This is a genomic window from Streptomyces yaizuensis, from assembly GCF_034961445.1.
In the GTDB taxonomy this organism is placed as follows: domain Bacteria; phylum Actinomycetota; class Actinomycetes; order Streptomycetales; family Streptomycetaceae; genus Streptomyces; species Streptomyces yaizuensis.
The window spans coordinates 979,639-1,037,309 of the sequence record NZ_BSBI01000001.1 but is presented as its reverse complement, the minus strand read 5'-3'; the positions used below and the strand labels follow the sequence as shown (position 1 = coordinate 1,037,309).

40 protein-coding genes (2 of these 40 only partly in view) are annotated in these 57,671 nt (G+C 74.9%); 24 read left to right on the top strand and 16 right to left on the bottom strand.

Annotation, left to right across the window (positions count from 1 at the left end; translation table 11 throughout):
* The 17 genes from SYYSPA8_RS03835 to SYYSPA8_RS03755 all read left to right on the top strand — a co-directional run.
* On the top strand, positions 1-268 hold the 3' end of the coding sequence (locus SYYSPA8_RS03835; protein WP_323445459.1) for a phage tail sheath subtilisin-like domain-containing protein. 1,226 nt of this gene lie to the left of the window's left edge; the window shows 268 of its 1,494 coding nt (coding positions 1,227-1,494); the start codon falls outside the window, past its left edge; it ends in the stop codon at positions 266-268.
* Entirely contained in the window at positions 265-783 is a 519-nt protein-coding gene (locus tag SYYSPA8_RS03830; RefSeq protein ID WP_323445458.1) for a phage tail protein, read from the top strand. The genes SYYSPA8_RS03835 and SYYSPA8_RS03830 overlap by 4 nt, the downstream gene beginning before the upstream one ends.
* Positions 780-974 carry a putative phage tail protein gene (locus SYYSPA8_RS03825; RefSeq protein ID WP_323445457.1) on the top strand — a complete coding sequence of 65 codons (195 nt, stop codon included), beginning with the start codon at positions 780-782 and terminating at the stop codon, positions 972-974. The genes SYYSPA8_RS03830 and SYYSPA8_RS03825 overlap by 4 nt, the downstream gene beginning before the upstream one ends.
* Positions 971-1,642 carry a CIS tube protein gene (locus SYYSPA8_RS03820; protein ID WP_323445456.1) on the top strand — a complete coding sequence of 224 codons (672 nt, stop codon included), beginning with the start codon at positions 971-973 and terminating at the stop codon, positions 1,640-1,642. Before SYYSPA8_RS03825 ends, SYYSPA8_RS03820 begins: the two co-directional genes overlap by 4 nt.
* 10 nt (positions 1,643-1,652) lie before the next feature.
* Positions 1,653-2,834, top strand: a complete 1,182-nt coding sequence (locus SYYSPA8_RS03815; protein ID WP_323445455.1) for a phage late control D family protein — start codon at positions 1,653-1,655, stop codon at positions 2,832-2,834.
* Positions 2,831-3,532 carry a phage baseplate assembly protein V gene (locus SYYSPA8_RS03810; RefSeq protein ID WP_323445454.1) on the top strand — a complete coding sequence of 234 codons (702 nt, stop codon included), beginning with the start codon at positions 2,831-2,833 and terminating at the stop codon, positions 3,530-3,532. Before SYYSPA8_RS03815 ends, SYYSPA8_RS03810 begins: the two co-directional genes overlap by 4 nt.
* Complete coding sequence (locus SYYSPA8_RS03805) at positions 3,529-3,933, top strand: GPW/gp25 family protein (RefSeq protein ID WP_323445453.1); 405 nt, start codon at positions 3,529-3,531, stop codon at positions 3,931-3,933. The genes SYYSPA8_RS03810 and SYYSPA8_RS03805 overlap by 4 nt, the downstream gene beginning before the upstream one ends.
* Complete coding sequence (locus tag SYYSPA8_RS03800) at positions 3,930-5,873, top strand: putative baseplate assembly protein (protein ID WP_323445452.1); 1,944 nt, start codon at positions 3,930-3,932, stop codon at positions 5,871-5,873. Before SYYSPA8_RS03805 ends, SYYSPA8_RS03800 begins: the two co-directional genes overlap by 4 nt.
* Positions 5,870-7,921: a putative baseplate assembly protein gene (locus SYYSPA8_RS03795; RefSeq protein ID WP_323445451.1), complete on the top strand. Its 2,052-nt coding sequence runs from the start codon at positions 5,870-5,872 to the stop codon at positions 7,919-7,921. The genes SYYSPA8_RS03800 and SYYSPA8_RS03795 overlap by 4 nt, the downstream gene beginning before the upstream one ends.
* The gene (locus SYYSPA8_RS03790; protein WP_323445450.1) at positions 7,918-9,897 is read left to right on the top strand and encodes a phage tail protein; all 1,980 of its coding nucleotides are present in this window, start codon (positions 7,918-7,920) and stop codon (positions 9,895-9,897) included. The genes SYYSPA8_RS03795 and SYYSPA8_RS03790 overlap by 4 nt, the downstream gene beginning before the upstream one ends.
* A 12-nt stretch (positions 9,898-9,909) precedes the next feature.
* Positions 9,910-11,286 (top strand): hypothetical protein, encoded by a 1,377-nt coding sequence (locus tag SYYSPA8_RS03785; RefSeq protein ID WP_323445449.1) that lies wholly within the window; start codon positions 9,910-9,912, stop codon positions 11,284-11,286.
* 2 nt (positions 11,287-11,288) lie between these two features.
* Positions 11,289-13,472: a hypothetical protein gene (locus SYYSPA8_RS03780; protein WP_323445448.1), complete on the top strand. Its 2,184-nt coding sequence runs from the start codon at positions 11,289-11,291 to the stop codon at positions 13,470-13,472.
* Complete coding sequence (locus tag SYYSPA8_RS03775; RefSeq protein ID WP_323445447.1) at positions 13,469-14,614, top strand: hypothetical protein; 1,146 nt, start codon at positions 13,469-13,471, stop codon at positions 14,612-14,614. The genes SYYSPA8_RS03780 and SYYSPA8_RS03775 overlap by 4 nt, the downstream gene beginning before the upstream one ends.
* A complete protein-coding gene (locus SYYSPA8_RS03770) occupies positions 14,611-15,150 on the top strand; it encodes a hypothetical protein (RefSeq protein ID WP_323445446.1) in 540 nt (179 codons plus the stop codon). Before SYYSPA8_RS03775 ends, SYYSPA8_RS03770 begins: the two co-directional genes overlap by 4 nt.
* Entirely contained in the window at positions 15,147-17,117 is a 1,971-nt protein-coding gene (locus SYYSPA8_RS03765; RefSeq protein ID WP_323445445.1) for a hypothetical protein, read from the top strand. The genes SYYSPA8_RS03770 and SYYSPA8_RS03765 overlap by 4 nt, the downstream gene beginning before the upstream one ends.
* A 5-nt stretch (positions 17,118-17,122) precedes the next feature.
* Positions 17,123-19,246: an ATP-binding protein gene (locus SYYSPA8_RS03760; RefSeq protein ID WP_323445444.1), complete on the top strand. Its 2,124-nt coding sequence runs from the start codon at positions 17,123-17,125 to the stop codon at positions 19,244-19,246.
* A gap of 117 nt (positions 19,247-19,363) precedes the next feature.
* Positions 19,364-19,624, top strand: a complete 261-nt coding sequence (locus SYYSPA8_RS03755) for a DUF6225 family protein (RefSeq protein WP_323445443.1) — start codon at positions 19,364-19,366, stop codon at positions 19,622-19,624.
* A 90-nt stretch (positions 19,625-19,714) separates the two neighbouring features.
* On the opposite strand, the gene SYYSPA8_RS03750 is transcribed toward SYYSPA8_RS03755, so the two are convergent.
* Together SYYSPA8_RS03750 and SYYSPA8_RS03745 are read right to left on the bottom strand one after the other, a co-directional pair.
* Complete coding sequence (locus tag SYYSPA8_RS03750; protein WP_323445442.1) at positions 19,715-19,903, bottom strand: DUF397 domain-containing protein; 189 nt, start codon at positions 19,901-19,903, stop codon at positions 19,715-19,717.
* Positions 19,904-20,041: 138 nt separating this feature from the next.
* A complete protein-coding gene (locus SYYSPA8_RS03745) occupies positions 20,042-21,244 on the bottom strand; it encodes a cytochrome P450 (protein WP_323445441.1) in 1,203 nt (400 codons plus the stop codon).
* 145 nt (positions 21,245-21,389) lie between these two features.
* On the opposite strand from SYYSPA8_RS03745, the gene SYYSPA8_RS03740 reads away from it, so the two are divergent.
* Positions 21,390-23,297, top strand: coding sequence for an ABC transporter ATP-binding protein (locus tag SYYSPA8_RS03740; protein ID WP_323445440.1), 1,908 nt, complete (start codon positions 21,390-21,392; stop codon positions 23,295-23,297).
* Between the two features lie 162 nt (positions 23,298-23,459).
* Here the strand turns inward: SYYSPA8_RS03740 and SYYSPA8_RS03735 are convergent, their stop codons facing one another.
* The 3 genes from SYYSPA8_RS03735 to SYYSPA8_RS03725 form a co-directional block, all read right to left on the bottom strand.
* A complete protein-coding gene (locus SYYSPA8_RS03735; RefSeq protein WP_323445439.1) occupies positions 23,460-24,524 on the bottom strand; it encodes a hypothetical protein in 1,065 nt (354 codons plus the stop codon).
* Between the two features lie 160 nt (positions 24,525-24,684).
* Positions 24,685-26,742, bottom strand: coding sequence for a terpene synthase family protein (locus SYYSPA8_RS03730; protein WP_323445438.1), 2,058 nt, complete (start codon positions 26,740-26,742; stop codon positions 24,685-24,687).
* Positions 26,739-27,845, bottom strand: coding sequence for a polyprenyl synthetase family protein (locus SYYSPA8_RS03725; RefSeq protein ID WP_323445437.1), 1,107 nt, complete (start codon positions 27,843-27,845; stop codon positions 26,739-26,741). Before SYYSPA8_RS03725 ends, SYYSPA8_RS03730 begins: the two co-directional genes overlap by 4 nt.
* 534 nt (positions 27,846-28,379) lie before the next feature.
* Between SYYSPA8_RS03725 and SYYSPA8_RS03720 the strand changes: the two genes are divergently transcribed.
* Positions 28,380-29,171: an SAM-dependent methyltransferase gene (locus SYYSPA8_RS03720; protein ID WP_323445436.1), complete on the top strand. Its 792-nt coding sequence runs from the start codon at positions 28,380-28,382 to the stop codon at positions 29,169-29,171.
* Positions 29,172-29,214: 43 nt separating this feature from the next.
* Here SYYSPA8_RS03720 and SYYSPA8_RS03715 read toward each other — a convergent pair whose 3' ends face one another.
* Together SYYSPA8_RS03715 and SYYSPA8_RS03710 are read right to left on the bottom strand one after the other, a co-directional pair.
* On the bottom strand, positions 29,215-29,679 hold the full coding sequence (locus SYYSPA8_RS03715; protein WP_323445435.1) for a hypothetical protein: 465 nt from the start codon (positions 29,677-29,679) through the stop codon (positions 29,215-29,217).
* A gap of 199 nt (positions 29,680-29,878) precedes the next feature.
* Positions 29,879-32,359, bottom strand: a complete 2,481-nt coding sequence (locus SYYSPA8_RS03710; protein ID WP_323445434.1) for a hypothetical protein — start codon at positions 32,357-32,359, stop codon at positions 29,879-29,881.
* A gap of 269 nt (positions 32,360-32,628) precedes the next feature.
* On the opposite strand from SYYSPA8_RS03710, the gene SYYSPA8_RS03705 reads away from it, so the two are divergent.
* Positions 32,629-32,811, top strand: a complete 183-nt coding sequence (locus SYYSPA8_RS03705) for a hypothetical protein (protein WP_323445530.1) — start codon at positions 32,629-32,631, stop codon at positions 32,809-32,811.
* 63 nt (positions 32,812-32,874) lie between these two features.
* Here the strand turns inward: SYYSPA8_RS03705 and SYYSPA8_RS03700 are convergent, their stop codons facing one another.
* Positions 32,875-33,345, bottom strand: a complete 471-nt coding sequence (locus SYYSPA8_RS03700) for a hypothetical protein (protein WP_323445433.1) — start codon at positions 33,343-33,345, stop codon at positions 32,875-32,877.
* A gap of 178 nt (positions 33,346-33,523) precedes the next feature.
* A complete protein-coding gene (locus SYYSPA8_RS03695) occupies positions 33,524-34,561 on the bottom strand; it encodes a chymotrypsin family serine protease (protein WP_323445432.1) in 1,038 nt (345 codons plus the stop codon).
* 465 nt (positions 34,562-35,026) lie between these two features.
* Between SYYSPA8_RS03695 and SYYSPA8_RS03690 the strand changes: the two genes are divergently transcribed.
* Complete coding sequence (locus tag SYYSPA8_RS03690) at positions 35,027-36,208, top strand: DUF418 domain-containing protein (RefSeq protein ID WP_323445431.1); 1,182 nt, start codon at positions 35,027-35,029, stop codon at positions 36,206-36,208.
* A 33-nt stretch (positions 36,209-36,241) separates the two neighbouring features.
* Here SYYSPA8_RS03690 and SYYSPA8_RS03685 read toward each other — a convergent pair whose 3' ends face one another.
* Together SYYSPA8_RS03685 and SYYSPA8_RS03680 are read right to left on the bottom strand one after the other, a co-directional pair.
* Complete coding sequence (locus SYYSPA8_RS03685) at positions 36,242-39,214, bottom strand: NACHT domain-containing protein (RefSeq protein ID WP_407705890.1); 2,973 nt, start codon at positions 39,212-39,214, stop codon at positions 36,242-36,244.
* Positions 39,215-39,389: 175 nt separating this feature from the next.
* Positions 39,390-39,962: a DoxX family protein gene (locus SYYSPA8_RS03680; protein ID WP_323445430.1), complete on the bottom strand. Its 573-nt coding sequence runs from the start codon at positions 39,960-39,962 to the stop codon at positions 39,390-39,392.
* A gap of 1,043 nt (positions 39,963-41,005) precedes the next feature.
* Between SYYSPA8_RS03680 and SYYSPA8_RS03675 the strand changes: the two genes are divergently transcribed.
* Positions 41,006-41,875 carry an SGNH/GDSL hydrolase family protein gene (locus SYYSPA8_RS03675; RefSeq protein ID WP_323445429.1) on the top strand — a complete coding sequence of 290 codons (870 nt, stop codon included), beginning with the start codon at positions 41,006-41,008 and terminating at the stop codon, positions 41,873-41,875.
* Positions 41,876-41,985: 110 nt separating this feature from the next.
* On the opposite strand, the gene SYYSPA8_RS03670 is transcribed toward SYYSPA8_RS03675, so the two are convergent.
* Complete coding sequence (locus SYYSPA8_RS03670) at positions 41,986-44,277, bottom strand: excinuclease ABC subunit UvrA (RefSeq protein ID WP_323445428.1); 2,292 nt, start codon at positions 44,275-44,277, stop codon at positions 41,986-41,988.
* 366 nt (positions 44,278-44,643) lie between these two features.
* On the opposite strand from SYYSPA8_RS03670, the gene SYYSPA8_RS03665 reads away from it, so the two are divergent.
* Complete coding sequence (locus SYYSPA8_RS03665) at positions 44,644-46,998, top strand: chitinase C-terminal domain-containing protein (RefSeq protein WP_323445427.1); 2,355 nt, start codon at positions 44,644-44,646, stop codon at positions 46,996-46,998.
* A gap of 403 nt (positions 46,999-47,401) precedes the next feature.
* The gene (locus tag SYYSPA8_RS03660; protein ID WP_323445426.1) at positions 47,402-48,466 is read left to right on the top strand and encodes an alpha/beta hydrolase family protein; all 1,065 of its coding nucleotides are present in this window, start codon (positions 47,402-47,404) and stop codon (positions 48,464-48,466) included.
* A gap of 213 nt (positions 48,467-48,679) precedes the next feature.
* On the opposite strand, the gene SYYSPA8_RS03655 is transcribed toward SYYSPA8_RS03660, so the two are convergent.
* The 4 genes from SYYSPA8_RS03655 to SYYSPA8_RS03640 all read right to left on the bottom strand — a co-directional run.
* Complete coding sequence (locus SYYSPA8_RS03655) at positions 48,680-51,157, bottom strand: penicillin acylase family protein (protein WP_323445425.1); 2,478 nt, start codon at positions 51,155-51,157, stop codon at positions 48,680-48,682.
* 399 nt (positions 51,158-51,556) lie between these two features.
* Positions 51,557-52,507 (bottom strand): GNAT family N-acetyltransferase, encoded by a 951-nt coding sequence (locus tag SYYSPA8_RS03650; protein WP_323445424.1) that lies wholly within the window; start codon positions 52,505-52,507, stop codon positions 51,557-51,559.
* A 143-nt stretch (positions 52,508-52,650) separates the two neighbouring features.
* Positions 52,651-55,998: a S8 family serine peptidase gene (locus tag SYYSPA8_RS03645; protein WP_323445423.1), complete on the bottom strand. Its 3,348-nt coding sequence runs from the start codon at positions 55,996-55,998 to the stop codon at positions 52,651-52,653.
* Positions 55,999-56,992: 994 nt separating this feature from the next.
* A protein-coding gene (locus tag SYYSPA8_RS03640) for an alpha/beta hydrolase (protein WP_323445422.1) crosses the window boundary here: on the bottom strand, positions 56,993-57,671 show its 3' portion. 458 nt of this gene lie beyond the right edge of the window; 679 of the gene's 1,137 nt are visible here — the last part of the coding sequence; its start codon lies beyond the right edge, outside the window — the gene reads right to left on this strand; its stop codon occupies positions 56,993-56,995.

Sequence of the window (57,671 nt, the reverse complement as noted above, 5' to 3'; positions counted from 1 at the left end):
GTTCGACGTCAACTCGCCCGAGCTGCGGCTGACGCTGGTGCGGGCGCTGACGTCCGTACTGCTCGCGGCGTTCCGTGCCGGGGCGCTCGCCGGGGCCCGGCCGGAGCAGGCGTTCCGGGTGGTGTGCGACGAGGGCAACAACCCGCCGGGGCAGGACCCGGCGACGACGGTGTGCGAGGTGGAGGTCGCTCCCGCCGTTCCGATGGAGTTCATCCGGCTGCGTCTGGTGCTCGGCGCGGACCGGGGTCTGGAGGTGATCGAGGCATGACGTCGGACCCGCTGACCAAGTTCCGTTTCCTGGTGACGCTGGACCCCGGTGACGCCTATCTGCCGGCGGCGCAGGCGCTGTTGCTGCCGCTGGTGGCGTCCGGGGCGTTCCAGGAGGTCACCGGGTTGGGTGCGCAGCTGGAGGTGACGAGTTACGCGGAGGGCGGCCGCAACGACTCGGTGCACCAGCTGCCGCTGCGGCACACCTGGAGCCGGATCGTCCTCAAGCGCGGGGTGGTCCGCGACCCGGGGTTGTGGGCCTGGTACCAGGCCGGTCTCTCGGACGCGCTGGGGGCCCGCCGCGACGGGGCGGTGATCGTGCTGGGCCCGGACGGGGTGCCCGCGGCGGCGTGGGCGTTCCACGGCGGGCTCGCCGCCAAGTGGTCGGGGCCCGATCTGCACGCCGAACAGAACGCGGTCGCCGTCGAGAGTCTGGAGATCGCGCACGAGGGGCTGACCAAGGTGCTCCAGGACACGGTGGCGGCCACGATCTCACAGCTGAGCCGAGGGAGGTGACCGGGGTGCCGAAGGTGACCATTCACCATCTGGAGGTCCGGTTCCAGGTCGAGGGCGACGACGGCGCGGTGTTCACGCGCCTGTTCAACCAGCACATCCAGGCGTGGTCGCGGCTGTACGAGGACGCCTGCGCCCGGTCCCGGCAGACCCGGGCCGAGCGCCGCTTCGGGGACGGGGAGGACCGGTCGTGAGCGTGACGCCCGTGTCGTTCACCCGTCAGCGGGCCGCGCAGGCCCGGCTGGAGATCGTCCGGCCGGTGATCGCGGACGAGCGGCGGCGGCGGATCCCGCTGCGGTTCAACCCGACGGACTACAAGCTGAGCAAGAGCAACACGTTCGCGGAGATCACGATCCCGGGTCTGGAGACGCCGCCGCTCCAGTTCGTGCGCGGCGGTACGGAGACCCTGACCGTGCAGGCGCTGGTGGACACCTCGGACACGCTGGAGAACGTCCGCAGTACGTATGTGGACGCCCTGCGGGGGCTGTTGCGGCCCGACGCGCGGGAGCACGCGCCGCCGGTGGTGCGGTTCGTGTGGGACCAGGCGGTGTTCACGGGTGTGGTGGAGAAGATGGACGTCCACTACCAGATGTTCCGCCCGGACGGGGTGCCGTTGCGGGCGGCGCTCGATCTGACGCTGAAGGAGTACCGGCCGGCGGCGGTGCAGGTGGCGCAGACCCCGCGGTCGTCGCCGACGGTGGACAAGAGTTACGTGGTGCGCCGGGGCGACACCCTCAGCAGCATCTCGGCCGCGGTGTACCGGCGGCCGGACGCCTGGCGGGAGCTGGCGCGGGCCAACGGCATCAGCGATCCGCGCGAGCTGCGGCCGGGGCGGGTCCTGACCGTGCCCCGGCTGCCGTGAGGGGCCGGTGATGGCCTCCCCCACGCCGCAGGTGGCGTCGCCGGACCGGTACGCGCCCGAGTTCGAGGTCCGGATCGAGGGCCTGGAGCTGGACCCGACCACGAAGAACGACGTCATCGACATCAAGGTGAACCGGGACATCGAGGAGATGTCGGGGTTCGATCTGACGCTGAACAACTGGGACGACCGGGAGCTGCGTTTCAAGCACAGCGACTCGCGGGAGTTCCGCCTCGGCGGGCGGGTGTCGGTGCGGCTGGGGTACGCGGACCGGCTGCTGACCGTCGCCACCGGGACCATCAGCACCCTCAGCCCGAAGTTCAGCGACGGGGCGTCGCCGACGGTCGCGGTCAGCGGGGTGGACGGGCTGCTGCGGCTGAAGGACCGCAAGCCCGCCGAGAACGAGCCCAAGATCTACCGTGATCTGCCGGACTGGCGGATCGCGGAGCAGATCGCCCGGCGCAACCAGCTGCGGGTGGAGGTGACCCGGGAGGGGCCGACGCACGAGAGGGTGGTGCAGAAGAACCAGGACGACGCGACGTTCCTCATGGAACGCGCCAAGCGGCTGGATTTCGACTGCTACATCCTGCCGGACCCGGCGTCCGGGGAGGACACCCTCTACTTCATCAGGCCCACGGACGGGCGGGACGGGCGGCCGATCCGGCTGTACCGGTTGGCATACGCCCCGGGGCTGACCACGGGGCCGGCCGCGCAGCCGCCGGGGCTGATCCCCAACCTGCTGGACTTCACCCCGACGCTGACGGTGTCCCAGCAGGTCAGCAAGGTCACGGTGCGCGGCTGGGACCCCCGTACCAAGGCGCCGATCGCCTTCACCGCGACCGCCGAGAACCTGCCGGCGGGGCAGAACGCCGCCGATGGGCAGAGCGGGCCGCAGATGGCCGCGAGCACGCTGGGGAACCGGCAGGACGTGGTGGTCGACGCGCCGGTCTCCAGCGACCAGGAGGCCCGGGAGCTGGCGATCAGCCTGCTGCGGGAGCGGGCGTACGAGTTCATCACGGGGACCGGCCGGGTGGCGGGGCTGCCGGAGCTGCGGCCGGGCGACAACCTGGAGATTTTCGGCCTCGGCCGGCGGTTCTCCGGCACGTACTTCGTCAAACGGGTCGAGCACACCCTCAACACCAGTGGCTTCTTCACCACGTTCACCGGCCGGCGGATCCATCAGGGGGACCAGTGACGAGCAGGACCACGCCGCGCGCCCGCAGCGCCGACAAGCGGTACTACGGGGTCGTCGAGGCGCTCGTCGTGGAGAACGACGGCGACGACGAGGCCCGGGTGAAGCTGACCTTCCCCTGGTTCGACGGCAGCACGGTCACCGACTGGTGCCGGGTGGCGCAGCCGTACGCGGGCGGCGGGTACGGCACCGTGTTCGTGCCCGAGAAGGGCGACGAGGTGCTGGTCGCCTTCGTCCACGGGGACATGCGCTACCCGATCGTGGTGGGCGGGCTCTACAACGGCCGGGACAAGCCGCCCACGGCCCGGGCCGGGGGCCGCGACGAGAAGACGATCCGGACCCGGCACGGCCACGAGGTGGTCCTCGACGACACCCCGTCGAAGGCGGCCGTGCGGATCACCTCGGCCGCCGGGCACGTCGTCGAACTCGACGACGAGGGCAAGGCGATCAGCATCACGGCCGCCGCCGGCGGCAGCGTGACCGTCACCGCGCAGGGCGACATCACCCTCACGGCGCCCCGGGTGAGTGTCGACTCCCCCTCCATCGACCTCGGCGGCGGTGCGACCGAGCCGCTGGTCCTCGGCAACGCGCTGCTCACCGCGTTCAACACGCACACCCATCCGTCCGCCGCCGGGCCGACCGGGCCGCCGGTCGTGCCGCTCACCCCCGCCGTCCTGGCGCGGAAGGCGAGGACCGCATGAGCGAGGACTTCCTCGGCGCCGGGTGGCGCTTTCCGATCCTGCCCGATACGGCCGGGCGGCTCGGCTACGCCGTCGGCGAGGAGAGCATCGAGCACTGTCTGCGGGCGCTGCTGCTGACCGGGGTGGGCGAGCGGGTGATGCGGCCCGATCTCGGCACCCGGGCGCAGGAGTCGGTGTTCGCGCCGGGCAGTGTGCAGAGCCTGCGCGACCTGGAGGGTTCGATCGCGGACGCGGTCCGCGACCACGAGCCGCGGGTGGAGCTGGAGTCGGTGCGCGCGGAGGCCGACGCCGACGACCCGGCACGGGTGACCGTGGCGGTGGAGTACCGGATCCGGCGCAGCAACACCAAGGCCAATCTGGTCTTCCCGTACTACGCCGGCCTGCTGGGGGGCGCGTCATGACCCTGCCGCCGCCGAAGCTGGACGATCTGACCTGGGCCGACATGATGGCGGCGGTGCGCCGCCGGATCCCGGCCGAGTCGGACGGCCGCTGGACGCTGCACGCGCCCGTCGACCCCGGCATCACGCTCCTGGAGCTGTTCGCCTATCTGCTGGAGCAGCGGCTGTACTGGCTGGACCAGGTGCCCGACGCGCTGGTGGTGGCGATCCTGCGGCTGCTGGGCGTCGATCCGCCGCGCCCCGCCCGCCCGGCGGCGACGGTGCTGCGGCTGGCGGCCCGGTGGCCGGACACCGAGACACCCGTGGTGCCCGCCGGGACGGCGCTGTCGCGGGATCCCCTGGGGCGGACCACGTTCACCCTCGACGACGGGGTGAGTGTCCTTCCGCTGGAGGCGGGCGGGGAGGTCACCGTGGTCACCGACCGCGACCGGAGCGCCGACCTGCGGTCCGGGCGGGCCGTGCCGCTGCTGGCCGCCGACGGCGCCCCGGCGACGGCCCGGTTCACGCTGCCGCTGGCCGGGGAACTGCCCGCGCCGGGGCCGCTGTCGCTGCTGGTGGAGGTCGCCGCGCCGGCCGCGTGCCCGGCCGCCTGGCTGCCCGGCGCGGTCGTCGGCGTGCCCCCGCCGGCGGAGCTGACCTGGTCCTGGTTCCGGCCCGGGACGGACCGTGCGGGGCCCTTCACCCGGGTCGAGGACGGTACGGCGGGGCTGCGCCGCTCCGGTGTGGTGCGGCTTCATCCGCCGGCCGGCTGGACCACGGCGGACCGGGGGCTGCTCCTCGCGACCGGCGCGGCGACCTTTGCCGCGCCGCCGCGGCTGCTGCGGCTCGCGGTCAACGTGTCCGCGGCGCGCCACCGCGAGGAACGGACCGTCACCGGTGAGGAGCTGGCGGGACAGCTGCGCGGCTGGCTGCGGCTGCCGGGGCAGCGGCTGGAGCTGCCGGGCGCGGCGGGCCGGCTGCTCTCGGCGGAACTGGAGCTTTCGGGCGAGCGGTGGCGGCCGGTGCCGGACTTCACCTTCGGCGCCCCCGGCGAACGGATCTTCACCCTGGACCGGACGGCCGGGGCGCTGGTCTTCGGCGACGGGCTCACCGGGCACATCCCGGGCCCCGAGGGCACGGTCCGGGTCCGCTACACCGTCGGCGGCGGCCGGGACGGCAACGGCGGGCTGACGGAGAACTGGCTGCCCGCCGAGGACGCGCTCACCCGGTACGGGGCGGTGACCGGGACCAATCTGGTCCAGGCCCAGGGCGGCACGGACCCGGAGACGGTGGCGGCGGCGCGGGCCCGCGCCGCCGGGGTCCTCGGCGAGGTGACGCGCGCGGTGACCGCCGACGACTACGTCACCCTCGCCCGGACCACACCCGGTGTCGCCGTCGCGCGGGCGCACGCCTCGGTCGGGGAGCACCCGGGCTTCCCCTGTTCCCCGGTGCCGGGCGCGGTGACGGTGCGGATCGTGCCCCTCGTGCCCCGCGACGACGCCCCGGACACGGTGGCGGAGCCCCGGCCCGACCCGGGGGCGCTGCGCGCGGTCGCCGAGCGGCTGGCCGCGGCCCGGCTGCTCACGTCGGAGGTCTTCGTCCGCCCGCCCGACTACCGGGCGGTGGCGCTGCGGGTCGACCTCACGGACGTGCCCGCCGACCGCGCCCGGGTGGCCTCGGTCGCGGCGGCGGCGCTGCGCCGCTTCCTCGATCCGCTCACCGGCGGCGACACGGGCGACGGCTGGCCGTTCGGGCAGCCGCTGCGGCCCTCGTCGCTGCTGCGGGCCGCGCAGCGCGCGCTCGGGGACCTCGCCGAGGTCGCGGGGGTCCGAATCGGTCTCGACGGGGCCGTGCCCGGCGAGGACTGCCGGGACGTACGCATCGGTGCGGCCGAGCTGCCGGCGCTGCGGTCGGTCCGCATCCGCGCGGTGGCCGCCCCGGGCGGCGGGGAGGGGCTGGAATGAGCGACGGCGTGTGGTGGGAGCGCGGGGCGCGGGACGAGGGCCGGATGGTCCCGGGCCCGGGGCCGGGCGGGGTCCGGCCGGAGCTGGTGGACGCGAGCCGGGAGGCGGTGCGCGCGGCCGTGCGCGGCCGGATCGCCGGCTACACCCCCGACTGGACCGACCCCGACCGGCAGGACGCGGGGGTGGCCCTGGTGCGGCTCTTCGGCACCCAGGCCGAGCCGGTGCTCGCCCGGGTGAACCGGCTCCCGGAGAAGATCCTCGCGGAGCATCTGGCGACGGCGGGGGTGCGGCGGCGGCCCGCCGGACCCGCCGCGGCGCTGCTGGAGTTCACCGTGAACCCGCCGGACGGCGCCTCCGTGCTGGTGCCCGCCGGGTTCCAGGCCGCCGCGCCGGGCCCGGACGGGCAGGTGGTGTACGAGACGGACCAGGATCTGTACGCGACCGCGGCGACGGTCGCCGCGCTGGTGGTGCAGCAGGCGGGGACGCTGGAGCCGCTGCCGCTGGGTCCGGCGGGTCCCGGCCGGCCGTTCGCGCCGTTCGGCCGGGATCCCGGGCCCGGTGACGGTCTGTGGATCGCGCTGGCCGGGGCCGCCGCGCCGTATCCGCGGCTGTCGCTGGGACTGGTGGTGGTGGCCGTGCCGCCGGCGCCGTCGGCCGCGCGCTCCGGCGGCCCGGCCGCCCCGGCGGCGGCGGGGCCGCTGCTGCGCTGGGACGTGCTGGACGGCACCCGGTTCGTCCCCGCCGACGTGGTGCGGGACGGCACGGACGGGCTGCGGACCGACGGCACGGTGGAGCTGCGGGTGCCGCGCTCGTGGGCGCCGGGCGGGCCGCCGGGGCTGCGCCAGGGGCCGCCGCTGCGCTGGCTGCGGCTGCGGGTCGCGCACGGCTCGTTCACCGGTTCGTCGCCGGTGCTGTCGGGGCTGCGGCTGAACACGGTCGGTGCCACCGCCGCCCGGACCGTCCGGGACGAGCCCCTCCAGCCGGTGCGGGACACCTCGGGCGCGGACCGCCGGGTGATGACGCTGAGCCAGGTCCCGATCCTCGCCGGTTCGGTGGTGATCGAGGTCGACGACGACACCGGCGGGGACGTGTTCGGCACGTCCGCCGGGCCGGCGTCCCGGTGGCGGGAGGTGGAGAGCCTGGCCGCCTGCGGCGCGGACGACCGGGTGTTCACGGTGGACCACGCCACGGGCGAGGTCGCCTTCGGGGACGGGGTGCACGGCGCGGCGGTGCCGCAGGGGTTCCGCAATGTCCGCGCGGTGCGCTACCGGGTGGGCGGGGGCAGCGCCGGGGCGGTGGCGGCGGGCGCCGTCAACGCGGTGGTGACGGCGCTGCCGTTCGTCATCGGGGTCACCAATCCGTTCCCGGCCTCCGGGGGCACGGACGCGGAGCCGGACGCGGCGGCGATCCGCCGGGGCGTGGGCGAGCTGCGGGCCCGGGGGCGGGCCGTGGCCCCCGCCGACTACGGTCTGCTGGCCACGCGGACGCCCGGTGCGGCGGTGGCCCGCGCCCGGGGGGTGCCGGGGCTGCACCCCGGTTTCCCGGGGGTGCGGATCCCGGGCGTGGTGGGGGTGCTGGTGGTCCCGGAGCCCGCGCCGGACGCGGACCCGGCGGCGGGTCCCGGGGTGCCGACCGCCGCCGCCCTGCGGGCGGTGGCCGACTTCCTGACCCGGACCGCCGCGCCCGCCGGGGTGACGGTGGTCGCCGCGCCGGCCGCGTACCGGCGGGTCGCGGTGGAGGCGTGGGTGACGCTCGATCCGGACCTGGACCGCTCGGGGGTGCTGGCGCGGGCCGGCGACATGGTGACGACCCATCTGGACCCGCTGCGCGGTGGCGACGACGGCGCGGGCTGGCCGTTCGGCGGCGCGCTGCGGCACACGCCGCTGGTGCGGCGGCTGCTGGAGGTCGAGGGGGTCCTCGCCGTCTCCCGGCTCTCCTTCACGGTCGACGGTGTCCGCCTGGCGGCCTGCGCCGACCATCCGATCGGGCCGGACCGCCTGGTGTGGCCCGAGCGCCCGCTGCTGATCCCGGTGGGTGATCCGGCATGACCTGTACTCCCGGACCCGCCACGTTCCGGCTGCTCGACGCGTACATCGGATGGGACCCCGACACCGACGGCGGTGAACCCGCGACGCACGGCATCGTCGGCCTCGACGACCCCGACGGGATCCGGCTCGCCCACCGGGGTGCGCCGGAGGGGCCCGGCCGGGACGCGTTGCTGCCGTGGTTCCCCGACCGGCGGCTGGCTCCCGGGTGCCGGCCGGGTCTGTGGTATCTGCTGGTGCCGGGGCGGCGGCCGCGGCTGCTGCGGCGGGACGTGTGCGCGGGCGGGTGGCCGCCCGTGTGGTCGCCCGCGTGCGGGCCGCCGCCGCTGGAGGGGCCGGTGTCCGTCGCCGCGCGCGGCAACCGTGTCGCCGTGGTCGAGCCCGGCCGGGTACGGGTGTGGGACCGGGAGGGCGAACGGCTCGTCACCGTCGTCACGGTCCGGGGCGCGCGGTGGGCGGCGCCCGCGCCCGGCGGTGAGGTGCTGGTGGCCCGCCGGGGCACCACGGATCTGCGGCGCTACGGTCCGGACGGCCGGCTGCGGGCGGTGGTGCGCACCGGGGCGGCCGGCGCGGTGGCGGGGCTGCGGTCCGGGCCCGGCGGCAGCGTCTGGGTGCTCACCGACGACCACGGCCGGCTGCGGATCCACCGGGGCGGCCGGGGCGGCCCCTTCCGCCAGGTCACCGTGGCCGAACTGGCCGCCGGTCTGCCGCCGGGCACCCTGGTCGCGGCCGGCGCGGACGGCTTCTGTCTGCGGGAGCCCGGTCCCGAGGCCCCGGTCACGTCCTGCTGGACCTGGGACGGCGAGCCCCGGGACACCCCGCCGCCGGTGCCGGCCCCGTACGAGACGTCCGGGGTGCTGCTGACCCGGCTCATCGACAGCGGGATCGCGCGCTGTCGCTGGCACCGGATCCGGCTCGACGCCGATGTGCCGCGGGGCACCGCCGTCACCGCCGAGATCGTGGTGTCGGAGGACGGCCGGTACGAGGACGCCGACTGGCAGCGGACGGCCCCGGGGACCGCCGACTTCCTGGCCGACCAGCCGCCGGGCCGTTTCCTGCGGCTGCGGCTGCGGCTGACGGGCGACGACTCGGCGACGCCGGTGGTCCGCCGGGTCCGGCTGGACTTCCCCCGGGTGACCAGTGCGGACCTGCTGCCGCCCGCGTTCCGGGAGGACCCGGCGGCGGACGACTTCACCGAGCGGTTCCTGTCGCTGTTCGACGCGACGCTGGCGCAGCTGGACCGGACCATCGAGCGGGTGCCCGCGCTGCTGGACCCGGACGGGGTCCCGGACCGGGCGCTGCCGTGGCTGGCGGGGCTGCTGGGGCTCGCGTACGAGTCCGGCTGGGACGTGCCGACGCGGCGGGCCCTGCTGGCGGCGGCGCCCCGGCTGTACCGGTACCGGGGCACCCCCTGGGCGCTGCGGGAGGCGGTGCGCATCGTGTTCGGGGTGGCACCGGTCATCGACGAGGCGGCGGCGGACCGGCGCTGGGCGCGGGTCCGGGCCGCCGGGGCGGGTCCCGAGCCGCCGGAGCGGCGCGGCGAGGGGCTGGGCACGGTACGGCTGTTCGGCCGGTCGGCCGGCCGGTTCCGGGTGGGCGGTTCGGCCCTGGGGGCGGCGCCGCTGCGGGCGTTCGGCGACCCGGACGCGGACGCGGTGGCCGCGCACGCGTACCGGTTCCGGCTGCTGCTGCCCGCCGGGGCCGCGGACGAAGGGGCGCTGGCCCGGCTGGTGCGCCGCCAGGCCCCGGCGCACACCGTCGGTTCGGTGCGTACCGGGGGCTCGGGGTTCGTGGTCGGCTCGCGCTCCACGGTCGGGGTGGACACCGCGTTCGTCCCGCTGCCGCCGCCGGTGCTGGGCGGCGCGCGGCCGCTGCGGCTCAACCGGGACGCGGTCCTGCGGCCGGGGCCACGAGGGGCGCGGCGCGGTGTCGGAGTGGGTGTCGTGGCCGCCGTCGGTGTGCACACACGGATGTCTTGAGAGGACGGGGCGATGACCGGGAACGAGAGCGGATCGGCGGCGGGGTTCGAGGCCCCGCCGCTGCGCAGACTGCGGTACTTCCACGGACAGTTGCTGGGGGCCAGGGACTTCCAGCGGGAGCAGGACTATCTCCGCGAGAAGCTGAAGCTGCGGCTGCGGTGTCTGCTGGGCTACGGCGTGGTGTGCGGGCTGTTCGTGGAGCCGGTGCGGCCGCAGGGCGGCGACTGCGACCCCGGTGCGCAGGAGCCCGGGCCGCCGCAGAGCGCGATGGCCGACGGTGCGGATGTGTCCGAGGACGCGGCCGCGGAGACGGGGCGGGAGGGCCCGGAGCGCACCCGCCGGGCCCGGGTGCGGATCACGCCCGGTCTCGCGGTGGACTGCGACGGCAACGAGGTGGTGGTCCGGGGCGGCTGCGTGGTCGACCTGTGGAAGGCGCTGCCGCCGGAGGAACGGGACACGGACACCGTCTGGATCGGGATCGAGTACGCCGAACGGCCCGTGGAGCCCACCCGCGCCGTCTACAACGACAGTTGCGCGGAGTCCCCGGACTGCGAGTTCGGGTGGACGGAGGAGTGCTACGCGATCCGGGTGACCGGCTGCGAGCCGCCCCGGGACGAGCGGTGCGAGAGCTGCTGTGCGCGCTGCCGGCACCGGGTGCTGTGGCTGGCCCGGATCGACCACGTGGACTGGTACGCGCCGGTGCGCCGGGACCGGATCCGGATGGACGTGCGGCGGGCGTTCGGCCGCCGGGTGCCCACCGTGATCACCGGGGTGAACTGGATCCACGGCCATACGTACACGATCGACGAGGCCAAGGCGCTGCTGGGCACGCAGGACGAGAACGGCGGCCTGGTGGTGCGGTTCTCGGACGGGGTGCGGGTCGACGGCCTGCGGCGCGGGGTGGTGGACATCCAGGTGATCGAGGGCGGGGCCGGCCGCAACGCCTCCACCTGGTACATGGGGGGCGAGTTCGCCGAGCCGTGCGGGGCCGGCGGCGGGGACGACCCGGGCGACTCCGGGGACGGCGGCGGGCGCGGGGGCGGCGGCGGTGAGTTCACGGACTCGTTCCGCTACCGGCAGACGACCCGGGAGTCGCTCCAGGACGGCGACCGGGTCCTCGTCACCGTACGCACCGCCTTCCTGCTCGACCGCTGCTGCCACCCCGTCGACGGCACCCATGTCGGCGGGAAGGTGCCACTGATCGACGACGACGGCGGCGGCACGGACACAGGCGGTACGGGCCATACGGACGATACGGGTGGTACGGGCGACACGGGCGCCGCGCGCGGCGGATGCCGGGTGCCGCCGTCCGGTGTCGGTCCCTGGACCTCGGGCTCCGGCGCGGGCGGGGACACGTTCGAGAGCTGGTTCTTCGTGAGGGAGCGCTGATCATGGGAACAGGATGCGGCTGCGGCTGCGACGGCGGCACCGGGACGGGACCGTCCGTCTTCGTCCGGCCCCGCTTCTTCGCCGGTCAGCTGCTGACCGAGGACGACCTGGGGCTGCTGGTCGACTATCTGACGGCGAAGAACCGGCTGTACCACCGGTCGCTGCACGGGCCGGGGGTGATCCGGGGGCTCGACGTCTCCTGCGACCCGTGCGGCGGCGGCACCGTGGTGGTGACGCCGGGGCACGCGCTGGACTGCGCCGGCCAGGACATCGTCGTCGCCTGCGCCGAACGGGTCGACGTGCGGGCCCTGGTGCGGGAGCGGCGGATCGCGGCGCTGGGGGTGGACTGCGGCGACCCCTGCGAGGAGGAGGGCGCCCGCCGCTACGGCCTGTACGTGCGGTACGAGGAGCAGCCGGTGGAGCCGGTGGCCCCGTACGCGACGGAGGAACCGTGCCCCTCCCCCGGGTGCGTGCCGTCCCGGATCCGGGAGGGGTATCGCTTCGTCGTCGGCTGCGACGCGGCCGACGACCACCGGCACAATCCGGGGACGCGGCTGCTGGAGATCCTCGGCGACCGGGCCCGGGCCGACGGGGCGCGGGATCAGGACCGCAGGCTGGTGCGCTACCTGGACGCCCTGTTCGCCGCCGTGCTCGCGCCGGGAAGACCCTTCCGGTTCGACGGCGCGGACGCCCAGCGCCACCGGGACGCGCTGGCGTGGCTGCGGGAGCGGACGACGGGCGGCACGCCGCCGCCGGACCTGGCCCGGGAGCTGACGGAACGGGTCCGCGCGCTGGCGGCGTCGGTGGCCCGGTTCGACACGTACGACCGCGTCGGGCAGGAGCAGCTCGTGCGCGACCATCCGGACCTCGGCTCCGTCGGGGAGGCCCGCTCGGTGCTGGCGGCGGTGTGCGACCGGCTCACCGGGACCGCGACGGACGCCGTGTGGCCGAATCCGCTGCGCCGGTCCCTCGCGCGGGCCGTCGTCACGGAGAGCCGGGCCCGGCTGGTGTCGGGGCAGGGCGAGCGGACCGCGCCGCTGGAGGTGCGGATGCTGGCGCAGGGCACGCCGCTGGACCACGCCCTGCGGGTGGAGTTCCGGGGAGACCTCACGCTGATCCGGGAGTGGCTGCTGGGGCGGCTGGAGCGGACGGCGCGGGTCACCGACTGCGCGCTGCGGCCGGATGTGCTGGCCGTCGAGGTGCCTCTGCCGCTGCCGCCGCCCCCGGCGGGCAGTACCGAGCCGGCGACCCTCACGGAGCTGCGGCTGCTCGCGGAGGCGGCGGCCGGGTTGACGGGGGCGGTGCGCCGGTTCGTCACCGGTGCGGCCTGTGCGACGCTGAGCCCGCCGTGCGACGACTGCTCGGACACGGATGTGCTGCTGGCCGATGTCCGGCTGGACGGCTGCGACGTGGTGGAGATCTGTGCCGCCGGGCGGGAGCAGGTGCTGCCGGGTGGTGCGGCGTACGGGGAGTGGCTGTCGAAGCTGCCCCGGCTGCGGGAGCTGGCCGGGCGGCTGTGCTGTGTGCCGGCGGGGCCGTACAGGCCGCCGGAGATCCCCTCGCAGGAGCCGGTGCCCCGGCCGTACGCGGAGGGGCTGCTCGCCCCGTGGCCGCGGACCGGGGAGCTGGAGGAGATGCTGGCGCTGCTGTTGACGCCGGGCCCCGGGGAGACGCCGCCGAAGGCGCTGCGGGGGCAGTTCGGGGCGCCGCCGGGCGAGGCGGTGTCCGAGCTGGACGCGCTCGGGGCGCGGGTGGGCGAGCTGACCGGTGCCCTGGGGCTGGTGCGGGACGAACTGGGCGAGGCGCGGCGGCGGCTGGGCGAGGCCCGGGAGGAGTTGGACCGGGTGCGCGAGGATCTGCCGCAGCGGCTCGGCTCGCGGCTGGAGGCGCTGGAGAAGGCGCCGAAGGGGCAGGGTCCCGCGGGGACGCCCGCGCAGCGGACGCGCACGCCCCGCGCGGCCGAGCAGGCCGCGGCGAGGACGACGGCCGCGAAGAAGACGACCGCGAAGAAGGCGGTGACCAAGAAGACTGTGGCGAAAAAGGCGGTGGCGAAAAAGGCGGCGTCCCGGCAGCCGGCGGCTCCGCGGAGCGCGACCGGGCAGGCCGGGGGGACCACCCGGGCCGCCCGCACCGGCCAGGGCGCCCAGGGCTCCCCGGCCGCTCCCGAGCAGGGTGAAACGCCGTGACGGGGCCGCTGCGACCGGCGTTCCACGAGGGGCAGATCCTGGCCGCCGCGGATCTGTCGGCGACGGTGGAGCACGCGCGCGGGGCGGCCGCCCGGCACGCCCGGCATCTGCACGACTGGGGCATCGCCGAGGGTCTGGAGCTGGTGACCCGGCCGCGCACCGACCCGCTGACCAACGACCGCTATGTCGAGGTGGGTGTGGCGGCGGGGATCGCCGTGGACGGCACCGGCCGCGAGGTGGTCGTCGGGGAGCCGGTGGTGCTGCGGGAGAGCGATTTCGAGGAGGTCAACGGGGCGGACCGGCCGACGGACGAGCCGTATCCGGTGTTCCTGACGGCCGCCGACCGGGAGCCGCCGGGGGATCCCCGGCCCGATGTCTGCGGGGTCACGGCCGGGCGGACCCGGGTGGAGGAGTCGTACCAGATCCTCTTCGGGCGGCTCGGTGACGAGCGGCTGGTGGCGGAGCAGCAGCCACCGGCGGTCGGCGCGGCCCCGGAGGCGCCGCCGGCCCGCTGGCTGGTGCTGCTCGGCTACGTCCGCTGGACCCGGGGGCACTTCACCGGGGTCGAGACGAAGGCGCGCGGGGTGGCGCCGCGCGGCGCCGGGGTGCGCGCGGACACCGTGGCGGCCCGTTCGGGTTCGCTGGCGCTGCGGACGGGCCGGGAGCCCCAGGAGGGCAAGCCGGTGCTGGTGCTGTCCGGGGAGGACCCGCCGAGCCTGGTGTTCGGGCTGTACGGGGGCGGGGGCGCCGTCGCCCCGCTGATGACGGTCGCGGCGAACGGGAATCTGTCGATCGAGGGCAGTTTCAGCGGCCGGATGTCGGTGGGCAGCACCCTGGTCGCGTCGGGGGCGGCGACGGACGGGATGCTGCTGCCGCTGCCGTCGGGGGTCACCCCCGAGCAGGTCGCGGACGGCCGGGTGGTGGTGCATGTGCGGCTGACGCCCCGGGTGCCGGCGCTGTCGTCGGACCGCGTGCTGTTCTCCCCGGTGGAGGCGGCGGTGGACACCGACCGCAGGGTGCGCTGCCGGATCCGGCTGTACGACCCCGGAGTGGTCCCGGCCGTGGTGACCGAGCGGCCGGGGGCCGTGGACTTCCTCGTTCTGGCGACGGTCGCCGCGACTCCCGGAGGTGACGGAGCATGAGCCTGTCCCCCACGACCCTGTCGGCCGTGTACTGGGAGGAGACCGGTCATGTGGTGGGCGCGCTGTCCCTGACCGGGACGGCCGCGGTGACGGATGTGGCCGCGCTGGTGGGCCGGGCGCTGCCGCTGCGGGCCGGCGTGGCCGGGGGCCGGCCGCTGACGCTGACGCTGCCGGCCGCCCGGCTCGCCGCGGTGGCGGCGGACGACGAACCGGGCGTGCTCGGCGATCCGCTGGCCTTCGGTGTGGAGACGGCGGACGGGCGGCCCCGGCCGACGCTGGTGCGGCTGACGCCCTCGGGCCGGGAGGCCGTGCTGACCCGGACCGGTCTGACGGTGGAGCTGCCCCAGCCCGCCGCAGGGGCCACCGCCGTGGCGGCCCTGGTCTGCGACGACCAGGAGACGTTCGCGGTCCGGGGGGTGATCGGGGCCGGGCAGACACGGGCGACGCTCGCCCTGGCGGTGCCGGCGGGCACCTACGGGGTGCTGGTGCTGGCCGCCGGCTGGGCGGGCCGGCTCCAGCGGTCGGAGGTGGCGTGAGCCCGCCCGGCACGGCCGCGGACGGCGCGGTGATCAGCGTGGGTCGGTGCGTGGTGACGGTGGTGCGGTGCGGCGGCTGGAGCTGGGGGCCCGCCCCCCGGGGGCTGGTGGACCGGGTCGTCGAGGCCCTGCCGGAACTCCTCGCGGAGCGCTTCGCGGCGGAACTGGCCGGTGACGGGCCGGATGTGGAGATCACCGAGCCGGTGACGGTGACGGTGCGGGCCGCCGGGGGCGGCACTGTCCCCGGGGCGCCGGCGGCCTTCGACGCGGACTTCGGGTCGCTGCCTTTGGCTCCGGTGCCGGCCGTCGTCCCGGACGACCCGGAGGTGTGGTCCGCCGGGTCGCCGTCCACGGCGGTGCCGTGGTCGCCCCCGGGGCCCGCCGCGCTCTTCGCGGAACTCGCCGAACGGGACGAGCTGGACGCGCTGCCGGCGCTGCTGCCCCGGGACTCGGTCCGGGTGTGGCTGGGCGCGCTGCTGGCGCCGGGCGGCGACGGCGACGCGGCCGGCCGGCTCCTCGCCGAGCTGGCCCGGCGGTCCGGCACCGGCGGGGCGGCGGCGGGCGGCGGAGTGGTGCCGTCCGGTGGGGCGGGTGACGAGGACGGACCGGTGGCGCGGTGCGTACGGGCGCTGACCCGACAAGGCAGCGGCGATGTCGACGGCGTGGCGGCCGCGCTGGCCGCCGTGGTCGCGGCGGACGGTCCGCAAGCGGCCGCCCGGCTCCTCGGACGGGCCGCCGCGCGGTTCGCCGACGGGCCGCTCGTGCGGCTGTGTTCCGCGCTGACGGCCGCCGTCGGCGGTCAGGACGTGCTGCGGCTGGCCGACGCCCTGCCCGGCTCCCCCGGCGAGCAGGGCGCCCCCGCCGGCCCGCGGCCCGGCGATGCGGCGGCGGACTCCCGTACCACCGGGGATGCCGCTCCCCCGCCGACAAAGGCACAGGTGCCGGACGCTCCCCGGGTCTCCCGTACGGCGGGCGAGGTACGGGTGTGGTCGGCGCTGCCGTTCCTGCTCGCCGGGCCGCTGGCGCGGATCGGCTATCTGGACGCGATCGGCCCGACGCTGGCCGCCGCCGAAGCGGCCGACGAGGCGCCCCTGTTCGCGGCGGCGCTGGCGTACAAGGTGCTGGGGAGGACCGCGCGCGGCTGGCGGCGCGAGGAGCGTGACCGGACCGCAGCCGCCGCCTTCGCGGGGCTGGGCGGTCCGCCGTCGGACGAGTCGCTGACGGGGTTCGCCCGCCGGGCGGGCCCGGCGCTGCCGGCGCTGGACGCGGTGCTGGCCCTCGCGGTCTGCCGGGGGCACGACCGGGCCGAGCCGCTGCTGCTGACCGCCGTCGGCGGCGGGCTGCTGCTGGTCGACGCCCAGGGCCTGTTCCCCATCGCCTGGACGCGGGGGGCCGCCGGGCTGCTGCCGCACTGGCGGGCCTGCGGAACGCCGCCGGTGCTGGTCTGCGGTGGTGCGCCGGCCACCGGGGAGCTGGGCGTCCTCGTCGCGGCGGGGGTGCCGTTGCTGACCGCGGTGCCGCCGCTGCGCGGTGAGCCGCTGCTGCGGGTGGGGTGGCGGACCCCGCTGTGGGCGTCCCCCGGCGCCCCGCCGGACCCCCGGCTCGCGCGGGCGCTGCCCGGTCACGGGGACCGGCTGGCGGAGCTGGTCGGCGAGGTGGCCGAGGGGCGCAGGGCGGTGCCGCTCGACCCCTGCGGGCGGCTGGAGCGGGCCGTGACACTGGCGGCGCTGCTCGGCCTCGGCACGATCGCGTGGACGCTGTGGCGGGAGAGGGAGGTCCCGGACCCGGTGTCGGCGCTGCGCCGGTTCGCCGATCTGGACGCGGCGGTGCGGTTCGGCCCCGACACCGTGCGGGTGCGGATCCCGCTGGGCGCGCGCCATACGGATCTGCTGCGGCACGGGCTGCTGGCGGACGTCCGCGACGTGGTGTGGCTGGGCGGCAGGACCCTGACCTTCGGCGGAGGGTGAGTGCGATGAACGACCGGGCGGTGGAGCATCTGCGGATCCGGCTGACCGTGCTGCACGAGGCGCTGCGGGAGGCGGTGGAGCGGCGTGCGGCGCTGTCGGCGCGGCTGGCCCGGCCGGATCTGGTGCCGTACTGCGTGACGGACGACCAGGTCGATGTGCTGCTGGAGGAGGTGGAGGCCGCCGCCGGGGCGCTTGAGGGGCCCGTGGGCCCGCCGCCCGGCCCGTGCGCGGACGAGCGGGAGCTGCAGCGGCTCGCGGCCGCCGAGGGGGTGGCCCTGCCGCTGGACGCGCTGGCCGCCCGGTACGGTCTGGGCCGCGCGGAGCAGGATGTCCTGCTGCTTGCGGCCGCTCCCGAACTCGACCAGGGATACGAGCGGATCTACGCCTATGTCGTGGACAGTCTCGGCCGGCGGCTGCCCTGTGTGGAGCTGCTGTGCACGGTCGGCGCGGGAAGCCCCGGGGAGCGGCTGGCGCGGCGCCGGGCGCTGCTGCCGCAGGCGCCGCTGCGGCGGTACGGTCTGCTGCGCGAGCAGGGCCGGGCGCCGGTGGAGCTGGCGCAGGAACTCGTCTGCGGGCCGGGGGTGTTCGCGTTCCTGCTGGGCTGGGGCGGGGACGTGGGGCTGCTCGGCCACGATCCGGGCGAGGTGGCGGCGGCCGGGTCCGGCGCGGTGCCCGCGTACCCGTCGTCCGCCGGGCTGAGGCGGCTGGGCCGGGCGCTGGGCGAGGGCCGGATCGACCTGGCCGGGGTGTGGGGGTGCCCGCCGGGCGGTGGGCCGGACGCGGTGCAGGCGGTGGCCCACGCGGCGGGGCGGCCGGTGCGGCGGCTCACCGCCGACCCGGACGGCGATGTGCGGACGGCGGCGGCGCTCGGTGCGCTGCTGTGGATCCCCACCGACGGGCTGCGGGACGGGCCGGGCGGGGACGCGGGGTCGTCGGGTGCCGCCGGCGCGGTGGCCGACGTGGTGGCCGCCGTGCTGCTGCGGTCCCGGACCCCGGTGTGCCTGACCGGCCCGGGGCCCTGGCGGCCCGCCGGGCTGCTGGCGGCGCGGGCGTACGCGGAGGTGACCCTGGAGCCGCCGGACCTGCGGGACCGGCGGGCGATGTGGTCGGCGGCGCTGCCGGGGCTGGACGGGCCGCTGCTGGAGGATCTGGCGGTCCGTTACCGGATGAGCGGCGGGGAGCTGCGGGCGGTGGCGTCGGTCGCGAACGCGGGGGCGCGGCTCGCGGGCAACGGGCGGCCGGAGCCGGTGGCGGGGCATGTCGCTCCGGCGGTGGCGACGGTGACGCGGGGCCGGGGCGGGAGCGCCGTCCAGGCGATCACGCCCCGGCGCACCCTGGACGACCTGGTGCTGCCCGAGGCCCAGTCGCGGCAGATCCGGGAGATCGCCTCGGCCTTCCGGGCGTGGCCCCGGGTCGCCGAGAGCTGGGGTTTCGCCCGGCACTCGGCGCACGGTGGGGTGAAGGCCCTGTTCACCGGGGAGCCGGGGACGGGCAAGACGCTCTCCGCGGAGATCGTGACGGGGCTGCTCGGGCTGGAGTTGCTGAGGGTGGATCTGGCGCGGATGGTCTCCAAGTGGGTGGGCGAGACCGAGAAGAACATGGAGGCCGCGTTCCGGCAGGCGGAGGAGAGCCACGCGGTGCTGCTGTTCGACGAGGCGGACGCGGTCTTCGGCAAGCGGGGGGAGGTGCGGCAGGGCACGGACCGGTACGCCAATCTGGAGGTCGGCTATCTGCTCCAGCGGCTGGAGGCCAGCGACGGTCTGGTGATCCTCACCAGCAATCTGAAGGAGAACATCGACCCGGCCTTCACCCGGCGGTTCCACTTCGTGGTGCACTTCCCCCGGCCGGCGGGCCCGGAGCGGCGGCGGCTGTGGCGGCTGGCGTTCCCGCACGAGGCCCCGCTCGCCCCCGATGTGGATCTGGACGCCCTGGCGCGGTTGGACATGACGGGGGCGGGTATCGGGGCGGCCGCCCGGACGGCCGCGCTGGGGGCGGCCGACAGCGGCTCGGCGGCGATCGGGATGCGGCACGTGGTGCGCGGGGTGGCGCGTCAGTTCCAGCGGGAGGCGCGGCTGCTGCGGCCGTCGGAGCTGGCGCAGTACGCGGATCTGCTGGGCGAGGGCGGCTGATCCGGCGGGGCGGCTGACCGGGCCGGCGGCCGGGAGTGATCCACCCGGGGGACGACGCGACCCCCCGGTGCGGCGCGGTGACCGGGCGGGCGGGGCGGGCCCGAGTAGCCTCGGCTCATGGCTGAAACTATTGACCACGCCCCACAGGTGTGGACCGCGGGGCAGCTCCGGCACGCGCTCACCGGGCTGCCCGACGACACCCCGCTCCATGTCGCGGTCGCGGACGGCCCCGGCGACTTCGCCGGGTACAGCGAGTACGCGCTGGTGAGCCTCGACGAGGTGGAGAAGGACGCTCCCGCCGGCGAACATCCGACCCTCGTCGAGTACACCCTCTTCGCGGACTACAAGGCCGGTCTGTACGATCCCGACCCGGTCTGAGGTCCGCGCCGCCGTCCCTGTCCCGCCCGCCTGTCGGCTGCCCGCCGGAAGTCTCCCGGCGGGCGGTCGCATGTCGCGGACGGTCGGGGCTCAGCCGCCGTCGCGGGCGAGGGCGTCGCGGAACGCCGCCCAGGCACCGGGCCCCAGGCGCACCGTGGCGGCGGGGGCCTTGGAGTCCCGTACGCCCACGGATCCGTCGGGGAACGGGGCGACCTCGACGCACTGGACGAGGGAACGGGAACTCTTCCGCCAGACGGGGTACGGGGCGGGTGTGTTCATGCTGCCTCCTTCATCGGGTCCTGCATCAGGTGCTGCGCCTGGTACGTCATCGGTCCTGCGCCGGGTGCTTCAGGGGGCTCTGTGCCCGGTCCTGCGCCGGTCCTCGTCGGTTGTACGGGGATGCTGCCGGCGTGCGGTTCAGGCCAGGGCGACCGGAAGGCGTACCGGTCCCCGGGTCAGCGCACCGGTCTTCCACTCCACCGCCCCGGGGTCGACGGCGAGCACGGCCCCCGGGTGACGGCGCACCAGCTCGGCCACGGTGATCCGCATCTCGGCGCGGGCGAGCTGTGCCCCGACGCAGAAGTGCGCGCCCGCGCCGAAGGAGAGATGGCGGGAGGCGTCGGCGCGGGCGAGGTCCAGCGTGCCGGGATCGTCCGCGAACGCCTCCGGGTCGTGGTTGGCGACATGCGGGAGCGCCACCACGCCGTCACCGGCCCGGACCGGGCGGCCGCCGAGTTCGATGTCCTCGGTGGCCACCCGTACCAGGGTCCCGGTGGGCATCAGCAGCGCATGGCGCAGCAGTTCCTCCACGGCGTTGCCGACCAGCTCCGGTTCCCGGCACAGGCGTGCGTAGTGCTCGCGCTCGGCGAGCAGGGCGAACAGCGAGTGGCCGAGCTGTTCGACCGTGGTCTCGTAGCCCGCTCCGAGCAGCAGCACCAGATTGTTGACCAGCTGTTCCTGGTCCACCGCGCCCGTCTCGTCCGCGAGCAGGGTCAGCTCGCTGGTGAGGTCGTCGCCGGGGCTGCGTCGCTTCTCGCCGACCAGCCGGTCGATGTACGCGCGTAACGCGCCGAACGCCGCCTCGACCCCGTCGGGGCTCCCGGCGGTCGCCAGCAGCCCGGTCCAGGCGCTGAAGCGTCCGGCGTCGGCGCGGGGCACTCCCAGGAGCCGGCAGATCACCCGGATCGGCAGCGGTTCGGTGAGCCCCGCGACCAGGTCCGCCGGCTGCGGCCCCGCGGCCAGGCCGTCGAGGAGTTCGACCACCAGCTCCGTGATCCACGGGGTCATGGTGTCCACCATCCGCGGGCTGAACGCCCGGGTGATCAGGCGCCGGATCCGGCTGTGCTCCGGCCCCTCCATGCTGCTGATCATGGAGGGCAGGGCCATGCCCTCGCCGAGGACCGGGGCGCCCGGCAGCATCGCGGCGCCACGGCTGAAGACGGGCGTGGTCAGCACCTGCCGGGTGGCGCTGTGGCTGAGCGCCACCCAGACGGGGGTGCCATCGGCCAGCCGGGCGCGGACCACGGGAGCGGTCTCCCGCAGCCGTTCGCCCTCCCGGTCACGCGGTCTGTCGGCCGGGCCCGTGAAGGGGAACAGCGGCAGTTCCTGGGAGTGCGTCACATCCAGCTCCTCGCGGGGATCGGGGGACGGCGGTCGCCGTACTGTCCCGCCGGGGCGGGGGCTTGGCAAGGAGGGCGCCCCGCGACACGACCGACCGGGGAGGCGGCTTGACCTGAAGTCCGCTTGAGTTTCTACGGTCTTCCTCATGAGCATGGAGACCACAGCCTGGATACAGCTTCATTCCGTCATCCGCGCACAGGAGAACCAACGGGCCCTCACCCGTGCGACGGTTCGCCGTGTCGCGTCGTTCGCCCGGCCGCATCGCCGGCTCATTGTCTGGTTCGTCCTGCTCAGCATGGTGACGGCGGTGCTGGCGGTGGCCACTCCGGTGCTCGCGGGCCGGGTCGTGGACACGATCGTGTCAGGGGGCGAGGCGGGGGCCGTGGTCCGGCTCGCGCTGCTGATCGCCGCGATCGCGGTGGCGGAGGCCGGTCTGGGGCTGCTGGAGCGCCGGCTGTCCGCGCTGCTGGGGGAGAATCTGATCCTGGATCTGCGCCGGGCCGTCTTCGACCATGTGCAGCGGATGCCGGTCGCCTTCTTCACCCGGACCCGGACCGGGGCGCTGGTCAGCCGGCTCAACAACGATGTGATCGGGGCGCAGCGGGCGTTCAGCACCACGCTGTCGTCGATGGTGCGCGATGTGGTGACCCTGGTACTGACGCTGGCGGTGATGCTCACCCTCTCCTGGCAGATCACGCTGCTGGCGCTGGTGCTGCTGCCGGTGTTCGTGGTGCCGGCGCGGCGGATGGGCAAGCGGATGGCGCAGCTCCAGCGGGAGGCCGCGACACTGGACGCGGCGATGGGCACCCGGATGACGGAGCGGTTCTCCGCGCCGGGCGCCACGCTGGTGAAGCTGTTCGGCCGGCCGGACGAGGAGTCGGCGGAGTTCGCCGCGCGGGCCGCCCGGGTCCGGGACATCGGTGTCCGTACGGCGACGTTGCAGACGGTGTTCATGACGTCGCTCACCCTGGTCTCCGCGCTGGCGCTGGCCCTGGTCTACGGGCTGGGCGGGCACCACGCCCTGCGGGGCACTCTGGAGCCGGGCGCGGTGGTCGCGCTGGCCCTGCTGCTGACCCGGCTGTACGCGCCGCTGACCTCGCTCGCGGGGGCCCGGCTCGATGTGATGAGCGCGCTGGTGAGTTTCGACCGGGTCTTCGAGGTGCTGGATCTGGAGCCGCTGGTGACGGAGAAGCCCGGTGCCCGGGCGGTGCCGGACGGACCGGTGGCGGTGGAGTTCGACGAGGTCAGCTTCGGCTACCCGGCCGCCGACCGGGTCTCCCTGGCGTCCTTGGAGGAGGTGGCCGTGCTCGACACCCGGGGCGGGGAGCAGGTGCTGCACGGGGTGTCCTTCCGGGCGGAGCCGGGGCAGACGGTCGCCCTCGTCGGTTCGTCCGGCGCGGGCAAGTCGACCATCGCCTCGCTGCTGCCCCGGCTGTACGACGCGGACGGCGGCGCGGTGCGGATCGGCGGGGTCGACGTACGGGACCTGTCGGCCGCCTCGCTGCGCCGGACGCTGGGGATGGTGACCCAGGACGGGCATCTGTTCCATGAGTCGGTACGGGAGAATCTGCTGCTCGCCCGCCCGGAGGCGACGGAGGAGGAGCTGTGGGACGCGCTGCGCCGGGCCCGGCTGGAGACGCTGGTGCGGTCCCTGCCGGACGGGCTCGACACGGTCGTCGGGGAGCGGGGGTACCGGCTGTCCGGCGGTGAGCGGCAGCGGATGACGATCGCCCGGCTGCTGCTGGCCCGGCAGCGGGTGGTGATCCTGGACGAGGCGACCGCGCATCTGGACAACACCTCGGAGGCGGCGGTGCAGGCGGCGCTCGCGGAGGCGCTGGCGGGGCGGACGGCGGTGGTGATCGCCCACCGGCTGTCGACGGTGCGCGCGGCCGATCTGATCCTGGTGGTGGAGCGGGGCCGGGTGGTGGAGCGCGGGACGCACGAGGGACTGCTCGCGGCGGACGGGCGGTACGCGGAGCTGTACCGGACCCAGTTCGCGGACCCGCGGGGCGATACCGGGACGGAGGCGGACCGGCGTTCCGTACAGGTCTGACGCGCGGGCCGGACCGGGGCACGGGGTCCGGGGGTCCGCAGGCGGGCAGCATGCCGCCGGCCCGGCCACGCGGTGTCGCGTGGCCGGGCCGGCGGCGGTGCTGGTGCGATGGCGGTGCGGCGACCGGCCGGCCTCACTCGGAGGGGCCGCCCGCCGGCGGTGTCAGGCCGCGGCGTCGGCGGAGAGACCCGACATCGCCTCGTCCGTGGCCAGCTCCTCGGCGGTGAACCCGCCCTCGTCGAGGCCGGAGGCGCCCATACCGGAGAACATGCCCTCGAAGACCTCGTCCATGGAGAGCGCGGTGGCGTCCGCCGGGGCCGTGATCTTCTCGGCCTTGTCCACCTTCAGGGAGACGCCGAACTTCTTGACGCCGGGCTTGTCGATCACCGTGGCGAGGTCGAAGGAGACCTCCTTCAGCGACCCGTCCTTCAGATGGAAGTCAGCGGCCAGCTTCTTGTTGGGGATCTTGTTCAGTTCCTTGGCCGTGGGCATCTCGGAGGCCCACTTCAGCTCCTTGGCCAGCGGCTGGAAGCCCTTGAAGAACTCGCTCAGCAGGGTGCGGGCGGAGGCCGACGCGGTGACGCGCTCCCCGCCGTCCTTGCCGTCGGCGGTCTTGAACTCGACCTCACGGGTGATGATGTCCCGGACGATCTTGGAGTACTTCTTCTGGGTCGCCGCGTCCAGGGTGGGGGCCGGGGCGGGCTTCTCGCCCGGCAGCGCGCCCATCTCGTTGCGGAAGTCCTTCAGCTCCTGCGCGGGGATCTTCACCCACGCGCCCTCCAGCGCCTTCTTGAAGGCGCCGGCGCTCTTGGGCAGGTCCTCGGGCGCGGGCAGCGGGGAGCCCGAGAGCTGCGCGAACGCCTCCACATCGGCGCGGAGGTAGGTGGTGTCGTCGATCATCCGGTACTCGAACAGCTCGCCGCCCGGGCCGGTGAACTTCATGGACATGCTGGTGAAGTCCTTCTCACCGGAGTCCTTCAGCGGCTTGCCGGACTCCATGGAGAGGGAGATCCGCCCCTTGCTGAACAGCTCGGCGATCTCCTTCGGCATCTCCTCGCCCGGCTTGGCATCGGCGTCCATCGCCTTGAGGGTGGCGGCGTCGGTGTCCAGCCCGAGTTCGAGCGAGAGGGAGCGTTCCTCGCCCAGCTTGTCGAAAGCACGGTCGATCTTCTGGCCCGCCGAAAGGTTCTCCACCGTGCCACAGGCGGCGGATGCCGTCACGACCATGGTGACGACGGCGGTTGCGGTCAGGGTCTTGCGTATGGCGGAAATGACGGTCTCCTCATGAACACGATCACGACTGTGATCACTGGGTAGACCGTCGTGACCGGTAGATGGTTGCACGCTCCCGGAAGATTTTTTCCGCCGGTTCCCGGCCGCCCCCTCCTCAGCGGGGCAGCGCGGCGCCCCGGGGCACCTCCCGGACGAAGCCCCCGGGCCGGTAGCGGCGGCCCCCCGTCCAGCGGTAGAAGCGGTCGAGACCGGTGATCATCCAGGTCGCCCGCTCGACCCAGGGCACCGCGTCCGCGAGCCGCGGGTCGAGGTCGGTCAGATGCCGCAGCAGTCCGTCCAGCTCGGTGACGTACCGGTCGTGCAGGGCGACGACCTCGGTCAGGGCCTCGGGCAGGGAGCAGCCCTGCTCGCGCCGGAGCAGGAGCACCGCGTTGAAGATCTCGGAGGTATGGCTGTCCAGCTCCTTGTCCAGGGAGTGGACGTCGTTCTGGAGGGTGGCGATCCGGCAGGTCAGGGCACGGGCCCGGCGGACGGCGGGGTGGCGCAGAAGGTCGTCCGGCAGGGGCCTGCCGAGGGAGGCGTCGATCAGGTCCTGGTAGGGGTACATCCCGATGGAGTGCTCCCGGATCAGCTCCAGACAGGCCAGGGAGGGCGGAGCGGATCGCTCCCCGTGCCGGAAGGGTGCCTCCGCGAGGACGCCGTGGGTCGCGTAGTCGTGGAAGGACGAGGCCCAGCGCTCCGCCCAGGGGGCCGGGAGCACCTCCCGCAGCTCCCGGTGGGCGAGGGCGAGCAGCCGCAGGTGCGCGGGGTCGGCAGCGGTGGGGCGCGCGCCTGTCATGATCTCCGCGGCCCGGTCGCGTGCGGAGCGGAGGACGGGGACGGGGACGCTCTCGTGCTGGTCGTCCCAGACCGTCAGCCAGATCATGAAGCGGGCGAGGGGGCGGAGCACGGCCCGGTCGGTGACGTCCGGGAACAGCGACGCCGTGGCGCGGGTGAGGCCCTGGCGCCGGTAGCGTGCCAGGTCGGCCGGGGGCAGGTCCGCGTAGTGGTCGGCGTACCAGGACTGTTCCTCCGCGGCGAGGACGGGGTCGCGCTCCAGGGCGCCGGCGCGTTCGGGCCAGGGGTAGCGCAGCCCGGTGGGGAGTGCGGGCGTGGCCTTGGCGGGACGGCCGGTGGGCGCGGGTTCCGCGACGGTGGTCCGGTCGGGCCACAGGACGATCTCCCCGGCGCCGATGGGGCGGCCGATGTGGTCCCCGGTGCCGTGGTAGCGGGGTGCGAAGCGGGACTGGGCGAGGTTGCCGGAGATCACGTGCTCCAGTGCCGCGAGGTAGCGGCGGACCGGTCGGCTCGCGCCCGGCGGGGAGGCGAGGACGGCGTCGAGGGCGGCGGCGACATCGCGTTCCGCGGTGGCGAGGAGGCCGGCGACCCGGTCGACGGCCCCCTGGAGGCAGGCGCCCTCCTCGATGAGGACGCAGATGGCGTTGACGTGGTCATCCGCGAAGTGCTCGGCGCGGAAGGAGAAGAGGTCGTTGGCGTAGAGCAGGTGCTCGCCGCAGCTGCGGTGCAGGGGGCGGAGGGCGGCCAGTTCCCCGTCGGCGAGGTCGACGCCCGCCGCGTACTCGGTGAGGACGTAGTACACCCCGGCGGCCAGTGTCCGGCCGATCCGCATCTCGACGTAGGTGGCGAAGTCCAGGGTGGTGCCGGTGGCGCGGGAGGCGGTCTCGGTGAAGCAGCCCCGGGCGAAGTCCTGGACGGCGGCCACCAGCCGGTCGCGCTGGCGTACGGGCATCCGGGGCCGCATGTCGGCCCAGATGCCGGCGAGGGCGCGGCCGTGGTCGGTGGTGGGTGTGCCGTCGCGGATGACGGTCAGGCTGTCGGCGAACACGGCGCGCGCCCGGCGTCCGCCGTCGGGGCCGTGGTCGAGCAGCAGATCGTCGAGGGCGAAGAGGTACGAGGTGAGCCGGGCCAGGTCGTGGAAGCGGCCGTCGTCGGTGGTGGGGAAGACCACCGAGGTCCACAGGACGCTGCGGTGGGCGAGGAAGCGGTCGCGCTCCCGTTCGTCGGCGAAGGGGTGGTGGGCGAGGAACCAGGCGTCGTGGCGGGCCTCCAGCTCCGCCGTACGGGGGTGGGCGGCGTGCGTGAGCAGTGCGGGCAGTTCGGGGAGCACGCACCGGGCGCCGGGGCCGAAGTGCGCGAGGGCGCGGGTCGTCATGCGGACCTCTCGGTGAGGGCGTCGGCCAGGTCCCGCAGGGCGGCGGTGGCGGCGGGCGGGAAGGGGGCGTCGTCCAGGGCGCGCAGGGCGCGGGCCCGGCGGGTGCGGATCATGTGCTCGACCCCGGCGCGGGCGCCGCCCTCGGTGAGCAGGGCGCGGATCCGGTCGGCGCCGCTCTCGTCCAGGGCGGGGTCGCCGACGAGGCGGCGCAGTTCGGCGCGGTCGGCGGGGCGGGCGGAGCGCAGGGCGAGGGCGAGCAGGACGGTGTGCTTGCCCTCGCGGAGGTCGTCGAGCCGGGACTTGCCGGTGGATCCGGGGTCGCCGAAGACGCCGAGGAGGTCGTCGCGGAGCTGGAACGCCTCGCCCAGGGGGAGGGCGAAGGCGGTGCAGGCGTCGAGGACGGGCGCGGAGGCCCCGGCGAGGACGGCGCCGGCGTGCAGGGGGCGCTGGCAGGTGTAGGTGGCGGTCTTGTACCGGACGATCCGCAGCGGGGTCTCGATGTCGTCCGTCGGGTCGCCGGTGGCGAGGAGGTCGAGGTACTGCCCGTACATGACCTCGGTGCGCATGGCGTCGACGACGGGGAGCAGGGCCGTGAGCACCGGCGCGGGCAGGCCGGTGGTGTGCAGGAGTTCGGCGGACCAGACGAAGGCGAGGTCGCCGACGAGGACGGCGGCGCCGGCGCCCAGCCGCTCGGCGGCCGCGGGGTCGCGGTCCCCCCGGTGGTGGTCGGCGAGGGCGCGGTGGACGGTGGGGCGGCCGCGGCGGGTGTCGCTGCCGTCCATGAGGTCGTCGTGGACGAGGGCGAAGGCGTGGAACAGTTCCAGCGCCGCCGCGACCCGGACGACGGCGGTCGTGTCGCCGGTGCCGCCGCCGGCGTACCAGCCGCAGCAGCAGAACAGGGGGCGGAGTCTCTTGCCGCCGCCGAGGACGAACGCGCGCAGGGTGCCGATGGCCTCGGGGGGCATGTGGGCGTCGGCGGCGGCCCGGGCCTTGTCGGCCAGGAAGTCGTCGAGGACCCGGTCGACGGCCTGCCGCAGACCCGTCAGATCCGGTTCCGGGCCGTCGGGACGTGTCAGGGGTACGGAGTCGGCCATCGATGTCATCTCACTCCTCGGGGGCGGGTGAGTGGGGCGGACGGGCCCGGGGCACGTCCGGTGGCCCACCGGTGCGGACGGTGGCGGGGGGTCGTGCCGTGCGGAGCCGGGCCGGGGCCGGGCTCCCGGGGTGCAGTGAGGGCCGGGCCGCCGGCGGGGTACGGCGGCACCGGGTGGGGCGGGTGGAGCCCGTGCTCCGCGCCGTCGTCGCAGGCGTGTCACAGGTGCCCATCCCAGGAGGGTCGTCTCGTCCCCGGAACACCGGCGGTAACCGGGGGCTCGCGCATCGCACGGGAAACTACAAGCAGTCACAGGGAAGCAGAAGTCACCCTTCGGCCCGATGCTTGTCATGAACAAGCCTTTCATGGGCGGCTTTCCGCGCGGGTGGTCCCCGCCGCGCCGCGCGGTCCGGAACGGGATGCGGACCACCCCGCCCGTGCGGCGGCCGAGTTGTGAGGGGGGTGCCGTCGGCCCACCGGGAACGCAGGGTGAAAATGGGCGTGCCCCTGACGAACCACAGGGGGCCGACGCGAGGAGAACGTGATGAACGCAGGGCAGGAACCCGCTATCCAGATCGACACCAGCACCCCGCACTCGGCACGGGTGTGGAACTACTGGCTGGGCGGCAAGGACAACTACCCCGTGGACCGCGAGCTGGGCGCGCAACTGGCGGAGACCTACCCCCAGATCATCGACATCGCCCGTGCCTCCCGGCGGTTCCAGGCGCGGGCCGTGCGGTATCTGGCGCAGGAGCGGGGCATACGCCAGTTCCTCGACCTCGGCACCGGGCTGCCGACCGCGAACTCCACCCACGAGGTCGCGCAGGACACCGCCCCGGACGCGCGGATCGTGTACGTCGACAACGACCCGATCGTCCTGGCCCACGCCCGCGCGCTGATGGTCAGCCGGCCCGAGGGCGCGACCAACTATGTGCACGCGGACCTCACGAACGCGCCGACCGTGCTGAAGGAGGCCGCCGGGACCCTCGACCTGTCCCGGCCCGTCGCCCTGATGCTGCTCTCCACCCTCGGCCATGTCGTGGACGACGCCGCGGCCGCCGACCTGCTCCGCTCCTACCTCGACGCCTTCCCCGCGGGCAGCGCCCTGATCCTGTGCGACACGATCGAGACCCCGGAGAGCCGTGCCGCGTCGGACGACTACGCGGAGGGCGGCGCCCTGCCCTACGTCTCCCGGCCCGCCGCGACCGTGCGCTCGTTCTCCGAGGGCCTGGAGCTGATCGAGCCGGGCTTCGGCTCGATCAGCCTGTGGCGGCCCGAGGGGCCGGCCGGCGGCGAGCCGGTCGACCAGTGGGGCTTCGTCGGCGTCAAGCCGTAACCGCCGCGCGGGCGGTGGCCGGGCCGGCCACCGCCCCGGGGGCTCAGATACCGGCGGACGCCATCTCGATGATGGAGCGGTAGTAGGCCGCGGTGGAGACGACGCACGCCCGGTAGGTGCGGTTGTCCTTGACCACCAGGAAGTAGTCCTTGAGGTTCTTCCAGTACTTCACCAGATAGCTCAGCCCTGGCATCCACGGCGCCGGCCGCGGCACCAGGGCGAACGCCTCGGAACACGTCAGGATGCGCTCGGTCGCCTCCGAGAGGACGCCCGCGACCTCGGCGTTCATGTTCCACCCCGCGGCCAGCTGCGGGGTCCATATCGCCCCGGCTATCTCGCGCAGCTGCTCCTGCTCCTCGGGGGTCGGGTCGGCCTGGAGCGGAGCGACGGCGGCGGCCGCGCCACGGGGCTCCGCGGCCTGGGCCGTGCTCACGGTGCCGACCGTGAGCATCGCGCCGGCGGCGACGAGCGCGACCGACGAGACGAGTCTCCTGCTGCGAGTGGTCATGGCTGGCTTCCCGTCCCTGTGCCCCGCCGGGCGGGCGGGGGTGACGGTACGACGGTGACGCGGTACGCGAGCTGCGGCGTACGGTGCGCGAGTTGACGCTGACATGACGTAACGGGTCCGTCAACGGTGCCTCGCTCCGCCGTGTGGATCCGCTGAGCGCCACCGGTGCCCGCGCCGCGGGCGTGCGGCGCCCCGGTGGTCAGCGTCGGCGCGCGTACTCGTCCTCCCGTTCGGCGAGCCGCCGGGCCAGGGCGTCGTGGCGCACGCGGTAGCCGGGCCCCGTCTGACGCAGGATCTCGCGCCGGTGCAGCGCGTCGAGGAAGGCTCCCAGACGCCAGGGCAGCCGCCCGCGCAGCGCGAGCCAGGCATGGGCGACGGCGGTCGGCAGGCCCGCCGTGTAGCAGGCGCCCAGGATCAGTCCGACGCAGAGCCCGAAGAGCGTGCCGTGGTGCACGCGGAGTTCCACCGGCCCCTCGCCGCCCCTGCGGGCCAGTTCGACCCCGTACCCCAGGTCCAGCACGGCCATGACGGCGGTGCAGAGCAGTGTCACGCCGAGGACGCAGCCGAGGAGGACCAGCCGGTCGTTGCGCAGCGAGCCCCGGGCATATCCGGCGCGGCCGAGGGGCTTCTCCTGGCGGTACCAGAACAGCAGCCCGGCGACGACCCCGACGGGAACGCCGAGGACCAGGCCGAAGCCCCAGAGCAGGGCGGTGCCGTACTGCGGCGAGAACTGGAGCACCAGGGTGGCGCCCGCCGCCGCCCCGATGCCGAAGGAGGGCAGGACTCCGCGCGCCAGGGCCCCGGGCAGCGCGGCGGCCTTCGGGCGCTGGGCGAAGTTGACCCGGGTCGGCCCGGAGAGGCCGGGGAAGGGCGCCGCCAGCACCCGGCAGGCGAGGGTGGCCAGGCCGACACCGGTGAGCAGGGAGAGGAAGACGTTGATCCCGCTGCCGCCCTCCGGCAGCTCCGCGCCGAGCAGCAGCGGCAGTTGGACCAGGGCCGCGGTGGCAGCGCACAGCAGCACGGCGGTGGCGGCGGCCTCGCCCCGGCCGCCGGCCAGCCGGCGGCGGCAGCGGAACACCAGCAGGAAGGCGGTGCCGAGCTGGAGCCCGTCCAGGGCGCCGGCGGGGCCGTAGCGCGCCATCCCGATGCCCGCGACGGCCGCCGCGGCCAGGGCGCCGGCGATCCACTCGGCCCGGCGGCACACACCGGTGTGCCGCAGCACGCAGAGGGTGACGGCGGTGGTGCAGCCGATGGCGAGCCCCCGGGTGAAGCCGACCGGCATCACCAGTGCCACGGCGTAGGTGAGGACGAGCAGCACGGCGCAGAACGCCACCAGGACGCCCCGGTGGACCAGTTCGGGCAGCCGCCACCAGGCGACCTCCCCCGGGGAGACCTCCTGCCGGGCGGTCCGCGTGACCAGCCAGGCGGTGTGGAAGGGGGCGGCCCGGCCGCCCGGCAGCGGCCCGGAGCGCGCGGCGGCGCCGCCGGGGAGGTGGCGGGGGTCGAAGGCGGCGTCGAGGAACCCGTCCATCAGGGCCACCCGCGCGGCGGCGGGGTCGGCGTCGGCTGCGGCCATCAGCGCGGCCGGGGTCCCGGGCAGCCCGGGGCGGATCCGCCGGGGCGCCCGGGTGCCGTACAGCCGCCGTGCGAGGTCGAGATGGAGCGGGGCGGCGAACACCTCCCCGATCCCGCCGGGGTCGGCGCTCTCCAGCCGCTCGATCACGGGCCGCCAGTCCGCCGCGGGCCCCGGGCGCACGAGGCCGACCGGGTCGGCGGGCGGCGGGGCTGCGGTCAGCTGGCGCAGATAGCGGGCCGCCCGCCCGGGAGCGCAGGGCCGCAGCTCGTACACCGGGCAGTCGGCGGGCGCGGCCTCCCCCACCGCCGCCAGGAACTCCGGGCGGGCCAGCACCAGCAGGGGATGGCCGGCGGAGACCTCGTCCAGCCGCCGCCACGCCTCCTCCCACTGGGGCTCGGGCAGTTCGTCGAGGCCGTCGAGGACGATCCAGACATCGGGGTGCTCGGCGAGCAGCGCGGGGAAGGCGGCGCCGGCTTCGGCGGCGACGGGCCGCAGGCTGGGGAAGAGCCGCAGGGTCTGCTCGGCCACCCAGGCGGCGAATCCGTCCGCCGGGTTCCACGCGGCCGCCGGCAACAGGACGGGGAAGGTGCGGTCGTGTTCGCTCCGCAGCGCGCCGAGGGTCAGCAGCAGGGCGAGCGTGGACTTGCCCGAGCCGGGGCCGCCGACGACGGCCGCGCGCAGCCGCCGGGGCGCTCCCCTGGCCTCGCCGTAGTAGAAGTCGCTCAGGGCCCCGGCGCTCAGCCCGGCGGGCGGGAGGGGGTCGTGGGCCGGTCCGCGGCGCAGCGGGTCGACCTGGGCGCGGCCGCTGGTGAGCCGGAGCCCCAGCAGCGTCGCGGAGTCCAGGCGGCGGAGTTTGGCCTCCTCGCCCCAGACGAGTGCGGCGGTGTCGGTGCGCTCGGCGGCCAGGGCGGCGCCCAGGGCCTGTCGCAGCCGGCCCGCCCGGTCCTCCTCCGGGGCGGGCGGGCGGCGCCCCAGGGGTAATAAGCCGGGCACCGCCAGGAAGGCGAGCAGGACCCCGCAGACCGTCAGTCCGGCCTCCCAGCCCGCGAACAGGGCGACCGGTACGGCTCCCGCCGACGGCAGCAGGGTCGCGAGCAGGAGCACGCGTCCCCCACTACCGCCGGAAAATATACGCCCAGCCATGACTTTCCCCGATCTCTCCCGAGAAGTACAGGATGGTGAGGAAAGCGCTGTCCGCACAAGGACAGGGGCGGGAGGGTTTCCGGAGGCTGCGATTCAGCGATCGGGGGGCGGGCGCGCGGGGTTCGCGCTCGTCCGTATGGCGGACCGGTTGCGGCGGGCGGTGTCCACGACCGTAGACTCGGCAGCCGTCTCCGGCCGTCGGGGACGCGTCACAGCAGGGAGAGGATGGGTTGGCCGTGCAGGAAGCGCCGATCTACGACCGGCTCATCGCGGAACTCGGCGATGTCCCCACGGAGGTCCGCCAGGAGGCGGAGCGCACGCTGCGCGACCTCGACCGGGTGATCCGTCCGGGAGGGCCGCAGGCGCCCGTGGTCCGCCCCTACGCGGCGGGGTCGCTGCCGCCGGGGCGCTGACAGCCCCGCCCGCCGCCCACCCGTACGCCCCTGCCCGCCGGCACCGCGCCCGCTGACGGCGGCTCAGCGGTAGGCGCCCCGGCAGGCGCTGGTGACGGCGGGAGCCGCGATACCGGCGGAGGCGTCGCAGAGGAAGCGCATGTCGTAGGTCGTGGACGGGGACGTCGTCGGCTCGGGCCGGGGCTGCGGCCGCGGCCTGGGCGCCTCCGGTGTCACACGGGCCGGCAGATCGTCGGCGATGTGGGGGACGTCCACCGTGGGCCGCCCGGGTTCACGCGGGGGCGGCTGGTGGTGGACCGTCCCGGCGGCGGCCGCGGTGCGGTCGGGTGCGACGCCGGGGTCGGTGGTACGGGGCGGTGCCGGCGCCGGGGTGGTACGTCCGGGTGGCTCCATCGGAAGGTCGGACCCGTGGCCGACGGGTACGGGGCGCGGAGCCCTGGGGCCCGCCCCGGGCGGCGGGGACACCGACACACAGCCGGTCAGGCCGACGGCGGCGGTGGCGAGCAGGGCGAGGAGAGTGTTCCGCTGGCGCATTCGACCACCGTGCCCCGCCCGGGCGGCGGGCCCCCGCCGCACACACCGAGGGTCACCGGCACGAGTGAAAACGACGATTGGCTACGTTCAGTTCGTGTGACAGCGCCGGACGGGCCGGCTCCCCCGGGGAACCGGCCCGCCGGTGCGGGGCTGCCGCCCGGGGGCGGCCGGTGCGGGGTCAGCCGGTGACGATGTTCACCCCGAGGGTGGAGGAGACCACCGTCCACGGCTGGACGTATCCGTTGCCGCCGCCGCCCGCGATGACGTGGCCGCGGACCCAGGCGCCGGAGCTGTTCTTGGCGTAGAAGGTGCCGCCGGAGTCACCGCCCTGGGAGATGGTGCCGCCGTTGTAGACGATGACGGGGGACTTGCAGCCGGTCTGGGTGCAGACCTGGCCGTCGATGGAGGTGGCCGTGTGGCCGCAGTTCTCACCGGTGGTCCGGCCGCTGTGGCAGTAGTCGTCGTAGCCGACGACCGCGCCGCCCGCCGAGACGATCGGGATGCTGGTGTTGCTGGTGACGCCGCCGGTGAAGACGCGGGGCGCGTAGGACTGGCCGCCGATCAGCTCCATGTCCACGGGCTCGTTGGTGACGGTGGGGAGCCGCCGGTTGGAGACGGTGCCGTAGGCGTTGGCGCCGGACTCGGTGGTGACCGCGGCGCCGTTGGCGTAGCAGTGGCCGGCGGTGACCATGAACCGGGTGCCGGCGGAGTTGGTCACGGCGTAGCCGGAGGAACAGAGGGAGTTGCCCGAGCGCAGTCCGCCGCCGCCGTAGAACGGCGGCGAGTCGTCGCGGCGGTCGAAGGTGTCGACGGGGGCGGAGCGGCGCAGTTCGATCGCGTCGGCGGCCGCGTTCTCGGCGGCGGACGCGCCGGAGAGGTCGGTCAGCTCGGCGACGAGGGCGTCGGGCGCGTCGGTCTGGAGGACCAGCTTCCCGGTGGTGCCGTCGACATAGCTGGCGAAGCCGTAGTCGGTGCCGTGGCCCTCGACGTACGCGGCGATCCTGGACTGGATCGTCTCCAGGGCGCCCGGGGCGCCGGGCGCGGCGAGGGTCTGGGGGGCGGTCCCGTCGGGGGCCGGGCCGGCGTTTCTCGGGGCGCTCACCCCGGCCTCGCGGTCCTTTTCCCCGCCGGGCCCCTGGGCCTGGGCGGATCCGAGCGTGGTGAGGGTGAGGGCCACGGCCGCCAGGGCGACCAGCGCAGTTCTTGCCTTGAACATGACATTCCTTCCGAGGGCGGCCCGGTCGGGGACCGGGCCGACGACTGACGTTCCGACAGCGGACACCTCCGCACCGGGGTGCTCACTCACCGGACGGAAGGGACGTTCACCGGCATTCTCGACACCCCCGAGGACGGCGCGGAAGGGCGTGGACGCCACCGGGGAGCGGCATCGGTGGCACTGCGGGAGCGCCCGGCCGGGCCGCGAGCCGGGGCCGTACTCCTGTCCGCCCTCCCGGGGAGGAACAGAGGGCCCACAGGGGAACGGATGTCCGGTGACCGCCCGCCCGGGGCAGGTGGCGCGCACCGGCCGGGACGCAGGTGGCGCACGCGATGCACGTCGTGCACGTGATGCGGAAGGCGCAGATGGCACGGGTCGCGCGGGGCACCGATACATCTTTCGGTGTAGCGCGCTTTCGCCCCTGGTCATGAGGGAACGGGCGCGGCCCGCGCCGACCATGGAGGTGTGACGCGTACTCTCCCTTCCCCGACTCCGCCGACGGCCGAGCACCCCGCCTCCGCCCGGCTGCCGCTGCTCGACGTGCTACGCGGCGCGGCGATCCTCGGCACCCTGATGACCAACGTCTGGATCTTCACCGCGCCGGGTGCGGAATGGGGCGTCCTGGTCGGCGCCGCCGCCGGGCCCTCCTTCGACTCCGTCCCGGACGCGGTCGCCGGCGTGCTGCGGCTGCTCGCGAACGGCAAGTTCCTGGCCCTGCTGACGGTCCTGTTCGGCGTGGGCCTCGCCATCCAGTACGCCTCCGCCGCCCGGCGCGGCGAGCCCTGGCCGGGCCGCTACCGGTGGCGGGCGCTGTTCCTGTTCGCCGAGGGAACGGTGCACTTCGTCCTCGTCTTCGCCTGGGACGTCCTGATGGGGTACGCGGTCACCGCACTGCTGGTGGCCTGGCTGCTGACCCGGTCCGTGCGGGCCCAGCACCGGGTGATGTGGTGGACCGGCGGGGTGCACCTGGTCCTGATGGGGCTGCTGACCGCCGCCCTGGCCGCGGAGGGCGACCAGGACAGCACCCTCGACCCAGGGGTGCGCGACCTCTACGCGCACGGCGGCTACGGCGAGCAGATCGCCTTCCGGCTGGAGAACGCGCTCGCGCTGCGGCTGGAGCCGGTGCTCACCTTCCCGCTGCTGGTCTGCCTCTTCCTGCTGGGTGTACGGCTCTTCAGGGCCGGCGCCTTCGGCGCGGACGCGACCGGGCGGCGCATCCGGGCCCGGCTGCTGACCTGGGGACTCGGCCTCGGCCTGCCCCTGAGCGTCGTCGCATCGCTGGTGGGCCCCGAACTCTTCCTGGTGGACCGGTATATCGGCGGTCCGCTGACGGCGCTCGGCTACATCGGGCTGATCGGCGTCCTGGTGGACCGGGTGCGCCGGCCCGGCCCGCTGCTGAACGGCCTCACCGCCGTCGGCAGGACCGCGCTCTCCGGCTACGTCCTCCAGAACGTGCTGTGCATGCTCGTGGCGTACGGCATCGGCCTGGGCCTCGCCGACCGTCTCGGCGAGGAGTGGCACCCCTGGTGGGTGATCGGGCTGTGGGCGGCGGTGTGCGCGGTGCTGATGGCCGGATCGGCGTGGTGGCTGCGGCACTTCAGGACCGGGCCGCTGGAGTCGGTGCAGCGCTGGGCGCTGCGCCGCTGAGCCCCGGTCCGCGGCGGGCCGCCGCGCGTCCGCTCAGCCTCCGCCGACGGCGTTCCTGCGCCGGTCCGCCGCCGTCCGCCCGTCGCGGGACGGCGGCAGCCGGCGCACCCCGTCCGGTGCCGGCAGGGCACCCGCCGGCGTCTCGGCCAGCCGCTCCTGGAGCCGGGCGTGGCGGAACTGGTAGACGGCACCGGCCTGGCGCAGCACCCCGCGCCCATGGGCGTCGGCCAGGAAGGCCATCAGCCGCCACGGCAGCCGGCCGGTGAGGGCCAGCCACGCCCGCATCGTGGTGAACCGCCCCCACGCGGTGACGTAGAGGCAGATGGGGCCGGCCGGGAGGGCGACGGCGAAGGCGACGCCCGGGTCGAAGAAGCCGAAGACCAGGGGGACGTAACCGGCCTGCCGCCGGCCCTCGTTCCACAGGTGCCACACGAGGAACACGACCGCGAGTATGGCGACGACGAGACTGCGGATGACGGCGGCCCTGCGGTCGTTGTGCAGACTGCCCAGGGGGCCGGCGGCGCGGGTGACGTCCAGCGGGGCGGACAGCCAGCGGCGGATGCCCGCCGCGAGCCCGACGACCAGTCCGACGGTGAGGTTCCCGAGGATCGCGTTGCGCAGGGCGTCGGCCGCGAGGACCCGGCGCGGCGCCCGCTCCTGCCACTGGCGCACCGGTGTGCCGGGGGCGAAGCGCACCGGGACCGGCGCGGAGGCGGGGCCCGCCCGCCCGGGGTCGCCCTCCCCCGTGACCGCGGGCAGGGCCAGGTACCACTCGACCGCGGGTGACTCGGTGCCCCGGGTGCCGGGGGGCCGGGCCGTCCGCTCGGAGCGGTACTCCGGCGAGAGCAGCAGCCGGACGTGGGCCAGGTAGCGGGTGCAGGGGGGTGAGGGGACCTCGGGGCAGGGCACGGCCCGGGTGTCCAGCCGCCGTTCCCACGCGGCCGTACTTCCCTGGAGCACGGTCCCGTCCCACAGCCGCGGGCGGCCCCGGGCGTCCCGGAGCAGGGCTCCGGCGACGGGCCTGGGGAACTCGACGTAGCGGGTGCCGTCCGGCCGGCGCCCGTACCGCCAGCCGTCCGCGTGCTCCGTGTAGCGGGAGCCGTCGGGCTCCTGGTGCTGGGTGCCGCCGGCGGGCAGCCCGTGGTGGGCGGAGGCCCGCGCCACCGTGACCGCCGCCTGGACCGTGCCGAAGACGGTGCCGGAGGCGAGACCGGCGGCCAGCCCGACGGCGAGCGCCATCGGACCGATCCGCAGCAGCCGCCTCAGCTGGACGGAGACGGTGCGGCGGGGGGCGCGGAAGGGCGGGGAGAGCGAGGCCGGGCTGCGGGAGATGCCCATCGCCCGCGCGAGGATGCCGCTGGAGGCGCCGAGCAGGGTCAGCTGGAGCACCAGGTTGACGGGGTGCGTCTGGGCGTTCCAGTATCCCGACTGCCCCGGGTCGTACGTGAACGGCCGCAGCGTCCCGCTGAACGCCCCGAGCGCGGCGACGGCGGCGCAGCACAGCAGCGCCCGGGGGGCGAGCCCGCGCACGCTGCCCGCCGCCCCGGGGGCCACCACGTACACGAGCACCCGGTGGACCAGCCCCATGCCGCCGAGGAAGGCCACCGCCTCCAGCCAGACCACCCGTCCGTCGGCGTCGGGGCTGACCATCCACGACATCAGCAGCGCGACCAGCAGCGCCGGCATGGCGCGGGCCGCCCGGTCCAGCCCCCAGCGGGAGCCCGACGGCAGGTCCCACCAGGCGAGGTCGCGGGTGCCGCGGCGCTGGAGGTGGCGGGCGACGAACGCGAGCCCGCCGACGGCGCCGGGCGGGTCGCCGGGGGCGCTGTAGGCGGCGGGCACGAAGGCGTCGAGCAGATGTTCCTCCAGCTCGGCCCGGTCGGCGAAGCGCGGGGCGAGCAGGGCCCGGGGGTCGTCGGCGGTGTCGCTGTAGACCGCGCGCGCGAGACCGACCATCAGCGGACTGCCGAGGACGGTGCGCAGGGTGCGGCAGACGGGGTCGTCCGGGGTGTTCCCGATCTGCCGCAGCACCGGGGTCCAGCGGGTCTCGTGGGCGGAGCCGGGCCGCAGCCGCGCGGTGCGGCCGAGGTAGTCGCCGACCGTCTCCCAGGACAGGGGGCGCAGTTCGACGACGGCGGCCGAGGTCAGGACGTCGGCGGCCTCCACGACGGCGGCCCAGTCCCGGATCCGGCAGGTCAAGACCACCGGATGGCGGTGGTCGAGCCGGCGGTTGAGGGTGTGGACGGCCTGGTGGCAGAGGGGGTCGGGGAGTTCGTCGAGCCCGTCGAGGAGCGGCAGCACCAGATCCCGTTCCAGGAGTCTGCGGGCCCGGGTGACGCCCGACGGGTCGCGGGTGGCGGTGGCCGGATAGCCGGCCATGAGCCGCTCCTCCAGCCAGTCGGTGAAGCCCTGGTCGGCGGGGTTCCAGGAGGCGAGGCCGAAGATGACCGGGACCGGGTCGTCGGGTCCGCGCACGGCGAGCAGGTCGAGGGCGAGCTGGAGCAGCAGCACGGTCTTGCCCGCGCCCGGTTCGCCCAGCACCACCAGCCGGCCGGAGGGCACCCGGGCGTACATCCCGGCGACCTCGCCCAGATGCCCCGTCAGGATCTCCGCGCGGTCGGGCATCGGGCGGACCTGGCCGCTGCCCGCGGCGATGTTGACCCAGTGGTCGGAGAGGTGGGGTTCGGAGGGGGCCCAGGTCAGGGGGAGCGGTTCGGGGTCCTGGAGCCGGCGGGAGCGGGCCTCCTCCTGCCACTGTTCGGTCACCGCCGCGGCCAGCCCGGCGGCGACGGGCCTCAGGTCCACGGGGTTGTCCCGCAGGGCCTGGGCCGCGCGGGCGCTGCGTACCACTTCGAGGCCCAGCCCGGCCAGGGAGACCAACAGGGCCAGGATGGAGGCCACTTGATTGCCGAACTCCAGACTGCGGGCGGTCACCAGAGCGGCGAAGACCCCTCCGGTGACCACCACCGCCCCGGTCCACCACCAGCGCCGCCGGTTCACTGTCACGCTCCCCCCTTCGCGCCGCTCCCAGCGGAGCGGACCCATGGCGCGCTCCGCGGCTGCCATCCGGTCCAACGACGGGTACGGGGAGGTGTTACGTGTCAACGCCCTCCCCCGGCGCGCGCCGTGCGGTGCGCGCCGGGGGAGGTCAGCCGGTTCGCGGGAGAGCCCGCGCCCGGCCTCAGCCGGCGGCGGGGCCCCTGCGGCGGCGGCCGCCGGTACGGGGACGGCCGCCGGCGGTGCTCGAAAGGTCCACCGCCACGGACAGGCAGGCGGCGATGAGGACGACGTTCTTCAGGATGTACTGCCCTTCCAGGGTGGGGGTGCCGGTCCGGGCGTCCCACATCTCCCCCGGCAGCACGAGGAGCGCGGAGAACACCCCGATCATGTGGAGGAAGAAGAGGATCAGGACCGGGCGGAGCAGGATGCCGGTGACCAGTCCGATGCCGATCCCGGCCTCGAACAGGGCGAGCATCGGACGGGAGACCTCGGCCGGCACGAGGCCGAAGGTGAGCGCTTTCATGGTGCGGGTGGCGACGTCCTCGGCGGGGCTGGCCCCGGGGATGAACTTCATCAGGCCGAAGGCGATGAAGACCAGCCCGACGGAGACCCGCAGGACGGTGGTGCTGTGCGGCCGGTAGCGGCCGAGGGCGCTGGTGAGGACGTGCCTGGTACGAGGGGGCGGTACGGGCCGGGGGGCAAGGGGCCGCCGGGTGGCCGTGCCCGGTGCGGTGGCGCCGCGGTGTCCGGTCATCGTCAGTCCTTCCTGCCCAGGTGCGGTACCGGTCCACGGGTGGGTGCCGGCCGGAGCGGCCGGTGCCCGGACCCCGGACAGGGCGGTGCCGTCGTGCGCCGCGCCCGACGGGGGCGCGGCCGGTCCACGGCAGGGCTCTGCCGACCGCCGTGGGGGGCGGACGGGTGCCGCCGTGGCGGCGTGCCGGGTGGAACGCACCTGGAGTGGTGGGGGGTGGAAGCCGCCTCACCGGGCGGCCGTGGGGGGTGTGGAGGGACCGGGTGCCCATGGCCGGTGCGCCGGGGCGGCTTGTCCGATGTCCAGGGCCGGACAAGGTTGGCCCTCCGTGAGGTACGGAGCAGTGCGGTACGGAAAGGGCGTCGCGGATACGGTGTGTGCCCGGGGCGGCACCCGGCCCTCGGTGGGCGCGGTGGTCTCCCCTTGCCCGCCGGTGACGGCGGGGCCGTCGGCGGGTGACTGTTCCCTCCCCTCCGTCAGGTGCCCGGTGCCCGGTCATGGCCCCGGCCCGTCATGACGGGGCGTACGGGGAGGGACACCGCGCGCTGGTCGCCCGGCCGCCGTTCCGCGCGGCGCGACGGACGCGCCGGAGGATGCCGGAACGGCGGAAAGACGTGGTCAATGGAGGAACACGTTATAAGTTCCCGCCCGCTCAAGTAAAGGTCTGGACCAATACCCGCCGTGATGGCCGACACCATGTCACGCCGCCGACCTGCGCGGGAAGTGGGAGGCGGGCCGCCCCCGCACCGGACACCCCGCACCGGACATCCCCTCGTGCACTCCTCCTGTTCTTCCCGCCGCCCCTGGAAGAGAACCGGCCAGGGCCCCGAGGACGACGCGCCACCCCGCGGCGATCGGGGTCCGTACCGATGCACAGGCGGCGCACGGGTCGGGCCCCTTCACCCCCCGGCCGGCGGCACGCACAGCGGAGCAACAGGATCCGGTCAGGGTTGCCGGAGGGTTGAACGCCGCACCCTCCCGGGCCCGTTCCACTGGTCGGCGCCCGGATGCCCCACCGACCCGCGTACATGAGGAGAGACCAGCAGATGCGCAGTCGCAGACCCCTCGCGCTCCTTGCCACGGCAGCCGCCGTGACCGGACTGATGATCGGCGGCCCGTCCGGTGCCGCCGCGGAAGGTGCCGCGGCGGCACCGACGTACTACGTCTCCCTCGGCGACTCGCTCGCCAGCGGCTTCCAGCCGGACGTGGGGCGCGACACCGACCTCGGGTACGCCGACAAGCTCTTCGCCCAGCTGAAGCAGACCGATCCGGATCTGCGCCACATCAAGCTGGGCTGCGCACGGGAGACCACCACCACCCTGATCAACGGCGGCTTCTGCACCTACCGCGACACTGCCGGGAAGGCGGTCTCCCAACTGGGGAAGGCCGTCGACTTCCTGAAGACCAACGGCACCCAGGTGAAGTTCGTGTCGCTGAACATCGGCGGCAACGACCTCGGGGCCTGCTTCGTCAACAACGCCATCGACATCCCGTGCACCCTGCGGGCGCTGCGGACCGTCGACACCAACACGGCCAGGATCGCCGCCGCGGTGAACGGCGCGTCGAGCGCGCAGACGCACCTGGCGGCCGCGAACTCGTTCAACCCCTTCCTGGTGACCTTCGTCAGCGGGGCCTCGGGGCAGCAGACCGCGCTCCAGAGTTCCGGCGGGCAGCAGGCGTTCAACGAGATCCAGGCGCGGCACTTCAAGGCCAACCACTTCACCGTCGCGGACGTCGCCACCGCGTTCTCCTCCTTCGCCTTCATCCCGGAGGTCGACGTGCCGGGTCTGGGCAAGGTGCCGACGAACGTGGCCCGGCTCTGCCAGCTGACGTTCGTGTGCGGCCCGCTCGCGGACATCCATCCGACGCCGGCGGGCCATCAGGTCATCGCCGACGCCGTACGGCCCGCCCTGTAGGCCACCGCCCGGCCCCGGGACGGCGGCCCGGGGCACCGGCCACCGCTCACCTCACGGCGAGCGGTGGCCGGTTCGGTCAGCGCCCCCGAAGGGCCCGCGGCAGGCCGGCGCTACGCCGGGCCGGCGATGTAGCGGCGCAGATGGCGGGCGGTGCGGGTGTCGCCCGTCGCGACCAGGTCGGCGGGGGTGCCGGTGAACACCACGCGCCCGCCGTCGTGACCGCCGCCGGGGCCGAGGTCGATCAGCCAGTCCGCGTGGGCCATCACCGCCTGGTGGTGCTCGATGACGACGACCGTGTTCCCCTCGTCCACGAGACGGTCGAGCAGCGCCAGCAGCTTGTCGACGTCGGCCAGGTGCAGACCGGTCGTCGGCTCGTCGAGGATGTACGTGGAGGACTTCTCCGCCATGTGGATGGCGAGCTTCAGGCGCTGCCGCTCCCCGCCGGAGAGGGTGTTGAGCGGCTGCCCCAGGCGGAGGTAGCCGAGTCCGACATCGCTGAGCCGGCCGAGGACGGTGTGCGCCTGGCCGCCGGGGAAGAAGTCGTACGCCTCCGCCACCGACAGGGCCAGGACCTCGCTGATGTCCTTGCCCCGGAGGCGGTAGGACAGCACCTCGGGCATGAACCGTTTGCCGTCGCACTTCTCGCAGGCGGCGGCGACCTGGGCCATCATCCCGAGGTCGGTGTAGACGAGCCCCAGGCCGTTGCAGTTCGGGCAGGCGCCCGCGGAGTTGGCGCTGAACAGGGCCGGTTTCACGCCGTTCGCCTTGGCGAAGGCGGTACGGATGGGGCCGAGCAGCCCGGTGTAGGTGGCGGGGTTGGACCGGCGCGAGCCCCGGATCGGCGACTGGTCGGCGACGACCACCCCGGCACGGCCCGCGAGATGGCCGTGGATCAGCGAGCTCTTCCCGGAGCCGGCCACGCCGGTGACCACGGTGAGCACGCCGAGGGGGATGTCGACGCTGACGTCCTGGAGATTGTGGAGGTCCGCGTGGTGGATGGAGAGCTGCCCGCGCGGGGTGCGCACCCGCTCGCGCAGGGCGGCGCGGTGGCCGATGTGACGGCCGGTGAGGGTGCCGGACGCGCGCAGTCCGGCGACGTCGCCGGTGTAGCAGACCGTGCCGCCCGCCTCGCCGGCGCCGGGGCCGATGTCGACGACGTGGTCGGCTATGGCTATCACCTCGGGCTTGTGCTCGACGACGAGCACGGTGTTGCCCTTGTCGCGCAGCCGCAACAGCAGGTCGTTCATCCGCTGCACGTCGTGCGGGTGCAGTCCGGTGGTGGGCTCGTCGAAGACGTAGGTGACGTCGGTGAGGCTGGAGCCGAGGTGGCGGACCATCTTCACCCGCTGGGCCTCGCCGCCGGAGAGGGTGGACGCGGAGCGGTCCAGGCTCAGATAGCCGAGTCCGATCTCGACCAGCGAGTCCAGCAGCCGGCCGAGCCCTTCCAGCAGGGGGGCGACGGAGGGCTCTTGGAGGTTCCGTACGAACGCGGCGAGATCGCTGATCTGCATCGCGGAGCACTCGGCGATGTTGACCCCGCCGATCCGGGAGGAGAGCGCGGCCCGGCCGAGCCGGCTGCCCTCGCACGCGGGACAGCGGGTGAAGACCACGGCCCGGTCGACGAAGGCGCGGATATGGGGCTGGAGCGCCTCCCGGTCCTTGGCGAGCCAGGTGCGCCGCATCCGGGCGGCGAGCCCTTCGTAGGTGAAGTTGCTGCTGCCGATCCTGACCTTGACCGGCTCCTTGTCCAGCAGGTCCGCCCACTCGCGCTCGGTGAGGTCCGCCAGCTTGCGGTCCGGGTCGCAGAAGCCGGCGCCGACGACGATCGACCAGGGCCAGGAGTCGACCGCGTACCCGGGGACGGTGATGGCGCCCTCGTTGAGGGACTTGTCCCGGTCGACGAGCTGGTCGACGTCGATGTCGGAGATCTGGCCGAGCCCCTCGCAGCGGGGGCACATCCCCTCGGGCGCGTTGAAGCTGAACGCGCCCGGGGTGCCGACGTGCGGGGTCCCCAGCCTGCTGAAGACGGTACGCAGCATGGTGTAGGCGTCGGTGGCGGTGCCGACCGTCGAGCGGGAGTTGGCCCCCATCCGCTCCTGGTCGACCACGATGGCGGCGCTGAGGTTGTGCAGCCCGTCGACGTCGGGGCGGCCCACGTTCGGCAGGAAGGACTGGACGAACGCGGTGTACGTCTCGTTGATGAGCCGCTGGGACTCGGCGGCGATGGTGCCGAAGACCAGGCTCGACTTGCCGGAGCCGGAGACCCCGGTGAAGACGGTGAGCCGGCGTTTGGGCAGGTCGACATCTATGCCGCGGAGGTTGTTCGCACGGGCTCCGCGTACCTGGATCACGGTGTGGGAGTCGGCGGGCGCGGTGGGAGCGGGGCCGTTGTCGGCGGTCATGCTGATGTCCTCGTCCATGCTGTTCGGCAGCCGGTCGGCTGCTGGTCGGCGCTGATCACGTGCTGCTTCGGGGGCGGTCCGGAGTCGATCGCCGGGCTCGCCGGGCCGCCGGCGCGGCCGGTCAGAAGGGCCCGCGCACGGCAGCACATCATCGCGAACATATACGCATCCAGCTTGCTTATTGGTCCAGACCTATTGACGTGCTGGTCTAGTCCTTTTAATCTCTGCGTCACCTCCGCGGATCCGGTTCCGGGCGTGCGCACGTCCGGGTCCAACACGCTCCACCCCCACATCAGTCGAGCGGTAACGATCGACCCCGCGCCCCTTTCCGGGGGTGCGGGTCCCCCCACCAGGAGGATCAGACCCTTGCTGTCCCCCACTCGTACCCGGGCCTCGCTGCTCGCGGCCGGCGCGGCCGTCGCCGCGCTGCTGTCCGGGTCCCTCTCCGCGGGCACCGCCCAGGCGGCGCCCGCTCCCGAGGCGGGCACCACCGCCGCCTCCCCCCACGAGTCCTGTCGTCCCGAGGGCCTGTACTCCACACCGGGCGTCGACGTCCCGTACTGCACGGTCTACGACAACCAGGGCCGCGAGAAGATGGGCGCCGACCACCAGCGCCGCATCATCGGGTACTTCACCAACTGGCGTACCGGCAAGGACGGCCGCCCGGCGTACCTCGCGAACAACATCCCGTGGAACAAGATCACGCACATCAACTACGCGTTCGCGGCTATCGACTCGGCCAACAAGATCACGGTCGGCGCCGACGGCCCGAACAACCCCAACACCGGGATGACCTGGCCGGGTGTCGCGGGTGCCGAGATGGACCCGGCGGTCCCGTACAAGGGCCACTTCAACCAGCTGACCAAGTTCAAGAAGCTGCACCCCGACGTGAAGACGCTGATCTCGGTCGGCGGCTGGACGGACACCGGCGGCTACACGGACGACGCCACCGGCAAGCGCGTCAACTCCGGCGGCTTCTACTCGATGACGACCAACGCCGACGGCTCGGTGAACCAGGCGGGCATCAACACCTTCGCCGACTCGGCCGTCGCCTTCATCAAGAAGTACGGGTTCAACGGCGTCGACATCGACTACGAGTACCCGACCACGATGAAGGACGCGGGCCACCCGGCCGACTGGACGCTCGCCAACGGCCGCCGGGCCGGCCTGGTCAAGAGCTACGCCGCGCTGATGAAGACCCTGCGGGAGAAGCTGGACCGCGCGGGCGCCGCCGACGGCAAGCACTACCTGCTGACCGTGGCCGCCCCCTCCTCCGGCTATCTGCTGCGCGGCATGGAGACCTTCCAGGTGCAGAAGTACCTGGACTACCTCAACATCATGTCGTACGACCTGCACGGCACCTGGAACGAGCACGTCGGCCCGCAGGCCGCGCTGTTCGACGACGGCAAGGACTCCGAGCTGGCCGGGGCGGGTGTCTACACCACCTCCCAGTACGGCGGCATCGGCTACCTCAACACCGACTGGGCCTACCACTACTTCCGCGGCTCGATGCCGGCCGGCCGTATCAACATCGGCCTGCCGTCGTACTCCCGCGGCTGGAAGAACGTCCAGGGCGGCACCGACGGACTGTGGGGCAAGTCGGCGGCGACCAACTGCCCGGCCGGCTCCGGTCTGACCAAGTGCGGTGACGGCGCGGTCGGCATCGACAACATCTGGCACGAGACCGACAACAACGGTGTCGAGGCGCCCGCGGGCTTCAACCCGATGTGGCACGCCAAGAACCTGGAGCGGGGCATCGTCCCCGACTACCTGCCGAAGTTCGGCCTGCCCGCCAACACCAGCCTGACCGGCACCTACACCCGGAAGTACGACTCGACGCTGGTCGCTCCGTGGCTGTGGAACGCGCAGAAGAAGGTCTTCCTCACCACCGAGGACGAGCAGTCCATCGCCGCCAAGGCCGACTACGTGGTGAACAAGGGCATCGGCGGCACCATGATGTGGGAGCTGGCCGGCGACTTCGACTGGAACGCCGCCAAGGGCCAGTTCGAGCAGGGCAGCGCCCTGACCTCCGCCATGTACGACAAGTTCAAGGCCGCCGCCCCGTACGGCAACAAGAAGTCCGCCCCGGCGCCCGCCATGCCCACCGACGTGATCAACGTGGACGTGGACTTCGGCCAGTTCGCCCTGGGTGACTCCAACTACCCGATCAGCCCCAAGCTGAAGATCACCAACAACACCAAGGTGGCGCTGCCCGGCGGCACGGAGTTCCAGTTCGACTACGCGACCTCCGCCCCGAACAACGCCAAGGACCAGTCCGGTTTCGGCACCACGATCGTGCGCAGCGACCACACCGGCAACAACGTGGGCGGCCTGAAGGGCGACTTCCACCGGGTCTCGCTGAAGCTGCCGGCCTGGCAGACGCTCGCGGCGGGCGCCTCGGTGGAGCTGGACTTCGTCTACTACTCCCCGGTGTCCACCCCCTCCAACTGGACCGTCACCTTCGGTGGCAAGACCTACGGCATCGCCTCCGACCTGGCGCGCGGTGTGACCGTGGTCGAGCCCACCGACGGCTCGGGCGGCCCCGGCGGACCGGGCAACGGCACCTGCACCGCCCCGGCGTGGACCGCGACGGGCGAGTACGGCACCAACGCCCCGGTCTCGCACAAGGGACGCAACTACAAGGCCAAGTGGTGGACGAAGGGCGACGAGCCCGGCACCACCGGCCAGTGGGGCGTGTGGACGGACCTGGGAGCCTGCTGACGCCCGACACCGATCCGGGTCCCTGACCCGGATCACCGGCCCGGTCCGCTGATCCTGGCGGTCCCGGCCCCCGAGAACCCGAAGGCCCCCGGCGGTGGAGTCCCTGGCCCAACCGCCGCCGGGGGCCTTCGCCTGTCCGCCGGGGCCTTCGGCCGAAAGCGCGCCACCTGAGGCGGACACCGGGGGGCGGGCCATGGTCCCGAGGGCTGACGCGCCGGGCGGCCCTACGCCCTAGGGTCGGCGCATGATCAGTCCCACCCGCCCGGCCACGGCCGCCGCTCTCGCCCTGGCACTCGCCCTGTCGTCGGCGGCGGCCGTCCTCCCGGCCGCCGCCGCGCCCGCGCCCGTTCCCGTTCGCGTTCCGTTAGTCTCCGCCGCTTCCTCCGTTCCCGCCCCTCCTTCCGTGACCGCCGAGCGGGCCCGGCTGCCGAGGCCCACCGGCGGGCACCCCGTCGGCAGCGACATCCGCCATCTCGTCGACCGCTCCCGCAGCGACCCCTGGAAGCCCGCCGCCGACGGACGTGAGCTGATGCTCACCCTCCACTACCCGGCCCGTGCCCCGGGGCACGGCCCCACCGCGCCGTACGCCACCACCGAGGAGGCCGCGGCCCTGGCCCGGGGGCTGGACATCGCAGCCGCCGTGCCCGCGGACCGGCTCGGCGCGATGCGCACCCACAGCAGGCCCGGGGCCCGCCCGGCACCCGGACCGCACCCGCTGGTGGTGCTCTCCCCCGGCTTCAGCGTCTCCCGCTTCACCCTCACCCATCTCGCGGAGGAGCTGGCGAGCCGCGGCTACGTCGTCGCCTCGCTGGACCACGCGTACGAGTCCTTCGGCATCGCCGTGCCCGGCGGGCGGCTGCTGGACTGCGCCGCCTGTCCGCCCGTCTTCAACGGCACCGTGCACCCGGGCGTGGTGACCGCGACCCGGTCCGGGGACGTCTCCTTCGCCCTGGACCGGCTGCTGGGACCCCGGCCGGTGTGGCGGCACGCCGCCGTGATCGACCGCAAGCGGATCGGCATGGCAGGTCACTCCATCGGCGGGGCGAGCGCCCTGTCGGCGATGGCCGGTGACGTCCGGGTGCGCGCCGGGGTCAACATGGACGGCGCGTTCTGGGACGAACTGCCGCCCGAGGGGCTGCGCGGGCGGCCGTTCATGCTGCTCGGCACCGACGACGACGTGCACCGGCCCGGCGGCCGGGACACCAGCTGGGACCGGACCTGGCCCCGGCTGGACGGCTGGAAGCGCTGGCTGACCGTGGCCGGGTCGACGCACATGACGTTCTCCGATCACCCCGTGATAGCGGGGCAGTTCGGGTTGCCCGGGGACCCGCTGCCCGACGAGCGGGCCGTTCTCCTCACCCGGCGGTATGTGACGGCCTTCTTCGACCGGCATCTGCGGGGCCGGCCGCAGCCGCTGCTCGCGGGGCCGTCCGCGAGCCATCCCGAGGTGGTCTTCCACCATCACTGAGCACGCCGGCGGGCGGCACCGGAATCGCGTTCCGGTGCCGCCCGCCACTTCTCTGCCCCGGGCCGCCGGTTGCCGGGTTGCCGGGGCGCCGGGGGAATTCCTCCGGCGCTCTCCGGAAAGTTTCCGGAGGTATTCCGTTCTCCTTCCGCATTCCCGGCTCGATCCGGCCCGCAATTCCGGGCGGCTCCCTCTGCTTTCGACGGCCGCTACGGGTCAGCGGTCTTCGCGTACCGTGAGTGTCCGCAGCGCGGGTGAGGCCAGGATGTCCTTCTCGCAGAATCGCGGCGTGACCCACTTCTTCGCGGAGAGCAGCCGGGTCTGGTCATGGGAGTGCGGCGACGTCGGATCGGACGACTGCCCGTAGGCCAGCAGCGTGCGGGCGACCGGGCAGCCCGTTCCGTTCCAGGTCACCGCCTGGAGATGGCTGGTGCCGTGGCGGATCTCCGCGTATCCGCCGGCGGCCGGGTCCCAGCGGCCCTCCATCATGTTCCAGACACCGAGCCGGTGCGCGCCGCCGTGGACCGGTATCCGGGTGCCGCCGCGCTCGCTGAAGTGGTGCTCGCCCCAGCGCGCGTCCGGCTTCGCGCCCATCGACCGCAGTTCCCGGACGGTGTCGGCGAGGGCCCGGGCCACCTCCGGCAGGTCCGTGTCCAGGGTGTGCGGGGTGCGTACGGGGTCGGCCGGTGAGAAGGGGACCTTCCAGAGCCGTTCCTCGGGGACGCGGTCGGTCAGCCGCCGCCAGAGCCGGTCGAAGAGCAGGGCGCCCCGGCTGCCGGTGTCCGTCGTGCGGTCCCACGCGCGCAGGGCGGGGCAGGCGGCGGAGATGTCCACGCGGGTGCCGTCGGTGGCCGTGGCGTGGCCGCCGGGCAGCGCGGCGCAGGCCCGTGCGAGGTCGGCGGCGGCCAGGCCGCCCGCCGGGGCGCGGTTGGCGAACTGGTGCCGCTGGGCGTCCGCGATCCGCAGTCCGCCGCGTCCGGCCAGCGCGGTCAGGTCCTCGATGCCGCCCCGGGTGCGCAGCGAGCGCGGGGCGTCGATGTCGCCGAAGACCCTCGGGTACCCCCGCAGCGGCCGGTCCGGGTGGGCGAGCCAGGCGCTGTCGTTGGAATTGGCCGCGTACGGGGCGTTCTTCAGGGTGGGCATCCGTCCCGGTCCGAAGACACCGGGCTGGAGGGCGCCCGGGTCCCGGCCGGGTGTGCAGGCGGCGCGGGAGCCGTCGAGCACGGCGAGGCCGGCGGACGGGTAGGTGGCCTGGCCCAGCGGGGTGAGGCAGCGCGCGGCCAGGTCGTCGGTGATCCTGGGGAGGATCTGCGACTGGGTGAAGAGGCTGCCGCCGCGCGAGTCGGCCGCGACGGTGTTCACCCAGGGCAGGCCCTGGGTGCGGCGGAGCGCCGCCAGCACGCCGTCGGTGTCGCGGGCCTTGCCGAACGCGAGCGAGGTGGCGTAGAAGCGCAGTTGGGCGGCGTTGGGGTCGCCGAGCGCGTAGGCGTGGGTCCGCGTCCAGGGGACCGGCAGACCGTCGGCCTCGGTGACGACCGGCCCGTACCGGGTCCACCACTGGGTACGGGTGACGGGGGCGCCGCCCCGGACTCGGACGGTGACGGTCCGCTTCTTCATGCGCTCGGGCCGGCCGTCGACGAGATGGACCGTCGGGTCGCCGGGGTCGAGTGTCAGCCGGTGCAGGGTCAGGGGGGTGCCGGTGGAGACGGTGTGGCTCCAGGCGACGTGGCGGTTGTAGCCGATGTTGACGATCGGTGAGGCGACGAGCGTGGCGCCGGCCACGTCGAGTTCGCCGGGGATCGTCTGGTGGGCCTGCCAGAAGCGGCGGCCGCCCTGCCAGGGGTAGTGCGGGTTGCCGATGAGCAGGCCCCTGCCGTTCGCGGTGGTGGAGCCGTGGAAGGCGACCGCGTTGGAACCCATGGTGCCCCGGGCCCGTTCCACGAGGTCGCGGGCGGCGCGGGCGGTCCGCTCCGGGTGGGGCGCGGGTCCGGCGGTGGCCCCGGCCGCCGCCCCGGGCGGGGGCGGTGCGGCGCCGACGATGCCCTCGGCGAGCATCTGCTGCCCGGCGGTCGCGTGCAGCGCGTGAGCGACCAGGGCGAGGTCGTGGACGGAGACCGGGCGCACCCAGGCCCTGCCCCGGCAGGCGGGGTCGGTGACGGTGTTCCGGGCCAGCCAGGTGTTGTAGCCGCGGACCCAGCCGCGCATCAGCTCCCGGACCTGGGGGCCGGGGCCGGCGGGCGCGGGCCGGTCGAGGAGCTTGGACGCCGTGCCGCTGTCGCGCAGCCCCTGGAAGAGGAGGTCGCTGGTGAGGTTGGTCCGGGTGTCGGCGAGCGAGCCGTCGGGCCGTGCGTCCGCGCCGAAGTGGCGGGAGCGTTCGGCGCGGACGGTGGCGAATCCGTCGGCGAGGACGCACACCTGGTCGGCGGCCTGGGCGTAGCCGGTGCCGAAGCCGAGTCCCGCGTAGTCGCGGGCGGTGATGTGCGGCAGGCCGTACTCGGTGTAGCGGATGGTGGCGGAGAGGGCGCCCGATCCGGCCCGGATCTCCGTCCGCGGCGGCGCGGGGCCGTCGGCGGCGGTCGGCGGGACGGTGACGGCTGCGGTCGCGAGGGCCGTCGCGGCGATGACGAGAACACGAAGGGAACGGCGCGGCCGGGGTATTCGGCCGGGCTTCGGAAATGTCGTGCGGAAGAACAAGGGAACTCCCGGAACAAGGGGGCGACGGTTCTTCTGCGCACCGCCGGAGTGGCGGTGCCGGAGACAACTCATCAGCTGTGAATTCCCTTTGTCAAGAAGGGAACCCGGGAGGAGATTCCTGCGTCTACCGAGTGGTTTCCGGGTCGTTCTCCCCCGGGGTCGAAAGAGAAAAGCGGACAGCGCATGGCGAATAATTTCAGCCGTTCTCCGGCCGGTTCGCGGCTCTTTGGCGAGCGGGGCAGTCCGAGCGCCGGGGACCTGTGGACGGCTTTCCGCTGCGACCCGTCGTCATCCCGTCTCCCGTTTCCTGCGGCCCTTCGCGCCGGGGTCGGCGGAACGGGTCCCGGGGCCCGTGCCCTGTCCCGTCCGGGGCAGGGCACGGGCAGGGGCCGTGTGCGGTCAGGCGGGGCGGTGTTCCCAGCCGCGTGCCGTCCGGGTCAGCTCGGTGAAGCCGTGCGCGAGCAGCGCGGCACTCTCCTCGGGCTCGTCCTCGTCGCCGTAGGCCAGGACCCGGTCGACACCGCAGAGGGCGAGCCAGCGCCGGGCCTCCCCCAGCAGCCAGGGCAGCAGGTGGGGTGCGGGGTCGGTGGGGAGTTCCAGGCCGGAGATGTCCGCCGTGCCGCCGGGGCGGGCGTGGCGCTCGGGCCGGTCGAGGTTGGTGTCGAGTTCGACATGGGCGATGTCCGTGCCGCCGGCCCGGACGGTCAGGCGGGTGGTGCCGAGTTCGCCGAGCCCCCGGTGCAGGGTATGGCCGGGCGGCGGGGACCCGGCGGGCAGGGGCAGTGCGGTCAGCGGGGCGATCAGCAGGATCTCGGTGCCGCCGGTGTGCACGAACCCGGCGCGCTCCAGGGTGGCCCGTACATGCGGCCACTGCGCGGGCACGCCGTAGACACCGGGTACGGGCAGGGCGCCGTCGGTGTGGCGGGCGCGGACGTGCCAGCGGGTGAGCTGGGCGAGGCACGCGGACGCCAGCAGTTCGCCCGCGTCCTGCGCCCGGCCCTCGTCGCCGCCCGCGGGGTCCTGCTCCGGGTCGGAGTCGTCGGGGTAGTGGACGAGCCAGGCGATGTGGCCGGTGTCGCGGTAGTCGGCGCCGACGTCCGGGTCGTTGCGGTAGCGCAGCAGATGGGCGGCGGCGACGATGCGCCGGTTCCGCTCGGCGACGAGCGTGACGCGCTCGGCGACCCAGGGGTCGGTGATGTACTCCTCGGGGCAGCGCTCCAGGCTGCTGAGGACGGTGTTGACCGAGGCCGTGGCGCCGGGTACGACGGCCGACGCGTGCGCGTTGACCAGGGTGGTGAGCTGGTCGCGGTCCTCGCGGTGGAAGGGGCGCACGGTGAGGGAAACGGGCATGACGCTGCCTCCGTGGTTGAACGGTACGGGAGAGGCCGCCATGCGATGCGGTACGGGCGTCACTCTAGCACCAAGTGCCCCTGGTGCCGCTGTGGTCACCGGGTCCGTCCCCGGCGGCGGGGCCGCCGCCGGGGAGGGGCGGTTCAGCGGGTGAGCCGGTAGGCGTCCAGGACGGTCAGTGTCTGGGTGCTGCCCCGGCCGTCGGTGAGGACGGTCCGCAGGGAGACCGACGCTGCCGCCGCCGGGTGGTCCAGCGCCACGCGGCGCGCGGAGCCCTGCCCGGCGACCGGGACGGGGTGCCAGCGGGCGCCCCGGTCGTAGGAGACCTCTGCGGTCAGCGAGGCGGCGCCCCCGCGGGTGGCGGGTCCGTCGATCCGGAGCGGCACCGTCAGCCGGGTCCCGGCGCGCGCGGTGCTCGCGGCGGTCAGCCGCGGGGTGATCCGGACCGTGGAGAGCGGCAGTTCGCGCTCGTCCGCCCCGGACACGAAGGACCACTCGGCGACCACCGCGGTACTGACCCGGGACACCGTGGGCGGCTGCTCCACCTCCTGGCGCAGGAGGTAGCGGGCGGGCCCGGCGGGCAGCCGGCCCACCCGGTGCTCCTCCCCCAGCTCGCAGCCGCCCGCGCCGGTCTCGCGCAGGGTCGTGCCGGCGGTGGAGAGGGTGGTCCGGCTGCGGGCGCCGTCGGGGTAGGAGGCGTGACCGCCGCTGTCGGTGAGCATCGGGGCGCACCAGCGCAGGGTGTCGCCGTCGCGGGCGGCGGAGGCGACGGCCGGGGCGAAGATCCCCCGGTTCGCGGTCGCCCGGCGTGCCGTGCCCGCCTCGTACCGCTCCACGGGTCCGAGCAGCTGGGTCCCGCGCGGGCCGCCGGTGGTGCCGTACTGCTGGATCCAGCGGCTCCAGCGGAGCCCGGGCGCGGTGGAGACGTACTGGCGCAGGGCGTGGGGCAGGGTCACCGGCCGGCTGGTGATCCCGAGGGCGGGTCCGTCGCGGTACGAGGCGAGGGCCGCGACGGCGGCCGTCCGCCCGGGGGCGGGGGCTCCGACGGCGAGGTCGGTCCTGGCCAGGTCCGCCCGGTCGACGGTGGCGTCGAGTCCGGTGAAGAAGGTGCCGGTACGGGGGTGGGCGAGGTGGTAGTGGTCGGCGCCCCGGGTCCACAGGCCGCCGATGACGGCGGTGAAGGAGCCCGGCGCGGGCCGGGGGCCGAGGTGGGCGGTGCGCAGGCCGTCGGTGGTACCGGTCAGCCAGGTGGAGCCGTGCGGGAAGGGGCCGCCGGTGTCGAGGTAGTGGCTGACGTGGGCACCGGCCGGGCGGGCGCCGCCGGGCGCGGTGATCCGGACCGGGCGGGCCCGGCGGGCGTCGAGGACGACGGTGGTGGCGCGGTTGACCTCGAACCGGGGCGCGAGCAGCAGGGCGGTGCCCCGGCGCGGACCGGAGCGGGTGTCGATCGCCGATTCGACGCTGTACATGCCCTTGCGCAGCCGTACGGTGACCCGGCCGTCGCCGTCCCGGTCGGCCAGTTCCGGCCACATGGCGAGGGAGGGCACGGCGCTGACGGCGGTACGCGCGGCGGGCGCGGGGCGGCCGCCGGTGTCGAGGTGGCGGAAGGTCACGTCGTACGACTCGGGCTCGCGTTCGGCGGAGACGGCGGTACGGACGCGCTGGCCGCCTCCGCTCGCCACCACGACGGCGGTGAGGACGCCGTCCGTGCCGCCCCGGCGGGTGTCGGCGGTGACCTTGAGCGAGGCGGTGCCGCGCGCGGGCACGGTGATCACGGATCGGCCGAGGGTGAACATCCCCTCGGGAGCGGGGGTGCCGTCCGGTCCGTGGCCCCGGACGGCGGTGGTGAGGGTGACGGGCGCGGTGCCGTGGTTGCGGTAGACGAGCCGCCCGGTGAGCGGGGTGTCGTCGTGGTGGGGCCAGCGGCGGACGCCCAGGGAGAGCGAGGTCTCGTCGGTGACCACGGTCTGGGTGACGGCGCGGGCGGCGTCGACCCGACCGGTGCCCTGCCGCAGGGCGGTGGTGCCGGCGCGGTCGGCGGCGGACGCGGTCAGCGCCTGTTTGATCCGCTGTCCGGACCAGGTGGGGTGGCGCTGGGCCAGCAGGGCGGCGGCACCGGAGACATGGGGCGTGGACATGGAGGTGCCACGGCCGGCGGCGTACCCGTGCGGTGCGCCGCCCGCGCCGGTGCGGGCGGCCGTGATCTCCACGCCGGGCGCGGTGAGGTCGGGCTTGAGCGCGCCGTCGGCGGTGGGGCCGTGGGCGGAGAAGTCCGCGAGGGCTCCGGCGCGGTCCACCACGCCGACGGAGAGCGCGGCGGGGGCGGTGCCCGGGGACTCGACGGTACGGGCGCCGAGTCCGCCCAGGTTGCCGGCGGCCGCGACGAAGAGGGCGCCGCTGCGGCGCGAGAGCCGTTCGACGGTCTCCTCCATGGCGTCGGTGCCGGGCCGGTCGGGCAGGCCCAGGCTCATGCTGACGATGTCGGCACCCTGCTCGACGGCCCACTGCATGCCGGCGATGACCTGGGATTCGTCGCCCTCTCCGTCGTCATTCGCGACCTTGCCGTCCAGGATGCGCGCACCGGGGGCGACGCCCCGGTACCGGCCGGCGGAGAGGGTGCCGCTGCCCGCGACGGTCGAGGCCACATGGGTGCCGTGGCCGTTGCGGTCGACGGCGTCGGGGCTGGCGGAGAAGTTGGCCTCGGCGATCTCCCGGCCCGCGAGGTCGGGGTGGGTCTGGTCGACGCCGCTGTCGAGGACGGCGACCTTGACGCCCGTGCCGTCGTATCCGGCGCGCCAGGCCACCGGGGCGCCGATCGCGGGGACGCTGTGGTCCATGGCGAGGCGTACCCGGCCGTTCAGCCAGATCCGGTGGATTCCGGGCGCGGCCGAGCGGGCCCGGTCACCGGAGCCGGAGCCGGAGCCAGAGGTGAGCTTCTTCCATGTCTGCGCGGCACGGGACTTGGGCACGGTGACGGCCTCGCCGTCGATGGCGGGCAGCGCACGGCCGGGGCGGGCGTTTGCCGCGCGCAGCGCGGTGCGGGCGCGCGCGGCCCCGGCACCCCGGTAGCCGACGATCAGCGGGACCGAGTCCGTACGGGCGTCGTCGTACCGGTCCTTCAGCAGGGTGGTGATGTCGAACAGCCGCCGGTCCAGCACCCCCTGGGCGAGCAGGGGGCCGGCGTCGGCGGGTATCACCAGGCTGCGGCCGCCGGTCCGCAGGATCCGGACGGGTATCCGCTCGCGCCCCTTCCCCGGGGTCACGGTCACGACCAGGCCCCGGCCGTCGACGGCGACCCGGTCGCCGGTGAGGAGGGTGACCTCGCGCGGGGTCCCGCCCGCGCCGGTCCGTTCGACGGCCCCGGGCCCCTGGGGCGCGGCGCGGGAGACCGCCCGGGGACCGGCATGGGCGACCACCGCCCCGCTCCCCGCCACCAGGGCCACCGCCAGCGCGGCGGAGCATCCGGCCGCTGTCCTTCCGTGTCTGCGCACCCGTCGTACCTTCCGTCCCAAGGGTCACGGCGGACGGGCGGCCCGTCCGCCGGGCCCGCCGTCCACGGATCCTCAGCATGGGGACGGGGTACGGGCCGGCGCGTCATCCCCTGACGGACACCCTCGTACGCCGCTGGGCGTACCCGGGACGGTCCGGGCGGAGCGGACCGGGCCCCGGGAGGACGGGCCGCCGGGCCCGGCCCGGCGATTTCGCGCCGTTGGCGGGCCCGGGGAGGGTGGGGTCGGGGCTGTCGGGACAAGGCCCGCCTGCTGACGGCACGTCGCTTTTCAGACAGCCCTGAGGAGGGTGGGGGTGCCCCCTAGGGCCTGTCTGGCGGATCAGACTGGGTGAGGGAGCGGGGTCTGGTGCAGGGGGTCTCCCCAGGCCCGCCGGCGGACGAGGGATGGGGTCTCCCCAGGCCCGCAGTGGACGAGGGATGGGGTCTCCCCAGGCCCCCAGGGCCGTGGGGACGCATCGCAAGGCGGAGGAATGAGCCACTGCGGTGGGGGTACTCCCCCTGGCTCCGCCGGTGGCACCCCCACCCGGGCCGCCAGGCCCAGGAGGAGTGCGGTGCCAGGGCACGCGAGCCCCAGCAAGATCCGTCAGACAGGCCCTAAGGGAGGGCCGTCCGCCCGGCGGGCGGGCCTGGCGGGGTCCGCCGTCCGGGGTTCCCGGGACCTGTCCCGGCGGACGGGTTCGGCCACCGGCAGGGCCGAGGGGGGCTCAGCGGGCCTTCGTCGGGGACGGCCTTCCCTCGTACCCCGCGGGGCATCGGGGTCTGCGGCGGCCGGCGACAGCGCGGTGCGGGGTAGCGCCCGGGTCGGCGGGCCCGGGAGGGATCCGTATCAGGGCTCGTCGGGCGGGCGGGATTTCGACGACGCGACCTGGCGGGGGCCTGTCCACGGAGTCCAGGGGAGCATCGGCGTCCCGACAACAGCGCGGTACGGGGGCACCCCCATATCTCCGGGGTGTGGGCGAGGCCCGCTCCCCCGGTCAGCGGCCCCGGCTCCAGTGGAAGGCGACCTCGGGGAAGCGGGCCGAGGGGCCGCGCAGCAGCGGGGCGGGGCGGCCGGCGAGGAAGCGGCCGAAGAAGGCGACCGCGCAGGCGCGGATCGCGGCCGTCGCCCGGTCGGGGTGGAGGGTGCCGAACAGCTCCCGCCACACGGGGTCGGGCCAGCTGCCGCGCAGGCCGAGGGGTCCGGCGTACCCCGCGAGGTCGGTGGCGCTGAGATGGCCGCCGCCCAGGAGGTGGAGATGGCGTCCCCAGCCGCGGTGGGCGGCCCGCCAGCGGACCCAGGTCTCGTGCTCCGGCGAGGAGGTGAGCAGCAGGAAGGGGCGGTCCAGGCCGGTGTCGGGGACGGTGGTGCCGAACAGTCCGCCGTCCAGGTCGAGTCCGGCGGCGAAGCGCCGGTCCTGGCGCATGGCCTCGGCGGCGGCCGCGCCGCCCATGGAGTGGCCGAGGAGTCCGATCCGGGCGGGCGCGAGCCGCCGGGCGGTCAGTTCGTCGGCGACGGTCCGCAGGTCGGCGGCGCGCACCGCGGTCTCCAGCCGGTCCTGGGCGTCCCAGTCGGCGGGCTCGGCGGGCAGGTTGCCGAGGACGAGGCGGCCGTCGGGGAAGTGGACGGCCGCGGCGTCGTGGGTGTGGTCGACGGCCGCCACCAGGTGGCCGTGG

Bases quoted from the DNA above. Each gene is read 5' to 3' on its own strand.
- SYYSPA8_RS03830 (WP_323445458.1), top strand. From the start codon at position 265: ATGACGTCGGACCCGCTGACCAAGTTCCGTTTCCTGGTGACGCTGGAC.
- SYYSPA8_RS03815 (WP_323445455.1), top strand. From the start codon at position 1,653: ATGGCCTCCCCCACGCCGCAGGTGGCGTCGCCGGACCGGTACGCGCCC.
- SYYSPA8_RS03805 (WP_323445453.1), top strand. From the start codon at position 3,529: ATGAGCGAGGACTTCCTCGGCGCCGGGTGGCGCTTTCCGATCCTGCCC.
- SYYSPA8_RS03800 (WP_323445452.1), top strand. From the start codon at position 3,930: ATGACCCTGCCGCCGCCGAAGCTGGACGATCTGACCTGGGCCGACATG.
- SYYSPA8_RS03795 (WP_323445451.1), top strand. From the start codon at position 5,870: ATGAGCGACGGCGTGTGGTGGGAGCGCGGGGCGCGGGACGAGGGCCGG.
- SYYSPA8_RS03790 (WP_323445450.1), top strand. From the start codon at position 7,918: ATGACCTGTACTCCCGGACCCGCCACGTTCCGGCTGCTCGACGCGTAC.
- SYYSPA8_RS03785 (WP_323445449.1), top strand. From the start codon at position 9,910: ATGACCGGGAACGAGAGCGGATCGGCGGCGGGGTTCGAGGCCCCGCCG.
- SYYSPA8_RS03780 (WP_323445448.1), top strand. From the start codon at position 11,289: ATGGGAACAGGATGCGGCTGCGGCTGCGACGGCGGCACCGGGACGGGA.
- SYYSPA8_RS03770 (WP_323445446.1), top strand. From the start codon at position 14,611: ATGAGCCTGTCCCCCACGACCCTGTCGGCCGTGTACTGGGAGGAGACC.
- SYYSPA8_RS03760 (WP_323445444.1), top strand. From the start codon at position 17,123: ATGAACGACCGGGCGGTGGAGCATCTGCGGATCCGGCTGACCGTGCTG.
- SYYSPA8_RS03755 (WP_323445443.1), top strand. From the start codon at position 19,364: ATGGCTGAAACTATTGACCACGCCCCACAGGTGTGGACCGCGGGGCAG.
- SYYSPA8_RS03750 (WP_323445442.1), bottom strand. From the start codon at position 19,903: ATGAACACACCCGCCCCGTACCCCGTCTGGCGGAAGAGTTCCCGTTCC.
- SYYSPA8_RS03740 (WP_323445440.1), top strand. From the start codon at position 21,390: ATGAGCATGGAGACCACAGCCTGGATACAGCTTCATTCCGTCATCCGC.
- SYYSPA8_RS03735 (WP_323445439.1), bottom strand. From the start codon at position 24,524: ATGGTCGTGACGGCATCCGCCGCCTGTGGCACGGTGGAGAACCTTTCG.
- SYYSPA8_RS03730 (WP_323445438.1), bottom strand. From the start codon at position 26,742: ATGACGACCCGCGCCCTCGCGCACTTCGGCCCCGGCGCCCGGTGCGTG.
- SYYSPA8_RS03725 (WP_323445437.1), bottom strand. From the start codon at position 27,845: ATGACATCGATGGCCGACTCCGTACCCCTGACACGTCCCGACGGCCCG.
- SYYSPA8_RS03720 (WP_323445436.1), top strand. From the start codon at position 28,380: ATGAACGCAGGGCAGGAACCCGCTATCCAGATCGACACCAGCACCCCG.
- SYYSPA8_RS03715 (WP_323445435.1), bottom strand. From the start codon at position 29,679: ATGACCACTCGCAGCAGGAGACTCGTCTCGTCGGTCGCGCTCGTCGCC.
- SYYSPA8_RS03700 (WP_323445433.1), bottom strand. From the start codon at position 33,345: ATGCGCCAGCGGAACACTCTCCTCGCCCTGCTCGCCACCGCCGCCGTC.
- SYYSPA8_RS03695 (WP_323445432.1), bottom strand. From the start codon at position 34,561: ATGTTCAAGGCAAGAACTGCGCTGGTCGCCCTGGCGGCCGTGGCCCTC.
- SYYSPA8_RS03680 (WP_323445430.1), bottom strand. From the start codon at position 39,962: ATGACCGGACACCGCGGCGCCACCGCACCGGGCACGGCCACCCGGCGG.
- SYYSPA8_RS03675 (WP_323445429.1), top strand. From the start codon at position 41,006: ATGCGCAGTCGCAGACCCCTCGCGCTCCTTGCCACGGCAGCCGCCGTG.
- SYYSPA8_RS03670 (WP_323445428.1), bottom strand. From the start codon at position 44,277: ATGACCGCCGACAACGGCCCCGCTCCCACCGCGCCCGCCGACTCCCAC.
- SYYSPA8_RS03650 (WP_323445424.1), bottom strand. From the start codon at position 52,507: ATGCCCGTTTCCCTCACCGTGCGCCCCTTCCACCGCGAGGACCGCGAC.